This is a genomic window from Kitasatospora sp. NPDC005856 (assembly GCF_040629945.1).
Lineage (GTDB): Bacteria > Actinomycetota > Actinomycetes > Streptomycetales > Streptomycetaceae > Kitasatospora.
Genome location: NZ_JBEXWT010000016.1, coordinates 1 through 56,980, shown reverse-complemented (window position 1 = coordinate 56,980; position 56,980 = coordinate 1). Strand labels below are relative to the sequence as shown.

Here is a 56,980-nt window from a genome sequence, read left to right as displayed (position 1 = left end):
GCCGACCGAGTAGTAGTTGCGGATGTTGGCGTCCAGGTCGTCCAGCGAGTAGCCGTCCTTGTCGGCGAAGGCCTGGGCCGGGACGGTCTGCTTGGAGTCGATCATGAACCGGGTGCCGATGTCGTAGACCTGCGCCAGGGCGGGGGTGCCCTTCTGCTGCACCGCGGCCTTGTACTTGGTGACCAGCTCGTCGTACTTGCCCTGGAACTGCGCCTTGACCTCGATCTTGCCCTGGTGGGCGGCGTTGAACTGGCCGACCAGCCCGTTCAGCACCTCGGCGTTCTTGCCGGTCATCGAGTGCCAGAACTCCACGGTGGTGACGCCGGAGGCCTGGTCGAGGGCCTGGGCGCCGGGCGCACCGGCGTCGGAGGAGCCGCCGGAGCCGGAGCCGGAACCGCTGGAGCTACAGGCGGTCAGGGACAGGCCGGCCACCAGCAGGGCCGCGAGCGCGCGCGCACTCTTCTTCACGAGGGTTCTCTCTCTATCCGGGAAGGCGGGACGTGAACGGGACACGGAACACGGGTCAGCGGACGGCGCCCGCGGTGAGGCCGCGGACGATGAAGCGCTGGCCGAAGACCACCAGGGCGAGGGTGGGCAGCAGGGAGAGCACGACGCCGGCCAGGATCAGCCCGGGGTCGGCCATCTCGGAGTCGCGCAGCGAGGTCAGACCGATCTGGAGGGTCTGCATGTTCGCCGTGCGGGTGATGATCAGCGGCCAGAAGTACTGGTTCCAGGCCGACAGGAAGACGTAGATCGACAGCGCCGCGAGGGCCGGCTTGTTGAGCGGGACGACGATCCGCCACAGGAAGCGCCAGTGGCCGGCCCCGTCGATCCGGGCCGCGTCGCGCAGTTCGCCGGGCAGCTGGCGGAAGGCCTGGCGCAGCATGAAGGTGCCGAAGCCGGAAGCCAGGAAGGGCAGCACCAGGCCGAAGTAGGTGTTGCCGAGCCCCCAGCCGGACAGCGTCAGGTAGTTGGGGATGATGATGGCCTCCCAGGGGACCATCAGCGTGGCCAGGAACACCCCGAACACCACGGCCCGCGCCTTCATCGGCAGGAACACGAACGCGTAGGCGGCGAGGACCGAGGTGAACAGCTGGGCGAGGGTGATGACCGTCGCCACGATCGCCGAGTTGGCGTACTGGCGGGCCAGCGGGATGGCGTCCACGGCGCCGGAGAAGTTCCGTCCGGTGACCGAGTGCGGCACCAGGGCCGGCGGGTAGGAGGAGAGTTCGGACGGGCCCATGAAGGCGCCGGCGATCGCGTAGTAGACCGGGAAGGCCACGGTGACGACCGCGACGGCGAGCAGCAGGTAGACGGCGGCGCGGCCGAGCAGGTCGCGCGGGGAGCGCCCGGCGAGGGCCCGGGCGCGCGGGCGGGGCGCCTCGGCCTGGGTTCGGGTCTCGGTGGTCAGGGTGGTCATGCGTAGTGCACCTTCCGCTCCAGGACGCCGAACTGGACGGCCGTGCAGGCGAGGACGACCACGAGCAGCACCACGGCCTGGGCGCTCGCGGTGCCGAAGTCGCTGGAGCCGTAGGCGAAGGCCTTCTCGTAGACGGAGTAGACGAGGGTCCGGGTGGAGCCGTCCGGCCCGCCCTTGGTGAGGATGTGGATCTGGCCGAAGCTCTGCAGCGCGTGGACGGTGGAGACCACGGTCAGGAAGAACAGGTTCGGGCCGAGCATCGGGATGGTGACCGAGCGGGCCAGCCGCAGGCCGGAGGCGCCGTCGATGCGGGCCGCCTCGACCACCTCCCCCGGGATCGAGCCGATGCCCGCGGAGAGCACCAGCACGTTGTAGCCGAGGTTCATCCACACCGTGGTGACGGCCACCGAGAGCAGCGCGTAGCGGGAGTCGGTCAGCCAGCCGACCGGGCCGAGGCCGAGGTGCGAGAGCAGGCCGTTGAGCACCCCGCTGGCGGGGTTGAAGAACACCGCGAACACCACCGAGGCGCTGGCCACCGAGAACGCGAAGGGCAGCGCGAACGCCGAGCGCAGCAGCCGCACGCCGCGGATCCGGTTCTCCAGCAGCAGCACCAGCACCAGCGCGCCGAGCACCCCGGGCACCACGGTGAGCAGCGTGAACAGCGCCGTGGTCGTCAGGGTGCGGCCGAAGTCGGCCGAGGCGAACAGGTCGGTGTAGTGCTTCGTCCCCACGTAGCGGGAGGGCGCGCCGAAGAGGTCGTTGGCGTGCCCGCTGAGGTAGATCGTCCGTCCCAGCGGGTAGCCGATGAAGAGGACGAAGACCACCAGGGAGGGCAGCAGGAAGGCCCAGGCGAGCCCGTGTTCGCCCCAGCGCCCTCCCCGGTGCGGGGAGCGGCGGCCCGGGAGGGGCCCGGTGTGCGGTGCGGTCGGCATCTGTCGCGCGTCCGCCTTTCGTGATGTCGGTTCCGGCCGAAACCGTGTCTTGCCCGAACGACGGCGTGGGAACCCCGTGGTGATCAGCGGGTGTCGCCGGGATTACGCGTTCGCGTCAGATCCGGCCGGTCGTGCCCGGACGGGCGGCGAACCGGCTGCGGCCGGGCTGCGGAGGGGCGACGTACGGGCGGTTGAGCGGTTCACCGCACTGTCGGAGGGGTGGCGTACGGTGCGCGGGTGGACGAAACGGAATTCGACATCCCGGCTGCAATGGCCGAAAGTGTGCGCTCCCGCGCCGGTGCCTGGGCACTCGTCAGGGGCTTCGCCGCCCACTGGGGCGAGCCGCTGGGGCCGGGCGACGGCTTCACGGACGCGGAGCTGGACGCGGCCGAACGGCGGCTCGGCCTGCGGCTGCCGGTGGCGCTGCGCGAGGCGTACCGGCTGTTCGGCCGCCGGGCGGACCTGACCAGCAGCCAGGACGTGCTGCTGACGCCGGACGAGTTGCACGTGCTGGACGGCGCCCTGGTGTACCGGGCGGAGAACCAGGGCTGCGCGCACTGGGGCGTCCTGCTGGACGACCTGGGTCTGGAGGACCCGCCGACGGTGGGCCGGCTCGACCTGGCGGACAAGTCGCAGGAGCGGTGGGAGCCCTGGGAGGAGCGCTTCTCGACGGCGGCCGCGGCGATGGCGATGGTGGAGAAGCTGCTGGAGGACCACGAGCTGACCGACTTCCTCGATGTGGACGAGGAACTCCCGGACAGTCTGCGGGAGTTGCCCGCGCTCGGGCGCAACCTCCGCTGGTACCAGGGCCCGGAGGTGCTGGTCGGGGTGGCCGAGGGGGCCTGGGTGGTGGCCCGGGCACGCACCCCGCAGGCGCTGGAGGCGCTCTACGAGGCGGTGCCCGGGGAGTGGCTGGGCGAATAGCCGCCGGCGGCCGACGAAGGGGCCGGTCGGCGGAGGGCCGGGTCAGGTGGACGACCGGGTCCGGCGGGGGCGACGGTCAGGCCGAGGAGCCGCCGTCCAGGACGAGGTCGCTGCCGACGGTGTAGCCCGCCTCCTCCGAGGCCAGGTACAGCACCGCGGCGGCCACCTCCTCCGTCGCACCGACCCGGCCGACCGGGACCTCGGCCTTCATCCGCTCGGCCTTGGTCCCGGCGTCCTCACCCGGCCGGGAGGACATCGGGGTGTCCACCGCGCCCGGGCTGACGGTGTTGATCCGCACGCCCTCGGCGATGTGGTCGAGGGCGGCGGCCCGGGTCAGCACGGTGACCGCGGCCTTGCTGGCGGCGTAGGCGCCGACGCCCGCGAGCCGCTTGTGGGCGCCGAGGTTGGACGAGACGTTGACGATCGCGCCGCCGCCGTGGGCCCGCATGTGGGCGATCTGCGCCTGCATGGCGAGCAGGGTGCCGGTGACGTTGACGCCGATCACCCGCTGCCACTCGGCCTCGTCGATGTCGGCGACCGGGCCGGCGGCGCCGAACACTCCCGCGTTGTTGACGGCGACGTCCAGGCCACCGAACCGCTCGACGGTCTCACGGACCGCCCGGGCGGCGTCCTGGGCGGTCGTCATGTCCCCGGTGAGGGCGACCGCCTTGCCGCCGACCTGCTCGATCAGGTCGACGGTCTCGGCGAGCGGGCCTGCCGTGCGGCCGACGACCGCGACCCGGGCGCCCTCGCGGGCGAAGGCGAGGGCGATGGCCCGGCCGATGCCGCTGCCGCCGCCGGTGACAAGGACGGACTTGTCGGCGAAACGCGTGGTCATGAGGTGAACTCCTTGATGCGGTTGGTGTGTTCGGATGCGGTGAGGTCGGTGGTCCGGGGCAGGGCGGCCACCGCGACGGCGGTGAGCGCCAGCCCGGCGGCGGCCGCCGCGAAGGCCGCGGCGTAGCCGCCGACGACGGTCGGGCGGGTGGCGGCGAGCGCCATCAGGGCGGCCAGTGCGGCGGTCGGGCCGAGTTCCATGGCCGTGTTGAACACTCCTGCGGCCAGTCCGGTGCGCTCGGGCGGCACCCCGCCGGTGGCGAGCACGGCCGCACCGGCGAAGGCCGCGGCGGCGCCGGCGGGCAGCAGGAGGAGTCCGGGCAGCAGTCCGAGGGCGTAGCCGCCGTCGGGCGTCAGCCCGGCCAGCAGACCGAGTCCGGCGGCCGCCACGGCGAGGCCGCCGGCGGTGACCGCCACCGGGCCGTGGCGGACGCTCAAGGGGCCGGCCAGCCGACCGGCGAGCAGCAGGACGGCCGCGTACGGCAGGAAGGCGGCGGAGGTGGCCGCGGCGCTCCAGCCGCGCTGCTGCTGGAGGTGGAGGGAGAGCAGGACGAAGGTGAGCGCGGTGCCGGCGGCGGTGGCCATGACGGCGGCGAGCGCGGTGGCCCGGCGCCGGTCGGCGAGGAAGCCGGGTGGCAGCAGCGGGTCGGCGGTGCGGCGTTCGGCGGCGACGAAGGCGAGCAGCAGGGCGAGTCCGGCGGCCAGTGGGCCGTACGTCCCGGGGCTGCGCCAGCCGTGTTCGGTGGAGGCCACCAGGGCGTAACTCACCGCGCAGAGACCGGCGGTGGCGAGGGCGGCGCCGCGCAGGTCCAACGCCGGGCGGGTGCCGGTCGGGGCGGCGGCGGGCAGGGTCGCGGGTAAGGCCGCGGAGCGGGCGAGCCCGGCGAGCGCGACCAGCACGGGCACCGCGAACAGCCAGCGCCAGGAGACCGCGGCGGCGACCGCGCCCGAGAGCACGCTGCCGAGGGTGGCGCCGAGCACCGACAGGCCGCCCCAGGTGGCCATCGCCCGGCGGTAGGCGGCCGGTTCGGGGTGCAGCGCCCGGACCAGCGCGACCGCCGCCGGGGCGGTGAGGGCGGCGCCGACGCCCTGCACGAAGCGGCTCGCCAACAGGACGGGGTAGCCGGGCGCCAGGGCGCAGGCGATCGAGGCGACGGTGAGCAGCGCAAGTCCGGTACGGAGCACCAGCCGTCCGCCGTGACGGTCCGTCAACCTTCCGCCGAGCAGCAGCAGGGAGCTGAAGGAGAGCCCGTAGGCGGCGCTGAGCAGCAGCACCCCGGACGGGCCGAGCCCGAACTCCCGCGCCACCAGCGGCAGCGGCACGGTCAGGATCGTGATCGTGAAGATCAGCACCGCCTGGATGACGCCGAGCAGCGCGAAGCCGTACCGGCCGGTAGTGATGGCAGCCATGCAAAACCCTCCCCCCTATAAAGAACGTTCGGTCCAGAATGGGCCGAGCAAAGGACGCCGGCCCGCGCCGACCGGCGTCAGTCCAGCAGCGCCAGCGCCTGCTCGGCGGCGTCCCGCGCCCGGGGGGCGCCGTCGGCGGTCTTGGCCACCACCCGGATGCCCTGGAGCAGCACGACCAGCATCCGGGCGAGCGCCCGCGGATCCCGCCCGGCGGGCAGTTCGCCCTGCGCGGCGGCCCGCGCCAGGGCTGCGGCGAGCAGCGTCTCCAGGTGATCGAGGCTCGCCTCCACCCGGCGGGAGGTGGCCGGATCGTGCGGGGCCAGCTCCACCGCCGTGTTGGTGACGAAGCAGCCCCGCCGGCGCTCCCCCTCGTCCGTCTCGGCGTATTGCCGGACCAGCGCCCTGACCGCCGGCAGCGCCGGGCCGGGCTGGGAGAGGTCGAGCAGCCGATCCGAGTCACTCTGCTCGCAGTAGCGCTCCAGCGCCCGCAGGTACAGCTCCCGCTTGCTGCCGAAGGTCGCGTAGATGCTGGCCCGGGCGATGCCGAGCCGCTCGACCAGGTCGGCCATCGAGGTCGCCTCGTAGCCGCGCTGCCAGAACAGCTCCAGGGCCGCCTGCAGCGCCGCGTCCGGATCGAATTCCTTCGTTCGCGCCATGCCGGGAACGGTAGCCCTTTCCGGATCGATCGGTCAAGAAAGAGCAACTATTGGTCCAGACCTGATCTCTGACGGAGCATTGCCAACTGGACTAGACCAAAGCTACCCTTACCGCTCCCATCCACCTCCTTCCCCCACAGGAGGCGCTTCGCATGCCCGCTCACCGTCCCCACCACCCCCGGCAGACCGCCGACGCCGCCAGACCCGTCGTGCTGACGGCCTTTCGGATCGTCGTCGGCCTGCTCTTCGCCTGCCACGGCGTCGCCTCGCTGTTCGGCGTGTTCGGCGGCGCGTCCAAGGGCGGCGGCACCGTCCCGCTCGGCCAGTGGCCCGGCTGGTGGGCCGCGCTGATCAACCTGGTCGGCGGCACCCTGGTGCTGCTCGGCGTCGGCACCAGGGTGGCCGCCCTGCTCTGCTCCGGCGCGATGGCGTACGCCTACTTCACCGTCCACCAGGATCGCGCCCTGCTGCCCCTGCAGAACGGGGGCGAGTCCGCGGTGCTGTTCTGCTTCGCCTTCCTGACCATCGCGGTGCTCGGCTCCGGCCCGTACGCCCTGGACCGCCTGCTCACCCGCCGACCGCCGGCCGCCGCTGCCGAACCGGCGGCCCGGCCGACATCGGCGGTCTGACCGGCGCCGATGGACTGACCGGCGCCGACGGCCCACCGACGTCGATCCTCCGACCGACGTCAGCGGCCCGACCACCCGGCCCGCGTCAACGGCCCGACGGGCCGCCCGCGGCCAGGTGGCGCTCGACCGAGGCGACCTTGGCGGTGAGGCCGTCGGTGACCCCGGCCCGGTCGTCGATCTTGATGACCGTGCTCACCCGGTCGCTGTACGCCTTCACCGCCTCGATCGCCGCCCTGATCACCGGCATCACCTCGTCCCACTCCCCCTCGATGCTGGTGAACATCGCGTCCGTGCGGTTGGGCAGCCCGCTCTCCCGCACCACCCGGACGGCGGCGGCCACCGCCTCCCCCACGTCCTCGCCGATCCCCAGCGGGGTCACCGAAAAAGCTGCGATCACGGCTCTGCGCTCCTTGCACGTCGACAGCACTGGTCGCCGGTCCGGGCCGACCGACCCGGACCAGCGACCAGGCTAGACGTCAGGCCACGCTCGGCAGCGGCGGTTCGACCGCCAGCGGCGCGGTGGAGCGGGCCCGGTGCTGGGCGGCCCAGGAGACCAGCGCCACCGTGCAGGCGTGGTCCAGGTGGCGAAGCCCGGACCAGTCCAGCTCCACCGGCCGGTCCCCCGGCAGCCGTTCCAGGGCGTCCAGCAGCCGGGGCAGCCGCAGGAAGGTGGCGTTGCCGCTCAGCCGCACCCGGTGCAGCGGCTGCCCGCCCGGCTGCGGCTGCTCCTCCACCGCGATCTGCAGGTGCGAGGTCTGCCAGGCCGACTTGGCCACCGCCAGGCCGACGCCGATCAGCACCCCTTCGAACAGATCGGTGGCGATGATCGCGGCCGCCGTCACCACCAGCACCAGCGCCTCGCCCAGGTGCCCGCGGCAGAGCGCCACGATCCGGCGCAGCGGCACCAGCTTGGCGCCGGCGTGCACCAGGACGGCGGCCAGCGCGGTCAGCGGGACGAGCCCCAGCACACCGGGCAGCAGCGCGGTGAACAGCAGCAGCCAGCCGCCGTGCAGCACCCGCGAGGCCTTGGTGCGCGCGCCGGCCTGGACGTTGGTCGCGCTGCGCACGATCACGGCGGTCATCGGCAGTGCGCCGAGCAGTCCGCAGACGGTGTTGCCGACGCCCTGGGCGGTGAGTTCGCGGTCGTAGTCGGTGCGCGGGCCGTGGTGCATCCGGTCGACGGCGGCGGCGCTGAACAGCGTCTCGGCGGAGGCGATCAGGGTGAAGGCGACGACCGTGCCGAGGCCGGCGGCGCCGGCCAGGGAGGTCAGCGCGGCGCGGTCGGGCAGGTGCACCACGTCGAGCAGTCCGGCCACCCGGACCCGGGCCACCGGAAGGTCGGCGGCCGCGGTGACGGCGGCGGCCAGGCCGACGGCGGCGAGCGGGGCGGGGACGGCGCGGGCGGCGCGTTCCGGCAGGTACTTCCACCCGACCAGGACCAGCAGGGTGCCGAGGCCGAGGGCGACCGCGCTCGGGTTGGCCCCGGCGGTCAGCACGTCGCCCAGCAGGTCCGGCAGTCCGGCGATCTTCTCCGGCCCACTGGCGGGGGCGCGGCGGTCGGCGAGCGCGTAGAGCTGGCCGAACACCAGGGTCAGTCCGATGCCGGCCAGCATGCCGTGCACCACCGAGGCGGACATCGCCCGGAACCAGCGGCCGAGCCGCAGGGCCCCCATCGCCAGCTGGAGCAGGCCGGTGGCGAGCACCAGCAGGCCGAGCGCGCCGACGCCGAAGCGCTGGACGGCGTCGGCGACCAGGACGGTCAGCCCGGCGGCGGGACCGCTGACCTGGAGGCTGCTGCCGGGCAGCAGGCCGGCCACCAGGCCGCCCACGATCCCGGTGACCAGCCCGAGTTCGGCCGGGACGCCGGAGGCGACTGCCACGCCGACGCAGAGCGGAAGGGCGACCAGGAACACCACCAGGGAGGCGGGCAGGTCCTGGCGCCAGGGGACGGCGCGCAGGGCGGCGGCCGGAGTGCGGGGCCGGCCCGGCGGGTCGTGCTTGCGGAGGCGGCCCGGCGGGCTGTCGCTCCGGTGGGGCGGCGGGTTCACCCGGTCACCACCAGGGACCGGTCAGGGGTGCAGCAGCACATGGGGACGTTCCTTCCGCGCGCCCGCCGCAGCGGGCGCGCCGTTGCAGGGGCGGGGAGCACGAGGAAGGGGGAAACGACCGCGTTCGGGGCGGCGACAGCGGTACGGCCGCGGGTCCGGGCGGACCAGAGCGCGGCGGCGGGTGTCGGGTCGGTGCGGCCAGGGGGTGCGTCCCTCGCTCGGGTGCGGCGGACCGGGCACGCTGGTCCTGGACGGGGCCGCCGGCGGAGTTCCCCCCGCTCCTCGGCGCCCCAAACCCCCCTGCCGCGGCCTCAGTTGGACATCACGGGCCCGGCGTGCCACCGACGGTACCCAGGACTGCGGGGCGTGCCCACACCCGGCACCGTCCCTTCACCGCCACTGCACACCGGCTGCGCTTCCCGGCGCGGAGCGTCCGCTTCCCCGGGTACACCAGCGCGACTGCCGTCCGGGCGTGCGAATCCCCGCCATGCGGCCGGGCGTCCCGCCCACCCCGCCGGCTTCCACATTCTGTTGAAATGCTCTTGACGCCCGACGGACCCGACCCTACCGTGTTTTCGCATACAGAAACCATTCTTCCGTATGGTGGAATTCGAGAGATGAGCCCTCCGAGCCACTGCGGGCCGACGCAGGAGAGATCCGATGCCCCGTATGACAGCCGCCCGTGCGGCCGTGGAGATCCTCGAACTCGAAGGCGTCGAGGTCGCGTTCGGCGTGCCGGGCGCGGCCATCAACCCGTTCTACGCCGCGCTCAGGGCCTCCGGCGGGATCCGGCACACGCTGGCCCGGCACGTCGAGGGCGCCTCCCACATGGCCGAGGGCTACACCCGCGCCAAGGCCGGCAACATCGGGGTCTGCGTCGGCACCTCCGGCCCGGCCGGCACCGACATGATCACCGGCCTCTACTCGGCGATCGCCGACTCCGTCCCGATCCTCTGCATCACCGGCCAGGCGCCCGTCGCCCGGCTGCACAAGGAGGACTTCCAGGCCGTCGACATCGCCGCCATCGCACGGCCCGTCACCAAGGCCGCCACCACCGTCCTGGAGGCCGCGCAGGTCCCCGGCGTGTTCCAGCAGGCCTTCCACCTGATGCGCTCCGGCCGCCCCGGCCCGGTCCTGATCGACCTGCCGATCGACGTCCAGCTCACCGAGATCGACTTCGACCCCGCGGCTTACCAGCCCCTGCCGGTCTACAAGCCCGCCGCCAACCGCACCCAGATCGAGAAGGCCGTCGCGCTGCTCCAGCGGTCCGAGCGCCCGCTGATCGTCGCCGGCGGCGGCGTCGTCAACGCCGACGCCGCCGAGCTGCTGCTGGAGTTCGCCGAACTCACCGGCGTCCCGGTGGTCCCGACGCTGATGGGCTGGGGCGTCGTCCCGGACGACCACGAGCTGAACGCCGGCATGGTCGGCCTCCAGACCTCGCACCGCTACGGCAACGAGAACTTCCTCGCCTCCGACTTCGTCCTCGGCATCGGCAACCGCTGGGCCAACCGCCACACCGGCGGCCTGGACGTCTACACCAAGGGCCGCACCTTCGTCCACGTCGACATCGAGCCCACCCAACTCGGCCGGATCTTCGCCCCGGACCTCGGCATCGCCTCCGACGCCGGGGCCGCACTGGAGCTGTTCGTCGAGGTGGCACGCGAGCTGCGGGCCGCCGGCACCCTCAAGGACCGCACCGCCTGGGCCGCCTCCACCCAGGAACGCAAGGCCCGGCTGCAGCGCCGCACCCACTTCGACGACGTGCCGCTCAAGCCGCAGCGCGTGTACGAGGAGATGAACAGGGCCTTCGGCCCGCAGACCCGCTACGTCACCACCATCGGCCTGTCCCAGATCGCCGGCGCGCAGCTGCTGCACGTCTACCGGCCACGGCACTGGATCAACTGCGGCCAGGCCGGCCCGCTCGGCTGGACCATCCCGGCCGCGCTGGGCGTCGCCACCGCCGACCCCGAGGGGCAGGTCGTCGCGCTCTCCGGCGACTACGACTTCCAGTTCATGATCGAGGAACTGGCGGTCGGCGCCCAGCACCGCATCCCGTACGTCCACGTCCTGGTGAACAACTCCTACCTGGGACTGATCCGCCAGGCGCAGCGCGCCTTCGACATCGACTTCCAGGTGAAGCTGGAGTTCGAGAACGTCAACGCACCGGAGCTGGGCGCCTACGGCGTCGACCACGTCAGGGTCGTCGAGGGCCTGGGCTGCAAGGCGATCCGGGTCACCGAGCCGGACGGCCTGCTGCCCGCCTTCGAGGAGGCCAGGAAGCTGGCCGCCGAGTTCCGCGTCCCGGTGGTGGTCGAGGCGATCCTGGAGCGGGTCACCAACATCTCGATGGCCGCCGCCGACATCGACGAGGTCAACGAGTTCGAGGAACTGGCCACCCTCCCGGAACACGCCCCGACGGCGATCAGGCCGCTGGCGCTCTGACCGGCGCCCTCGGACCAGGGGGCGGACGCCCCGCTCCGCACGCCCCCACGCGCCCCCACACCCGGAACACCGGCACGCCGACCGCAGTTGATCAGGTCACGGCCGCTACCGTGGCCCCGGAAGAGGCCCGGCCCGACGACGTCCCGAAAGGACCACCCCGTGAGCCTGTACGACATCCCGCTGCGCACCCTCGACGGCGCGCCCACCTCGCTGGCCGACTACAAGGGCAAGGCGCTGCTGATCGTCAACGTCGCCTCCAAGTGCGGCCTGACCCCGCAGTACGAGGGCCTGGAGCGGCTCCAGCAGCGGTACGCCGGGCGCGGCTTCACCGTGCTGGGCTTCCCCTGCAACCAGTTCGCCGGGCAGGAGCCGGGCAGCGCCGAGGAGATCCGCACCTTCTGCTCCACCACCTACGGCGTGACCTTCCCGCTGTTCGAGAAGATCGACGTCAACGGGGAGGACCGCCACCCGCTGTACGCCAAGCTCACCGAGGTCGCCGACGCGGAGGGCCAGGCCGGGGACATCACCTGGAACTTCGAGAAGTTCCTGCTCTCCCCGGACGGCACCGTGGTGGCCCGCCTGCGCCCGCCCGTCGACCCGGAGGCCCCGGAGCTGATCACCGCCCTCGAGGCCGTCCTCCCGGCCTGACCGCCCGGCTGGCGGAAGCCCGGGGCTCCCCGCCCCGGGCCTCCGCCGCGCTCGCTCGGGCCGTCAGGGCCGGATCGTGCTCGGGGTCCCATCCCCCAGGCGGATCAGTGCCTGCATGGCCTCGCGCTCCATCCGTGCGAGATCGCCGAGGATCGAGCCGGCCCGGACGAGACACTGCGCGTCCTCCGATTCACCGGCCTTCCTGATCAGTGCTGCTGCTTCCGTCCACAGGACGGCCGCCTCCGTGTACAGCGTGTGGCCGGTGCGCAGGTGGCTGCTGTCCAGCAGGTCGGCGCATTCGGCGAGGAAGTCGCGGTAGAGGTTGCGGAACAGGGCGCCGCCGGTGCCGCCCTTCTCCATCAACAGAGCGGCCTGCGGCAGGTCCAGCCGTGGGTTGTCGGTGCGCCGGAGCCAGGTGCGCACCAGCGTGCCGGCCTTCTCGATGCCGCGGTGACCGAGATTGGCGATGGGCGGGTTGAGGAAGGCCTCGGCGCAAGCGGTGATGGCCGGGACGATCTGTGCGTGCGGGGCGGGCGGGTTTCGTGGAGCGGTGAGGGTGAAGGAGCGGTGCTTGGCCGTCATCGGGCCACCCGCGGCCCTCGCCTGGGCGAGGCTGGTCAGGCTGGTGGAGACGGCTCCGCCCTGCTGGTCGGTGTCCACCAGGTGGGCGTTGTGGTCGTCGTAGCCGTACATGGCGACGACGTGGCCGCCGAAGTGGACCTTCGCGCCGAAGTAGTCCAGGTGGTAGCTGTCGAGCTGGAGCCCGACGGGGTGGCCGGCGTCGATGGAGGCCGCCACGTCGTCCCATGCCTTGCGCGCGGAGGTGGTCTCCCGGACCTGGAGTTCCAGTCCCAACCTGCCGGCCAGGTTCCTGGTGAGGTCGAACGGCTTGACCCGTCCGCCGAGGAAGGGGAAGCCCATGTTCCTGCCGTCCCAGTAGACGAAGGACAGGCCGGATCCGAGGCCGAACAGCATGGGTTCGGACAGATCGAGTCCTTGGTGGCGCAGCAACACCCCCAGGGCAGTCGTCTCGCAGTGCTGCGTACCGCGGGCGTCGATGTCTTTCACCGTGGTCATGCCGTGTTCTCCTGGACGGGGATGATCAGTCGGGTCATCAGTTCTTCTTGTGGTGCCTCTGCCGGTCCGACGAGATACGCCTCGCGTACGGGTGCTCGCGGGCGCAGTCCGCGCTCGTGGATGGCGGCGAAGAGCGCGTTGTAGGCCAGGGGAAGTTGCGCGTAGGGCCCGATGTGCGTGGTCTCGGCGACGAGTCCGCCGGGCAGCACCGCGAATTCGAGGCCGGGCACGCCCTCCCCCTGCGGGATCTGCGCTCCGACGGCTATCTCCAACCGCTCTTCCAGGTCCAGCGGGTAGAGCCCCCACAGCGGCGGCTCCCACGCGGTTCCCGTCCTGCCGAGCACGGGCAGCAGTCGACCCAGACACTCCCCGATCCTGGTTCCGATCTCCGCGGGGGTGCAGACCGCTCGCACCACCGCCAGCCGTCGCTCCGGCTCTCTGCCCAGGGTCACCTCGTAGCCGGGCAGACCAGCCTCCGCCAGCCGCTCCAGCATCGCCAGCCGCGCCTGGTCCCTGCTGATCCGCTCGGCCAGCCGGTCCCGTTCCTCGCGCAGGATCCCCGCCCTGCGCTCGGGCCCGGCCTCCAGCGCCCGGGCGATCACGGCCAGGGGAAGATCCATCTCGCGCAGCAGGGCGATGGTCAGGGCATCACGCGCCTGTCCGGGCGCGTAGTAGCGGTAGCCGGAGCCTGCGTCCACGCGGATGGGAGCCAGCAGCCCCGTGTCGTCGTAGTGCCGCAGCTGCTTCACGCTGAGGCGGCACAGGCGGGCGAAGCGCCCGATGGTGAGGAGTTCGTCTCGCACGCCATCATGGTGGACGCTCCCACGGTGGGAGAGTCCAACGGTGAGTCGAGGAACTCAGGAACTCCCCACTCGCTGCCATCGTTTCGAAGCCGCTCGCTCGGGCGGAGCCGCTCGCTCGGGCGGAGCCGCTCGCTCGGGCGGAGGCCGGCCGCGACCGCCCGTCGCGGCGGACGGTGTCGGGGGCGGGGCCCGCTAGCCCGATGCTCCGGCGGCGCGCTGGCACAACTCGACGAGCGGGCCCAGGAGTTGGCCGCCGTACGCGCGGGCGGCGGCACAGGGGTCCACCGTGCCGGCTTCGGCGGGTCGGCCACCGGGCGGCCGGACGGCGTCGGGGGCGGGCCGCGGTCGGGGACGGGCGGCCGCGCTGCCCGGTCGCCACCCCGGGCCCGGCACCGGCGTGCGCCCCGCCCGGGACCCGCCTTCGCCGGGGTCGTCGGCCGGGTCCGTCTGCTCCCCCGCGGGCCCGGCGTCCGTCGTGGGGACGGGCTCCGCGCCCGCCGGCTCCGGCGGGGGCGGCACGGGGCTCGGCACCGGGGAGGCCGACGGCGCGGAGAGTTCCAGGGCTCCGATGACGGCGGGGGCGGCCGGCTGGTCGTCGGGTACCGGTCCCGGGCCCGTCCCGAGGTACGCCCGGGGGCCGGCGTCCGCCGCTCCCGAGAGCAGCGCCGCCGCCAGGACGGCCGCGACGACGGCGCCGCGTCCGAACGCCCGGGCCGGGGACGGGGCCGGGGCCGGGGACGGGCGAACGAACGGGCGGATGGGAAGGCGCCGGGCGACGGGGACCGCCGAGGGCGCGGACGCCGCCGCCTCCGCCCGGCACCGGCAGACCTCCGCGTTGCGCGACGCCGTCCACTGCTCCGAGGCGCCCAGTCCGGCCCACGCGGTGGCGGCCGCGGCGAACAGGTGGGCCGCCCGTTGGGGGTCGCCGCCGACCGCCACGGCGTACGCCCACACCTCCTGCGCGCGCAGCGCGTCCGGGTGCAGGGCCCCGCGTTCCAGGGCGATGTGGCGGTGGAGTTCCTCGGCCAGGTGGGCTGCGAGGGCCGTGTCCCCCGCCTCCATGGCGCCCCGGATCACGGCGACCCGGGGAGCGTGGGCGGCGGGCAGCGCCTCGGCGGCCGCCCTTGACGACGTGTCGGCCGTATCGGCCATGGGCCCCTCGCAGGTGGTCTCCGAACGATGGATCACGTCACGTATACCGGTCGGAGCGCCCGGATCCGGTCCGCGGTCACCCCATCGGGTGAACCGTCACCGACCGGACCGGGGGTCCTGCATCGTCCGGGCCACCCCGACCGGCACCACCGACGCGAGTTGCCGACACGGCCCACCCGCGGGTTCGTGATCGTTCGAGCTCGCCGTCGTTTCTCGACACCATCCCCTCCACTGCCGGACGTCCGTGAGCGCGGGCCGTGCGGAGCGCAGGGGGGTCATCGGGTTTCGAGGATGCCTTTCAGGACGTCGAGGTTCTTCGCGACCGCGTGTTTGACCCGGGGGCCGGCGATCGCGGCGACGGCCTTGAAAGCTCCGGAGGCGGTGAGGTGGACGGTGTTGACCAGCCGGCTGGTGTGCTCGTCGAGCGGAGTCAGCCGGTAGGTGGTGGTTCCGGTGAACGGGCCGAAGTCACCTTCCGCGGCCAGCAGGTTCGGGGGGTCGTACTCGGTGATGCGGAAGTGCTCCTCGGCCGGGCGCGGGAGGGTGCGGGTCTGGCGGTAGGTCGATCCGACGCCGATCGGCCCCGGGGAGGTCCGCTCGGTGTGGTCGAGCGCGTAGTTCCAGCGCGGGAGGTTCTCCGGCCGCGCGAGGTAGGCGAAGACCTCGCTGACGGGCGCGTCGATGGTCAGGGTGTTGTCGAATCGCATGGTCGTTCCTTCGCCGAGCGCGCCTCCGCACGTCCCGCGTGGTCGTGGCGTCAGTCGAGGCCGAGGCGCTTGTTGAGGGCCTTGCCCGAGGGCAGGGTGTCGATGAAGTTGTGCAGGAACGCGAGCATCGCGTCGGTGTCCAGGCCCTCGCAGGCGGCGTCCATCGAGGCGTAGAGGAACTCCTCGATGCCGGCCACCTCGGTGGCCAGGCGCTCGCCCTCGGGGGTGAGGCTGAGATGGAGGTAGCGGCGGTCCTGGGCGTCGGTGCGGCGCTCGACCAGCCCGGCCGCGACGACGCGGTCGACCAACCGGCTGGGGTTGGTGCCGCTCTCGCACACCAGGAGCTGCCCGAGCCCGCTCAGGCTCAAGGTGCCGTGCTGCTGGAGCAGGCGCAGCACCTCGGCCTGGGACGGGGTGATGCCGTGGGGCTTGAGGGCCTGGATCAACAGCCGGTTGCCCTCGCGCTGGGCCGCCAGGATGGCGAACCGCAGGTGTTCGGCCTTACGCACGTGCGCCCTGCCCGGTGGTCGACTGGGCGGCGAGGAAGTCGTTGACCGCGGCGGCGTAGGTGACCGGGTGGGAGAAGCGGAACATGTGCCCGGTGCGGGGCAGCACGACCTCCCGGGCGTCGGGGATGCCCGCGAGCATGACCTTGGAGGCGTCCTCGCCGATCAGCACGTCGTGCGAGGGGGTGAGGACCAGGGTCGGGACCTGGACCCGGCCGAGCACGTCGACGTAGTCGGCGGTCATGGCGGCCCGCACGCGGGCGCCGAACGAGGTGGCCGGGGTGTTGGCCAGGAACAGTTCGCGGCTGCGCGCCTCGTTCCAGGGCACCTGCCCCTCGCCGTCGAACGGGGAGGCCAGGCGGTGGGCGTGGGCCCGCAGCGTCAGCTGCCGGTAGAACGGGCCGCGGGCCTTGCCGATCACCCGCATCAGGGCCTTCCACGGCTTCGAGGTGACCGGGTTGGCCGCGAATCCGCCGGAGACCACCAGGGCGCGCAGGCCCTTCGGGCGGCGGGTGGCGAGCGCGAGCGCGATGTTCGCACCGAACGAGTCGCCGACCAGCACCCAGTCGTCCAGGTCCGCGACCACGTTCTCCACGTAGTCGGCGTAGCGCTCCATGTCGTCGACGCCCTCGGGCAGGCGCAGCGTCCGCGTGGGCGCGTCGCCGTAGGGGGCGAGCTGCTCGGCGCTCCACGGAGCGCCGGAGAAGCAGGGGATGAAGACCAGGGTCGAAATCTTCTCTGAAGTGTTCATATCGGACACATTACACAACACATGTGTCGTGACACAAGTAATCCAGGTCACATCGGCGAACCCGCCTGACGCGGGGGAGACAGAGCGCCCATGTGATCGCCCACTTCTACGACGTCCTCCCCCGCTCCAGCGGGGGTCAGCCGTCGGCCACCCCGAGGCCGGCGCGCGCGGGGTGGGGATAACCCCACCCCGCTTCGGCCGGACGCCTCCATGGTTCGCGCCCTCCGCCGTTCCTAGCCTGGAGCACGTCGCTGACCGACACGATCCACGAGGGATGGCAGCACCATGGCAGCCCGCCAGCACCGCCCGGAGCACGAAGCGCCCGAGACCCACGCCCCCGCCACGCACGCCCACTGCGCCCGCCCCCGGGCGGGTGAGATGTCGGCGCAGGTGCGGCTCGGTGGGTGCGCCTCGCGGCGCCCGGGCCGGTTGTCGGACGCCCGGACCGCGCACGAGGTGCTCAGCCCGTTGCGCCCTGCCGTGGACGCGTCGGGTGCGATGGTGGTCGTGGTGACCCACGATCCGGTGGGGGCGGAGGCATGAGCAACGGACTCGCGCGCGCCTCGGTGCGCTTCCGGCCTCCCGCCTTCGCGGGTACGTTCGTCGCCCTGTTGTTCGGTGCGGCGGTCATCATGGGCTGCGGCACCCTGTTGCAGACCGGCATCACCGCGAGCGTTCCCCCGGTGCGCTACGCGCAGGCGCCGGTGGTCGTCGCGGCCGGTCCGGACGTGACGATCGTCCGCAAGGTCTCCGACAAGAAGGAGAAGACCGTCGAGCGGGCGGTGCCGGACCGGGCCCGGGTGGATGCCGCTCTGACCCAGCGCATCGCCGCCCTGCCCGGGGTCGCGGCGGCCCGCCCCGACACCGCCTTCCCGATCCAGCCGGGTCCGGCCACGCCGGGCCTGACCGGGCGCGGGTACGCGGCGCTCGGCGTCGCCGGTGGCGCGGACGTCCTGGTCGAGGGCCGCGCGCCCGGCCCGGGCGAGGTGGTTCTGGACGCCGCCACCGCGCGGGACGTCCGGCTGGCGCCCGGCGCGAGCCTGACGCTGGTCGCACCGGGCGGCAGCGGCGCCTACCGGATCTCCGGCCTGGCCGCACCGCAGAGCGCCGGCCCGACGGCCTGGTTCGCCGACACGGTGGCCGGGCAGCTCTCCGGTCACCCCGGCCGGGTGGACGCCATCGCCGTCCAGCCGAGCGAGGGCGTCGGCGCCGAGGAGCTCGCCCGCCGGCTCCGCGAGGCCCTGCGTGACACCGCCGGCCCGCAGGCCGCCGGAGCCTCCCCCACCGGGATCCGGGTGGTCACCGGCGACGACCGCGGCTCCGTCGAACATCCGGCGCTCGGGCAGGGCCGGACGCTGCTCATCGCGATCGGCGGCTCGTTCGGCGGCACCGCCACCATGACGGCCGTCTTCGTGGTGGTGTCCACCGTCGCCCTGGCCGTCGGTCAGCGGGCCCGCGAGTTCGCGCTGCTGCGCGCCGTCGGCGCGACCCCGCGTCAGATCCGCCGCACGATCGCCACGGAGGCGATGCTGGTGGCGCCCCTCGCCGGTGCGCTCGGCCTCGTCCCGGGCGTGGCGCTGGCCCGCTGGTGGTTCGACGGGCTGGTGGCGCGCGGCGCCGTCCCCGAGGGGGTCGAACCGGACGTCGGAGCGATCCCGGCGCTGGTCGCCGTCGCCACCTGCTCGCTGGCCGCGCTGGCCGCCGGCTATCTCGCCGCGCACCGGCCCTCCCGGCTGCGCCCCGGCCAGGCGCTCGGCGAGGCCTCGGTGGAGGCCGGACGGGCGGGCGTGGTGCGGACCCTCCTCGGCCTGGTGGCCGTCGCCGGCGGCGTCGTGCTGGTTTTCGTCGCCGCCGGTCTGAGCGGTGAGAACGCCGCCAACACCGCGCTCGGCGTGGTCATGTGCTTCCTGGTGGCCACCGCCCTGCTCGGCCCCTGGGTGGCCAGGATCGCCGCCGGGGTGCTGGGCCTGCCGCTGCGGGCGGGCCTGGGTGGCACCTCCGGCACGCTGGCCGCCGACAACGCCCGGGCCGACGCCCGCCGGCTGGCCTCCGCGATCACACCCATCGTGATGGTCAGCGCCTTCTGCGGCACCATGCTGTTCATCCAGAGCAGCGTCCAGCACGCCACCGGCGAGCAGGTGCGGGCCGGGGTCCTCGCCGACCACGTGCTCGGCTCCACCGGTCCCGGCCTGCCCGCCACCACCGCCGAACGGGCCGCCCAGGTGCCCGGCGTCGACGCCGCGATCGGACTGCTGCGCACCGGAGCCGTCTACCGCTCCGACGGAAAGCTGCGCTCCGCCGCCGCCCTCGGCGTGTCCGGCGACCCGGCGAAGCTGGACCGGGTGCTCGGCCTGGGTGTGCGCAGCGGCTCGCTCGCCGACCTCGCCCGGGGCAGCGACACCGTCGCCCTCGACGCGGCGCTCGCCGACAAGCTCGGCCTCGCGGTCGGCGACCGCGCCTCCTTCTGGCTCGGTGACGGCGGCCAGACGCAGCAGACGGTCGTCGCCACGTACGAACGCGGGCTCGGCTTCGGGCAGTTGATCCTGCCCCGGGCCGCTGTCGCCGCCCATGCCGGAGTCGCCTACGACAGTCAGGTGCTCGTCGCGGACTCCCCCGGCGCCGACCGCGCGAACGTCGCCGCCCGGCTGGCGAGGCTCCCGGGCGGGACCGCCTCGTCCGGAGCGACTGCGGCCACGGCCGAGGCCGCGACCGCGGCCACGTCTGAGGCCACGGCCGGCTGGATCACGGTGGCCGACCGTGCCGGGTACGTCGCGCAGACCGACCGCAAGCGCGAGGCCGGTGACTGGGCGAACTCCGTGATGGCGGCCGTCCTCGGCGGCTTCGCGGCGATCACCGCCGCCAACACGCTGGTGATGACGGTCCTGGACCGCAGCCGCGAGGTGGCGCTGCTGCGCCTCACGGGCGCCACCCGGCGGCAGGTGCGCGGCATGATGCGCTGGGAGGCCCTACTGGTGGCCGCGGCCGGGCTGCTGCTGGGCGGCCTGATCGCCTGGGTCACCCTGGTGCCGATCGCCCGGGGGCTCGCCGACGCCTCGCCGTACGTCCCGCCGGGCACCGCCCTGCCGCTGGCGGCCGGGGCCGTGGCGCTCTGCCTCGCCGCGACGGCCCTGCCGACCCGGTTCCTGCTGCGCTCCCGTCCGCTCGCGGCGAGCGGACGGCGGTAGGCGAGCGGACGGCGGACGGCGGACGGCGGCAGGCGGCAGGCGGCAGGCGGCAGGCGGCAGGCGGCAGGCGAGCGGACAACGCCTCAGGGCAGTTTCGCTCCTGGGGCGAAGGCCGGCAGCTTCTCGAGGCTGCTGCGCACGGCCTCGGCGCCGTACTCGAACATCTGCCGCTCGTACTCGTCGACCGCGCCGAGCAGGTCCCGGCGGCCCTGCTCGGCCTCGATGAGGCAGTGGCGCAGCAGGTCGGCGTCGCGCAGTGCGGTGCTCGCGCCGTTGCCACCGGTCGGGGAGGTGGCGTGGATCGCGTCGCCGAGCAGTGTGACCGGGCCGGGCGCCCAGCGCCCACCGGGCTTGACCACCCGGATGGAGAGCAGCGTGCTGCTGTCCGGGTCGGCCCGCTCGATCAGTGCGCGCAGCTCCGGGTGCCAGCCGTCCATCCTGGACAGCGCGGCGTCCTGGGCGCTCGGGTCCCCCGGTGAGCTGTTCGGCGGCAGGATCATGGCCCAGCGCACGTAGTCGCCGATGTCGGGCAGCGTGACCTCGGGGGCCAGTCGCTCGGCAGCCTGCCTCGGCGGGGTGCGGAAGCGCATCGCGCCGAGCAGCAGGCTGACGCCGTCGCCCGTGATCTTCGAGCCGTAGGCCTTGGACAGGCCGGCGAACTCCTCGGTCAGCGGGGTGCGGCCGATGACGAACCGGACGCCGGTGTCGGTCGGGGCGGTCCGCGGCGACAACACCCCGCGGACCGCGGAGGTGACGCCGTCCGCGCCGACGAGCAGGTCGGCGACGGCCGGCTCCCGGCGGGCGAACCGGGCTTCGACCGTGCCGTCGGCCCGTACCTCGTAGCCGGTCAGTGCGGCATCGGTGTGCACGGTGAGGCCGGTCAGCAGCAGGTGCCGCAGCACCTGCCGGTCGACCACGATGCCGGTCCGGCCGGCGCCGAGCCTGCCGATTTCGTTCAGCCGCGGGTCCAGGACCAGTTGCTCGGTGGAGGCCTCCGTGACGATCTCGTCCAGCAGCGGGTGCCAGCGTGTCGGCAGGCAGTCGCGCACCGCACGGAAGCCGATCGGGTTCAGTACGAGCCGGTAGCCCTGGAACCGCGCGACGATCCCCGGGTCGCGCTCGAACACGGCGGCCTCGATCCCCGCACCTCGCAGACCCTGCGCGAGAGCCAGACCTCCCAGACCGGCTCCGACGACGGATACCCGCATCACACACCTCCGGACATCGATACGAACTTAGTTCGCTCTGACGAACTAAGTTCTACGCAACGAACTTAGATCGCGTCAAGGTAGGGTGGTCGGCATGCCCGCCGATCCCCGCCAGCGCCGCGCGGCCCGTCACGCCCAGCCCGCGGCGGACGCCGCCGCGTCGCCGCCGCGCAAGCGGCCGATCACCGTCGAACGGATCACCGACGCCGCCCTGGAGGTCGTCGCCACCGAGGGGTACGACGCGCTGACCATCCGCCGGGTCGCCGCAGTGCTCGACACCGGTCCGTCGTCGCTGTACGCGCACATCGTCAACAAGGACGACATCGACGATCTGCTGATCGGCAGGCTCCACGCCGAGGTCGTGCTCCCCGAACCGGACCCGGCCGCCTGGCGCGAGCAACTGCTCGGGGTGTACACGCAGATCCGCGACCTGTACCTGAAGTACCCCGGGGTCTCGCGGGCCGCGCTGGCCACGGTGCCGACCAACCTGGAAACACTGCGGGTCGGCGAAGGGATCCTGGCGATCCTGCTCGCGGGCGGCGTCGAACCGCGGGCGGCCGGATGGGCCCGCGACGCGCTGTCCCTCTACGTCAGCGCCTATGCGCTCGAGCAGTCGCTGGTCCAGCGGCGGCGCCGACAGCAGGACCAGGAATGGGTGCTCGGCCACGAGGAGTTGTTGGACCGCTTCACCGCACTGCCCGCCGAACAATTCCCGCAGACCCGACGCCATGCCGCCGAGCTGATCTCCGGCACCGGACACGACCGCTTCGAGTTCGCCCTCGGCCTGCTCATGAACAGCCTGCTTCCCGCATCCGGTTGATCCACGGCGCGCGGTCATGGCCTCACGAGCGCGGCAAGTAGCGCGATGACTACGAGAAGCCGCTGGAGCAGCGTCGTCAGCCCGCCACGCTCTCCAGCCGCCTGAGGACCGCCGTGAGCACCCGGGAGCGGTCACTGCCCTGCGGGAGCGGGGGAAGGCAAGCGCGCAGGCGCCGCACCGTGTCGAGCCGCACGTTCCCCGGTCCGACGGCGCCGACGATCGAACCGACCGCGTGGAAGGCCCAGTACTGGTTGAACGCGAGTTCCTCGGAAGCCGCCGCCTCGACGAGCGCCGACAGGAACTCCTCCTCCGGCCGGGCGTACAGGCGGGCGTAGGCCGCCAACCGCGTCCCGCCGTCGGGGGATCCGAGCGCGGAGGCGATGTCGAAGTCGGCCACCAGAGGGGTGACTCTGGCCAACTCGGCGAAGATCAGCTCCTGCCGGTAGGTCCGCGTCGGCCCCGCGGGCTCACTGCGCCGCAGGTCCGTGAACTCGTCGACGAGACGGCCGACTTCCTCCACCGCCTCGGCACTCCGGATACCCTCGCCACCGGCCACCAGGGCCATCCAGGCCTGGCGGCTCGCGTCGTCCCCCGCCTGGCGAGCCTCCGCGGCCTGCTGTTCGACCGCTTCCACGCGCTCCTGCAACTGCCGGTACTGGAACTTGGCACCCCCGGGTAGTTCGATGCTCTCGAAGAGGTCGCCCAGCCACGGAACCACGGCGATCGCGGCGAGTGCCAGCGTCGCGCCGTCGATCTTCAGATCCGGTCTGACGGTGTGGACGACACCGACACCCAGCGCGCCAAGAGAGATCACGGCGGCCACCAGCCGCCTCCGCCGCCCCTCGCGCATGCCTTCCCGACCCCCCGAGTCCGTCATGCCCTCACTATCCCAGAGAACGGTCCGACCTCCGGCCGGAATATCGTCGCAGCTCCGCGCCCCGGCCGTACGGGCTCCAGCGGCCGAAGCGGGCCGGCGGCTCACGGTGATCCGGCTGAAGGCGGACGGGGACGACGTCTGCGGCGGCGACGGGCACCAGGGTCGGCACCCGCCGCACCCGCCGCGTCCCCCGACGTCCTTCGAGCGCGCCCGACTCGTCGTGGAGGCACCGCGTCCACGGCACTTCGGCGCGCCGAGGAGGAACACGTGGCCGCGCCCGCCGCACTCGCCGTCCGGGAGGTCGAGCGATTGACGGCCGGCCGGGCGAACCGGTCGGCTCGCGGGACGTCCAGGACACGAGCGCTTCGGCCTGACGGTCACACCGCAGGGGCAGGCGGCCCGACTCGACTCCCCGGAGCATCCGGTTCGCCGGCAGGGCTGACGGCCCGGCCGTCGGGAAGGGCCTCAGGAGCCGGAAGCGTGGCGGATCCAGTCCGGGATCCCGCCTTCGGCGTTGCGCCCCTTCTCCAGGAACGCGATGTTGCGGTAGAGGTGCATGCCGGCCAGGGACGCACCGACTCCGTCGGCGGGCTTCGTCGGCTGTTCCTCGTAGTGGAGGTCGTCCACGAGCTGCTTGACGAGGCCGAGCGTGGTGCTGCCGCAGGCCTCGGGGTCCTCGTTCCCGCCGTAGCCCGGGGCGTAGGACGTCCACAGGTCCTCGATGACGTACAGGCCTCCTGGGCGGACGTGGGGGAACAGGGCCCGGAACGAAGTCCTGATGTGCTCGTTGATGTGGCTCCCGTCGTCGATGACGATGTCGAACGGGCCGTGCCGCTCGGCGATTTCGAGCAACTGGGCCGGGTCGCCCTGGTCCGCCTTCAGCGTGTGGAGGCGCTGCTGGTCGAGACCGCTCTTGTCGAACAGATCGACGCCGAACACGAGGCCCCGCGGGAAGTAGTGCTTCCACATCTTCAAGGACCCGCCGCCGAAGGCCGGGTTGTCGTACCCGCCGATCCCGATTTCGAGCACGCGGACGGGCTGGGTGCGCAGGTGGTGCAGGTGGCGTTCGTAGAGTGGGGCGAACCAGTGCAGACCGCCCCACTTGTCCGAGTCGTGGCGCACCGCCAGCCGGGCGAGCCCGGGGTGGTCGGAGGAGCAGCCGGTGAGGACCGTGCTGGCCGCTGCCATGATCGGGCCGAGCGGGCGGAGGCCCTCCACCGAAACGGATTCCGGGACGAATTGCAGGGCGGTCCTCCGGCTTGCCGGCCCGGTGGGGCCGGCGGGGCCGAACAGTTCTCGCACCAGGTCGATGACGTCGAATTCGATGTGGAGTGCGGCCGGGCCGTTCGTATCGTTCAGGCAAAGCGATCGGCCGGCTTGTACCAGAAAGGAGACGCCGTGTCGTTCTTCGCCGCGTGTGACGTCCATGGCGATGACGACCGGTTCGACGTTGCCGGGCGGATCGCAGCGGAAGAGAATTTCATCGACCAATACGGCTGTAATTTCGGACAGTTCGTATGAGTGGACGACGGAGTGCAGGGATCGGGTGTCCTCCCCGGCCAGCCTGAGGCCTTCGGCCAGTGCGGCCACATCGGTCTTCCTGCCTGCCTCGGGGCTCAAAGATGCGCTCATCACATGAAATCCGTTTCTTATACTCTGCTGGAATGGGCGTCGCATGACACGTTCTCGCGCCCGTCGTTTCCGGTCAAGCAGCCGCCGTAATGCGGTTTCGGTGCGAGCCGGTGAAATTGGTGTAACGTTCGGCGCGATCGACCTCGGAGTGGCGGGTCCGGCCCGGCGTACTTGAAATCGGTCCGGCCGGGCTGGACAATCCCCAACAAATCTCGTCGCATTGGCAATTATCGATGCCTTCAGCCGGTTAGGAGCAGTCTGTGCGCGTCTTGTTCGTGGCGGCGCCCGGGGTCGGCCATCTCATGCCGGCGGTCCCCACCCTGTGGGCCGCGCAGGAGGCCGGCCACGCGGTCCTGGTGGCCACGACCGGGCCGAGCCTGGAGATGGCCGCGCGCTCGGGCCTGGCCGCCGTGGACGTCTGCGACGGCGACGCCGCGGACACCTACCACCGGCTCGGCGTCTGGATCGCGAAGAACAGGCCCGACCGGTACGACCTCCCCGGTGCGTGGCGCCGGTTCGTCGGTACGTCGAACCCGCGGGGCCCGGCGACGGTCGACGCACCGCCGGGGCCTGCCCCCGACGACCCACCGGGCGCCGCACCCGACGACGCCGTCGCCCTGGCCCGTGGGGTGGGAGGCCAACTGGTGGACCGCACCGTCGACCTGATCCGCCGGTGGCGCGCGGACCTCGTCGTCTTCACGACCTTCCTGTCCGGCGGCCAGCTCGCCGCCGAGGCCGCCGGAACCCCCTGTGTGATGCACGGGATCGGGCTGCCCTACCCGACCTTCTCCACGGTGCTGAGCGCCATGGAGGACGTCTGCGCACGCCACGGGGTCACCGGCGCGCTCACCCCTCCGGTGGCCACCGTCGACCTGTGCCCCGAGAGCCTGCGCCCTCGGGGCAGTTCGGCCGGATGGCCGATGCGCTACGTGCCGTACAACGGCGGCGCCGTGCTGCCCGACTGGCTGTGCGTCCCGCCGCGGCGCCCGCGCATCTGCGTGACCTGGGGGTCGGTGCTCCCCGCCGTCGGCTGTACCTCGATGCTGCGGGACGTGGTCGAGGCGGTGGCCGCCGAGGAGGCCGAGGTCGTCCTCACGGCGGGCGAGCCGGAGCTGTCCGGCCTGGGGCCGCTCCCGCCGAACGTCCGTGCCGTCGACTGGGTGCCGCTCAGCGCCCTGCTTCCGAGCTGCGCCGCCGTCGTCCACCACGGCGGGTCGGGCACCACCTTCACGGCACTCGCCCACGGTGTGCCGCAGCTCGTCCTGCCGCAGACGGCGGACCAGCCGGTGAACGCGCAGGCGGTGGTCGAGCGCGGCACCGGGATGGCGTTCCCCGACCGGGACATCGATCGTGGGGCACTCGCCGACGGAGTCCGCCGCGCGCTGACCGACCCGCGGATCCGCGAGGCGTGCCGGCAGGTCCGCGAGGAGATCAGAGCGATGCCCGGCCCCGAGCAGGTCGTCCGACGGCTGTCCGAGGCCGCGTCATGACCCGCACGGGCACGGAACCGGCCGGCGCGCCGAGCCCACCACTGAACGGCGACGCCCGCCCGACGGCGGCCGTCGGCGCCGACTGGCCCACGATCACGCCGCTCCTGCGCGCGGCCGCGGACGAACGCCGGCTGGCGCGGGCCGTCGACGACCTCGGGCTCGACCGGGTCGCGACGGTCGTCGCGGAGGAACTGGCGGTGCGGTGCGATCCCGCACCGGTGGACCACGCCGCCCACCTCTCCTTCGAGATCACCTCGGGCCGGGACCGGGCCGGCCGCCTCCTCACCGTCGACCGCGACGGACTGACCTCGCAGCGGGACGGGTGGCAGGACGCACCGGTGCGGATCGGCTACGACGCCGTCGACCTCCTTCGCAGCCTCTACGGCCCCGGCACCCACCGCCAGACCAGCCGACGGGTGACCACCTGCGCCGAGCTGAACGCCCCCGGCCCGGACCTGGGCCGACTCACCGCGATCGTCGGTGAGCGTCAGAGACTGGCGGTCGCGGTCCAGGCGGTCGTGGCCGCCTGCCAGCGGCACCCGGTCGACCTCGGCCTGCTCTCCGCCCGGTTCGGCTCGGACAAGTGGGCCGACCTCCACTGGTACACCCAGCACTACGAACGGCATTTCGCCCGATTCCGGGACGCGCCGATCCGCCTGCTGGAGATCGGGATCGGCGGCTACGACGCGCCGGACCAAGGCGGTGCGTCACTGCGCATGTGGCAGCGCTACTTCCCGGCGGCGCTGGTCCTCGGGCTCGACGTCGTCCCCAAACCCGGCGTCCGGGGCCCGCGCATCGCCACCGCCGTCGGCGACCAGGGCGACCCGGCGCTCCTCGACGAACTCGGCCGCCGGTTCGGTCCGTTCGACATCGTCATCGATGACGGCAGCCACCTCAACGCCCACGTCCGAACCTCCTTCACCGCCCTGTTCCCCCACGTGCGGCCGGGCGGGCTGTACGTCGTCGAGGACCTGCAGACCGCCTACTGGCCCGGCTTCGGCGGCACCGCCGGCACCGTCGCCGGGCCCGGGACCTCGGTCGGCCTGCTCAAGCGGCTCATCGACGGCCTGCACCACCAGGAGTGGGTGACACCAGCGGCGGCGCCCCAGCCGTCCTACGCCGACCGCCATGCCGTGGCCCTGACCGTCTACCACAACCTCGCCTTCATCGAGAAGGGCGTCAACGCCGAGGAAGGCGCGCCCGCCTTCCTCGACCGCGGGTGCTCCCCGGCCCCAGCGTGACGCCCCATCGGCTCATCCGGATCTCCGGATCTCCGAACCTCCGAACCTCCGGATCTCCGAACCTCCGAACCTCCGGATCTCCGAAGCGATCCACACCGAGACCGACCAGCCATGGAGACACCAGTGGACGACAGTGACGGGCATCTCTACCTGGACCTCATGAAGAAGGTCCTGACCAACGTCATCTACCAGGACGGCGCGCTCACCCCGGACGGACCGACCGGCTACCAGGCCGAGAAGCGGCACGGAGGGCTGGACTGGCCCGCCGCCGCGCACACGATGATCGGGCTGGAGCGGCTGGACAACCTGCACGACTGCCTGGAGCGGGTCCTCGCGGACGGCGTCGACGGCGACCTCGTCGAGACCGGCGTCTGGCGCGGCGGAGCCTGCATCTTCATGCGCGCGTTCCTGAAGGCGCACGGCGTCACCGACCGCCGGGTGTGGGTGGCCGATTCCTTCACCGGCATCCCCGACGTGGGGGCCGGCGGGCACCCCCTGGACCGCGAACTGGCCCTGCACCAAGCCAACGGGGTCCTCGGCGTGCCCCAGGAGGAGGTCGCGGAGAACTTCCGCCGCTACGGGCTGCTGGACGAGCAGGTCGCCTTCCTCCCGGGCCGGTTCCGGGACTCCCTGCCCCAGGCGCCGGTCGAGAAGCTGGCGCTGCTGCGCCTCGACGGTGACCTCTACGAGTCCACCCGGGACGCCCTGACCCACCTGTACCCGAGGCTGTCCACCGGAGGGTTCGTGATCGTCGACGACTACGTCATCCCGGCGTGCCGGGCCGCGGTGCACGACTTCCGGCAGGAACAGCGGATCGACGATCCGATCCACCGGATCGACGTCTGCGGCGCGTACTGGCGGCGAAGCCTGTGACCGCGGTCCCGGCGGAAGCCGTCACGGTGCACCCCCTCAACGAGCAATCGCGGAAGATCCTCGAGACCGGTGAAGCCGCCGTGTTCGGGCTGAGCCCGTTCAACGGCTTCTACCGGCCCTCGACCGTCGGGACACTGCTGGCCTGGGCCGCCGGCCGGTTCCAGCACGTCGAAGCCGTCCTGCCCGGCTACGAGACGGCCTTCGGCCTCATCGCCGGCGGACGGGCACCCCGGGAGGCGGTGCAGACCGCGACCCGGGTCGTGCGCAGGATGCGCGCCACAGCCCGGCGCGCCCTCGACGCCTCCGGGCCGAACCCGCACGACCGGGTCAACAGCTGGACCCGGCTCATCACCCGCAGGCGCTACCGCGAGCTGCGCGCCGAGGTCGACGGCGTCTTCCACTCGGACGGGCGGCTGCGGGAACTGTGTCGGGAAACCTCCCGCGGCTACCTGAGGACCGTCCTCGGCACAGAGCCGACCCCGGCCCAGACCGAGCTCAACCTGGGCTACGTCCTCGCCGAGATCCCGCTGATCCTGGACATGCCCGGCATCGTGGGGACCAGGACCGCCGTCCTGCTCTACAACCGCCCCTGGCCCCTGCAACTCGCCCTGTGGAACGGCGAGGTCCCCGCACTGGCGCCGGCGCAGGGCCACGGCTTCGCCACCGTCGCGCTGGCCGCCGAGCCGGCCGCGCCGCCGAACGCCGACAGAAGTGGAGCCCAGCAGTGACCCTGCCGGATACCGAGGTCCTCCAATGGCCGCTGCCCGCAGGAGAGCACGGGACCCCACCCCCGCTGTACGCCACGCTGCGGCGGGAGCGACCGGTGTGCCCGCTGCGCATGCCCAGCGGGCACACCACGTGGCTGCTGACCCGCTACGACGACATCACCGACGTCCTCACCGACCCGCGCTTCTCCAGGAACCTGGTTTACCCGGGCGCGCCGAGACTGATCGGCGAGGACTTCAACTCCGTACCCGGGGGCATCTTCAACCTCGACCCGCCCCGGCACACCCGGGTGCGGCAGATCCTCAACCCCCTGTTCAACCGAGGGGCCGCCGAACGGAGTTCCGGCGACATCGCGGCGCACGCCGACGACCTGCTGGCCGCCATGGCCACCGGAAGCAACCCCACGGACCTGGTCGACGCCTACACCGCGCCCCTCGCCCTGCGCGTCAGCTGTGGCCTGCTGCGCATCGCGGCGGACCGCCGCCAGGCACTGCACGGCTTCTTCCGCGAGCAGACCAGCCAGAACGCGGACCGGGCGGACGTCTCGGCCGCCACCGAGCGGATCGGCACGCTGGCCGCCGAGATCATCGCGGACAAGTGGTCCGACCCCGACCCGGCCGAACCGATCGGGGCGCTGGTCGCGGCCCACCAGGCCGACGAGATCACCTCCGACGAACTGCACGGCACCGTCAGCTACCTGCTCGTCACCGGAGTCGAGCCACTGGTCTCCTCGCTGTCCACCGGCATCGTCACCCTGCTCAGGCACCCCGACGAACTGCGGGCCGTCCGCGACGACCCGCGGCTGTGGCCCGCGGTCGTGGAAGAGCTCCTGCGGCTGCACCACAACGGCTACCTGTCCAATCCGCGGGTCGCGTTGGAGGACACCGAGATCCGCGGCGTGCCGATCCGCGCGGGAGAGACGGTCGTCACGCCGATGATCGCGGCGACCTGGGACCCCGACCACTACAGGAACCCCCACAGGTTCGACATCCACCGCCGTACGGATGGATCCAGGACCTTCGGTGCCGGGCCCCACTTCTGCCTGGGCGCCTCCCTGGCCCGAGCACACCTGCGGATCGCCTTCGAGACACTCTTCACCCGGTTCCCGACCCTCATCCTCGCGATCAACGCGGACGAACTCCCCTGGGACGAAGACAACCTGTTCACCCGCCCGCTCGCCCTGCCGGTCGCGTGGTGAGACGCTGACGAACCGCTGAACGGTGACCGGCGCGGGTCCCGTTCATCGCCCACGAGAGGGTCGGCCGGCGGGAAGCGGGCGGACCCGGCGTCGTTTCCTGGCCGGCGCCGCCGCGCTGGGCGGGGCGCTCGTCCAACCCGCCCCGTACGAATCGGAGCGGGCCGACGGCGCGTACTCGCCCGTGGAGATCGCGATCCGCCGGGGCCTGGGACGGGAAACCCCCGATACGGACGGGGACGGCACCGACCACAGCGCTGGGTAGACGCGCTTCACGACCAGCGTCGGCACGGTGGTCGTGAAGAGGGATGAGAAAGGAGGCCGGGCACGCTGGAACGGCTGAACCAGGCCATGGAGCACATCGAGCGCAATCTCGACCAGACCGTCGACGTGGTGGAGCTGGCACGCATCGCGGCCGGCCGTCGGCCTGGTCCGCCACGATCGAAGCGACCGCCCACCACGCCATCGCCTCCGTGTACGGGCTACCCCGAGCGGCGGGGCTGCCGGACGAGCGCATTCCCGAGATTCCGGCCGACGCTGCCCGCGCGCCCCAGGGGATCCTTCTGGTCGTTCTGAGTTACTTCAGCACCTCGTTTTCCACGGGTTTCAATCGGAGCGGACCGTGCCGGTTCCGGTTCTTCCGGGGCGTTTTGATTCCGGCCATTGATCGGCCTATTTTGGCAGGCCGGGCGGTGGATCATCGGACTGTTCGACGGGAAACGTCCGAAAAGTGGGATTTCGGCGCGACCGGTATTTTCTGGCATTCCGCCCCTTCGTGAGGCCTCATAAGTGCACCGATCTCCAATCCAAGCACAGGAGTCACACCGGAAGGCGCCTGCGTTCGTGAGCGACCGGGGAGCCTTGAATGCGGGGAGCTTTTCTGCAAGGATCTTCAAAGCGGAGCCCGATCACTGCGGGAAAGTCGGAACGAATTCCCGCGGCGGTCGGACCGACCAGTTCCTCGGTAAGCACGGCGCGGGGTCCGCATCCTGCATGCGAGACGCCCGTGGGTACCGTCTGCAATTCCGGTCGCCGGTGTCCGGTCCTCCCCCTTGAAACATTCGTCGGCGGGTGCACCCGCGCCCGCCGACGGCTGCGGAATTCCGGTCGAGCCATGCGGCCGATCCGCCGGAGGTGGTTCGAGGCCCGTGGCGGCACGGCCACGGGGGTGTCCTGTTCAGGCAGGCGCCGGCCGTCGGATTCCTCGTGCCCCGCACGCTCCCCTCACCGGCAGCACCACCGCACCCGCTCCTTGTCGTCCAACGAAAGGTTCGGTCATGACATCCGTCGGGATCCTGTCCCTGGCGACGTACCTGCCCCAAGGCCTGCGAACGAACGACTGGTGGGGGCTTCCGCCCACCACGCCCTCGGGGGACAGCGTGGGCCCCACGCCCCGCAACCACTTCGACGCGGCCATGCAGCCCTACATCGACGACCCCTTCTTCGGGAGCGTGGAACGCCGCGTCGCGGCCCAGGGCGAGACCTCCCTGTCGCTCGGCGCGCAGGCGGCCACCCGCGCGCTGACCGCGGCGGGGCTCGAACCGGGCGACATCGACGGGCTCATCGCGGTCTCCATGTTCCCCGACCGGGTGGGATCCGGTGACGCCGGCTACCTCGCGAAGGAACTGGGAACGGGAGGCGGCGCCTTCAATATCGAGGCCACCTGCTCGGGATCCCTCTCCGCGCTGCTGACCGCGTGCGCGCTGGTCCGCTCGGGGCTGAAGAAGCGCGTCCTGGTCGTGGCCACCTCGATGCTGGCGAGGGCCATCGACGCCGACGACGTCACCCTCCGGCTGTGCGGCGACGCCGCGGGGGCGATCGTCGTGGGCGAGGTCGAGGAGGGCTTCGGGCTCCTGGGCGCCAAGACGCTCAACACCAGCGAGACCTGCGGCACCTGGATGATGGACACGGTCGAGGACGGTTCGGGCACCACGGCCGGCGGCCGGCGCATCCGTCTCCGGGTGGACCCGTCGATCGCGCACGTCTTGCGCTACACCGCAGAACCGTTTCTTCTGGAGACCGTCGACGGCGCCCTTGAGGCAGCCGGCGCCACCCGGGACGACGTGGCCGCCTTCATCGTGAACACCCCGACCGCCTGGCACGCCGACTTCTCCGCGCGCGCACTCAAGGTCGCCTCAGAGAGGGTCGTCGACACGTTCCCGCGGGTCGCGAACATCGGGCCGGTCCTGATGCCGTTCAACGCCTTCACCGCCGCCTCACAGGGCCTCATCAAGCCGGGGGACCTGACCGTCCTCTACACCTTCGGCGGCCAGGCGGAGGCCGGAGCCGCGGTGTTCCGCTGGTCCGACACGACCCTCGCGCCCGAGCCGGAGCCGGCCACCGTCTTCAACGCGCCGCGCCTCTGACCCGCTGCGGCTCCCCTGACCTCCGCGCCGTCCCCGGTGCGGGCACCACGGACACCCCGACACGCCATCGCACCGACACGCCATCGCGTCAGCACACCAACACACGGAGACCACTGTGAGCGACATCCGCGACAGCATCCACGCCTACATCCTGGCGAACATCATCAAGGACACCGACCCGAGCGCGCTGCCCGACGACCTCGAACTCGTGGAGAGCGGCGTCCTGGACTCCATAGGCATCATGAAGCTGGTCACGTTCCTGGAGACCACCTTCGACATCGAGGTCGGCGTCAGCCACCCGCGCGAGTACTTCAAGACCGTCAACCACATCGTCGAGTACGTCGAGGTGCGCGTCGGGGGCGCCGGTAATGAAGGCTGATCCGACCGTAGCGCCGGACTCCCTCGACCAGTACCTCGACCGCACCGCCGAGCGCCTCCCGGACGGCGAAGCCGTCGTCGGCAGCGACGGACGCGGCATCACCTTCCGGGAGCTCCACCGCCTGTCCGCCAAGGTCGCGGCGTACCTGTCACGCCACGGCGTGGGGCCGGGCGACCGCGTGGGCCTGCTGCTGCCCAAGTCCCCCGAGACGGTCGCCGTCATGCTCGGCACGCTGCGCGCCGGCGCCGCCTACGTCCCCATCGACGCGAACGGCCCCGCCGAACGCGCGGCCAAGATCCTCTCCGACTGCGCGGTCCGTGTCGCCTTCACCACACCGGACGCCCTTCTGCGCCTCGACCGGACGGCCGCCCAACCGCACCTGACGCCGGTCCTGCTGGCCCCCGGCGCACAGGAACCGTCCGACACACCCCACGCGGTGTGGGCCGATGTCCTCGCGGCGGACGAGAAGGACGCCCCGCGGGTCGAGCCCGATCCCGACCGACTGGCCTACCTGCTCTACACATCCGGCTCCACCGGAACCCCCAAGGGCGTGGCCATCACCCACCGCAACGCCGTCAGCTTCGTCGAATGGGCCTCGGCCGCCTTCGCCGTCACCGAAGCCGACCGGCTGTCCGGCCACGCGCCGTTCCACTTCGACCTGTCCGTCTTCGACGTCTACGCCGCGCTGCGCAACGGTGCCGGCGTCCACCTCATCGACACCGACCTCGCGGCCAGCCCGCGCCACCTCGCGAGATTCGTCTCGTCGCGCAGGATCACCATCTGGTACTCGGCCCCGGCCATCCTCGGCGCGATCGGTGCGATGGAACCCGCCCCGCCGGGCCCCGCGGACCTCCGGCTCGTCCTCTTCGCGGGCGAGCCCTTCCCCCCGGCGAAACTGCGCCGCATCAAGCAGACCTGGCCGGGCCCCGACTACTTCAACCTCTACGGGCCCACCGAGACCAACGTCTGCACCTACCACCCCATCCCCGACGAGGTCCCCGACGACCGCCACGACCAGTACCCCATCGGTGCGCCGTGCTCCCACTGCGACGCGCTGCTCGTCGACGAGGACCACAACCCCGTCGACGGGGAGGAGGGGTTCCTCGCGATCGCCGGCCCCTCGGTCTTCCCGGGGTACTGGCGCGACGGACGGCCGGTGCAGGCGGCGTCGCACTTCACCACCGCCGACGGGCGCCTCTGGTACGACACCGGCGACGTCGTCCGGCGGGAGGGGGGCGTCTTCGTCTTCCGGGGTCGGCGCGACCGGATGGTCAAGCGCCACGGCTACCGGATCGAGCTGGACGAGATCGAGAAGGCCCTGGCGGCCCACCCGGACCTGAGCGACGCGGCCGTGGTCAGCACCGAGAGCGACGGCCAGTGCGTCATCACCGCGTTCATCGTCGCTCCCACCGGGGCGCCGTCGGCACCGGACCTGAAGCGCTACTGCCAGGGGCACCTGCCCCGGTACATGCTCCCCGACCGGTTCCAGGCCCTGGAGGAGCTGCCCCGCACGTCCACGGGAAAGACCGACTACCGTCATCTGGAGGGCCTGTGCCAAGCGGAACCGACGATCGACAGCGGGAACTCTTCGAACGTGCTGCGGACTTCGCCCGCCAGAATCTGAACGACGACATCCCCGGCCGCAACCAGGACGGGGTCTTCGACCGGGCCGCCTGGAAGCTGTGCGCCGAATTCGGTCTGCTGAAGATGGCGATCCCGGACGAGGGCGAGTCGATGCCCCGGCTCAGCGACCTGATCGCGGTCATGGAGGGACTCGGCTACGGGAGCGACGACCAGGGCCTGCTGTTCTCGCTCAACGCCCACCTCTGGACCACCATGGTCCCGCTGGTGCTGTACGGCACCCAGGAGCAGCGGGAACGCTACCTGCCCGGGCTGGCCGACGGAACGCTGATCGGGGCCAACGCCTCGACCGAGCCGGAGGCGGGCTCGGACGTCTACGCGATGAAGACGACCGCGCGACCCGCCGACGGCGGCGGTTACTTCCTCGACGGCACCAAGACGTACATCACCAGTGCCCCGGTGGCCGACGTCCTCGTCATCTACGCCACCCTCGACGAAGAGGCCGGACCGCTCGGGATCACCGCCTTCCTCGTGGACGCCGACACCCCGGGCCTGGAACGCAGCCCCGCCTTCGACAAGATGGGGCTGCGCACCGCGGCGATGGGCCGTGTGGACCTGAAGCAGTGCTGGGTGCCCGACAGCGCCGTGCTGGGGCGGCCCGGTCGCGGAAGCTGGGTCTTCGAGAGCGCCATGGAGTACGAGCGCGGCTCCATCCTGGCGGCATGCCTGGGCGTGATGCGCCGCCAGGTGGAGAAGGCCGTCCGACACGCCCGCCGGCGGCAGCAGTTCGGCGAGCCGATCGGGAAGTTCCAGGCCGTCTCCCACCGCATCGCCGAGATGAAGGTCCGGCTCGACGCCGCACGCGCACTCGTCCAGCGGATCGGCGTGCTCAAGGACGAGGGCAAGGACGCCACCCTGGAGGCGGCCGTCGCCAAGCTGTACGTCTCCGAGGCGTACGTCCAGTCCTCGCTCGACGCCGTGCGTCTCCAGGGGGCGAAGGGCTACCTGTCCGCCAACCCCGAGTCATGGCAGCTCAGGGACGCCGTCGGGTCGTTGCTCTACTCGGGGACGTCCGACATCCAGCACAACATCATCGCTCGCGAACTGGGCCTCTGAGGCCCGTCCGACGACCGGGCCGTGACGGCGCGGTGGGCCGGGTGGAATCGACGAGGACGGTCGACTCCATCCGGCCCACCGCGTCACGAACCACCGCCCTCTCGTTCACCGTCGCCGTCCGCGCCATCCGCGAGCAGGCCGGGGGCCGCACTCGCGGTGCGTGCGCCCCATCCCCCACTACCTGAGGCCTACCCGTCCAGGGGGAGACGCCGCGCCGGGAGGAGGCTGCCGACGGTACCTGCGGCGGAGGACCGGCCTCGGGACCGGCTGACAGGCTGTCACGCAGTGGGGCGGACGCCGACCGGGCGCCGCCCGTTCGACACAGGGCGGGGCAGATGACGGGCAACAGCGGCACACGATCGAACCAATCGGACCGGGCAGACCGGGCAAGCCATTCGGACCGGGCGGCTCGCGGCACGGCGGGAACGCGCCGCCCCCTCCGGCTGGCCGTGGCGGCGCTCGTGGGGGCGGGCCTCCTGGCCACCGCCACAGCGACGACGGCCACGGCACAGGCGGCGACGACGGCGACGGCGACGGCGACGCAGGACGGCCCGGCCGCCGCGGCCTCCCGCCCGGACCGCGGCGCCCTGGACGCCGCCGTGGCCGCGCTGGTGCGGCAGGGCGGCGCCGCCGCCGCGCTGGGCGCCGTCCGCGAGGGCTCCCGCCCGGCCTGGAAGGGCGCGGCCGGCACCTCCGACGTCGTCACCGGCGCACCGGTCGACGCGAACGGCCGCTTCCGCATCGGCAGCGTCACCAAGGCCTTCGTGTCCACGGTGGTCCTCCAGCTCGTGGCCGAGCACCGGCTGGGCCTGGACGACCCGATCGAGCGCTTCCTGCCCGGCGAGGTGCCCAACGGCGCCGCCATCACGGTGCGCCAGTTGCTCGACCACACCAGCGGCCTGCCCAACCACACCGGGGACCAGGCGTTCGACTTCACGGGTCCGGCCTGGGCGGAGCGCGGCCGGTGGAAGGACTACCGGGCCCAGGACCTGGTCGACATCGCCAACCGGCTCCCCTCCCCCGCCGCGCCCGGCACCGCCTGGAACTACTCCAACACCAACTACGTCCTGGCCGGAATGATCATCGAGAAGGTGACCGGGCGCACCTGGGACAAGGAGGTCGAACGCAGGATCGTCCGCCCGCTCGGACTGACCGGAACCTCCATGCCCGTCAGCTCCCCGTTCATCCCGGGCCCGCACGCCCACGGCTACCTCCAACTGCCGACCGGACCGGTCGACGTCACCCTGGAGAACCCCTCCTGGGCCGGCCCCGCCGGCGCCGGCATCTCGACCACCGCCGACCTCAACCGGTTCGTCGCCGCCCTGCTGGACGGCACGCTGCTGCGCCCGGCCGAACTCACCGAGATGCAGCGGACCACCGGCATGGGCGACGGCAAGGACTACGGCCTCGGCCTCCAGCGCTACGACACGCCCTGCGGGCTGTTCTGGGGTCTGACCGGCGGCATCCCCGGCTACAACACCGGCATGTACGGCTCCGCGGACGGGACGCGCCAGTTCTCCATGTCGGTGAACCTCTACGACCTCTCCGACCTTCCGGCCACCACGAAGGCCTGGCAGGACCTCGTCCAGGCCGGCACCTGCGCCGGCCGCGGCTGAGCGACCGGACGGACGCCGGCGCCGAAGCCGACGCCGAAGCCGACGGTGCGCGGCGGGCGCCCGGTCCCTCAGCCGGCCAGGGCCCGGGCGTCGCCCATCACGACCACGGGCCGCAGCGCGGGGTCGAGCGTGCGGAGCAGGTCGCGCATGTGGTCGGGGGACAGTCCGATGCAGCCGTGGGTGGGGCCGCCGTGGTCGATGTGCAGCCAGATGCCTCCGCCGTACGCCCCGCCGCGCGGGCGGCGCCGGTCGAGCGGGGAGGTGCCGGGTACGCGGTTGTAGTCGATGGCCACGACGTAGTCGAAGGCCCCGGCGAGCGGTTCGCCCGCGAAGCCGCTGCCGGAGACGGTGAAGGCGTCGGAACGGTCGTAGCGGAGCCGGGTGCCCGGGTCGGGCAGGCGTCCGCCGGCGTCGCCGAGGGCGAACACGCCGATCGGCGAGCGCAGGTCGCCCTCGCGGTGGTCCGGGCTCCAGCCGTCCCGGGCGTTGCGGGTGGGCCAGGTCGGGCCGGCGAGCCAGCCCGTGCCGTCGTCGCGGTAGAGGACGGCACGGCCGGTCGAGGCGTCGGGGCCGTCACCGGTGACGACCAGCGCCTGCCTGGTCCCGGCGGGTACGGCTGCCAGCAGGCGGGGCCCGACCCCGGGGAGTCGGCTCGGCAGCTCGGGCGGTGCGGGCCGGGCGGCCGGGGCCACGGGAGGTGCCGACGGTACGGGCACGGGGGCGTCGGGGACGGACGCGGCCGGCGAAGCGGGCGCTGCGGAGGGGTTGGGCGCGCAGCTCACGAGGAGCAGCGCCAGCCCGGCGAGGGCGCGACGGGGTAGGGACATGGCGGTTCAGCCTTCGGGAAAGGAGCTCGAGGAAGGGGCTCGGGGAAAACGGGCTCGGGAAGAAGACCGTCAGGGGACAGGGGCCGGGTCAGCCGCGGGGGGCCTTCGCCGGCGGGCTGCCGTTCCCGGTCGTCCGGATCGAGTCGAGCACGTCCCGTACCTGCTGCACCGTGCGGTCGGACGGCTGGCGCAGGCACGCGGTCACCTCGATCAGCGCTGGTACGCCGTCCCGGCTGATGACGCGGCGCCCGATGATCGTGCGGGTGCCGCCCTGTGTCCTGCAGAACGGCTCGGGCGGCTCGTCGGTGAGGGTGGCCGGGCCGCCGGGGGCCTGCTGGATCCGGCTCTGGTCGTCGACGAGTTGGAGGCCGAGGAAGGCGCCGTCGGCGGCGAGCGGTCCGATGGGGATGCAGACGCCGATCTCCGGCGGGCAGGACTGCCGCGAGTCGAGGGGCTCGGTGGCGAGGAATCCGATGCCGTCCCGGGGGTCGCCGGTGATGCCGTCGCGGGAGTGCCAGCCGTCGGGCACCTCGACGACCAGGTCCGGGAGGGCCGGGAAGCGGGTGCCCGTCCCCGGGGGTACGACGTCGCCGGGCGGCCTCCCCGTCGGTGCGGGCGGGACCGAGGACACGGCGGAGGGCGTACCCGCCGGCGCTGCGGTCGCCCCTCGTTCCGGGGCCGGTGCGACGGCGGGTGCGGCCAGGAGTGCCGCGGCGACCAGTCCGCCGGTCAGTGCGGAACCGATCGTGGCGGCCCGCCGCCGGGACCGGGTGCGGGCGGCACGGGCGCGGATCCGTTCCATGCGGTCCTCGGGGGCGGCCAGGTCCGGTACGGCCCGCTGGAGCAGGTGCCGCAGCTCGTGTTCCTCCTCGCCGCCGACCCGCCCGTGGGCGTCCGGATCCGGCAGGTCACGTCCGGTCACGGGGTCCTCCGTCCAGCAGCAGTTCCCGGGCCGGCAGCCGGCCGCGCAGTGCGGCCAGCGCGTGGTGCGTCTGGCTCTTGACCGTGCCGGTGGAGCAGCGCAGCACCTCGGCGGTCTCCTCCACGCCGAGGTCCTCGAAGAAGCGCAGCACGACCACGGCCCGCTGACGCGGCGGCAGCGCCCGGACGGCCTGGGCGACGACCTGCCCGAGCACCACGTCCTCGTACGGGTCCGCGCCCGTCGACGGCCGGTCCGGCAGTTCGCCGTGCGGCAGTTCCCCGGTCCAGCGGCGGCGCCACCAGGAGACGTGGCAGTTGACCAGGACCTTGCGCAGGTACGCCTCGGGCCGGTCGAGGCAGATCCGCTCCCACTTGGGCCAGACCTTGGCGAGCGCGGTCTGCAGCAGGTCCTCGGCCTGGTGCCGGTCGCCGGTCAGCAGCCAGGCCACGCGCAGCATTTTCGGGCCGCAGGCGGAGACGAACTCCTCGAAGCCCGGTGTCGCGTCCCTCATCGTGCTGTCCCCGCCATGGTGTCCGTGCCGTTCCCGTCAGTCGTGGCGGCCTGGTCGGCCGCGTCCGTCGTGTCATTCTCACGGCTGCTGAACGCGATGGGTGACGCGACCGGTTGCCTGCCGGGCGGAGGAATTTTCCGCGGGTCGACGGACCTGCCGGCCGCTACGGGTACCACGCCGACGGGCTGTACATTCCGTCTCCTGGGCCTTCGGCACCCCGCATGGGGCTACGTCGACCGACCGCCCCTCCTGCCCCTGCTGCTCCGCACCGGCATCACCCTGTTCGGCGACACCCTGTTCGCGGTGCGCCTGGCGGGCGCGGTGTGCTTCGCCGCGGTGGTCGTCCTGGGCGCGCTGATGTGCGCTGGACTCGGCGGCCGCCGCCGCGCGCAGCTGTTCCGGCTGTTGCCTTCGGATCAGTGGCCGGCCAGGTGTCGTGCGAAGAACCTGCGGACCGTGTGGCGGACCTCGGGGACCGATGCGGTCGGGTCGACGGTGCCGATCAGTTCCTTCCGCTCCGCCGCCGTCATCAGCCCGGCCGCCTGGAGCTGGGGGAGCATCGCGGCGTAGTCGGTGAAGGTCCAGTGGTCGGCGTCGGCGACGCGCGCGCTGTGGACCCACCGATCCGAGTGCGCGGCGACGGCCGACCAGGAGCGGTCCAGTTCCTCTCGCCGGTCGAACCCCTCGCTGCCGAGCAGGAGCAGCGGCCGGTCGACCCCGTGTTTCGCGACCGGGAACGGTTCGGCGGCGGCGCCCGGTGCGGAGGGCGGGTAGTCCAGGTGGCCCTCCAGGTTGATCCCGGCACGCACCCGCCGGTCCTCGTACATCACCTCGGTCACGGCGCTGCCGCCCGCGGAGTGCCCGTACACGCCGAGGCGGCGCAGGTCGAGCGTCGCGGCGAGGCCGCGCGGCAGCGGCAGGTCGGCCGCCCTCCCGAGCCGGTCGAGGACCCAGTGGAGGTCGGCGATCCGCGCGTCGATCATCGTGCGGGCCACGGCCGGCTGGTCCCGCGGGTCGCCGCGGAAGACCGTCGTCCGCACGGTGTCCGTCCGGTACGGCCGGGCGTCCGGGAACTCGACCGCCGCGGCGTCGCCGGGGTGGTCGACCGTGAGGACGACGGCGCCGTGACTGGCCAGGTCCTCGGCCAGGGACGTCGCCAGGCCCCGCGGATCGCCGCCGCCCGGGCTGTGCACCAGCACCGGCCATCGGCCCGGCAGCGGCGACGCGCCCTCGAACGCGTGGGACCGGGTGGCGCCCCAGTTCACGCCCGCGGCGGGCAGGTGGAGCGGCGTGTGCGGGGTGATCAGTCCGAACCAGGTCGCGGTCTGCGGCGGCATCTGCGGAGCGGGGGCGAGGCCGGTGACGTCGCGGGCCGGGTAGAAGACCGTCAGCATGAGTTCCCGCACGGGGATCGCCGGGTCCCACGGGTCGCGCCGGGAGTCGTCGACGAGGTACAGCGGCTGACACCCCACCCGGTGACGGCCGGTGGGCGCGGGCAGGGTGGGCACGAGGTCACCCGGGGCCGGGAACGCGGCGGCGCGGGCACGGGGGTCGGCACCGGCACGGGGCTCGGTGCCCGTACGGGGGGCGGCGCCGGCACGGGGCTCGGCGTGGGCGCGGCCACCGGCGCCGAGCAACAAGGCGGCGGTGCCCAGCAGCGCCGAGCCGGTGACGGTGCGTCGGCTGATCGAGGAGGTGTGAGTCATGCCGTGCATGCTGGCCCGCGCCGCTCGGCGCCGGCGATCGTTTAGGTTGAGGGCTCAAGGATGGCGCCCGGAACACCGTCGGGGCCCACACCCAGGGGGAGCCGTGCTCCGGATCCACTTCACGCCGGACGACTTCGCCCGGGTCGGCCTCGCGCCTCGGCCGGCGCCGCTCCAGGAGCTCAACGTGGCACTGGCGATGATGTGCCGCCGGGACGGCGAGCTCCTCCACGGCTCATGGCGGCGCAGGGCGTTGCGCGCTCTGCCGAAGGCGACCCTCCCGCTCGCGGACCTCGTTCCGGCCGGGCGGGCGCCGATTTTTCTGGACGTGCTGGCGGACTCCCTCCCGGAGGCCCTGGAGCAGGTCCGCTCGGCCCCGGCCGAGTTGGTCGGGGCCGAACTGGAACGGGTCTACGCCCCCGCGCGCACGCCCGCCCCGGCGTGGATCCACGACCTGCACCGGGGTGCCCCCGAGGCATGGCGCTTGGTCCTTCGTGCGCAGCGTGCGGCGTTCGAGGTGCTGCTCGGCCCGGTCTGGGCGCAGGTGCAGGACCTGCACCACGGCGAGTTCGTGCGTCGGGCCGTGCAGCTCGCCGAAACCGGCGTCGGCTCGGTGCTGGCCGGGCTGCTGCCGGGTGCCCGGCTGCACGGAGGCGTCTGGGAGCTCCCGGGCAGGCCGCGGGAGGTCCACCTCGGCGGGCGCGGGCTGATTCTCCTGCCCAGCTTCCACTGGACCGGCGGGCCGCTGCTGTCCGACGTCCCCGACCGTCCGGTTGCCGTCACGTACCCGGCGGGTGCCGGCTTCCTGCCGCAGCCCGATGGCTCCGCCGGTCCGGAGGCGCTGGTCAGGGTGATCGGCAGCACTCGCGTCGAGCTGCTGCACCTGGTGGCCGAGGAACGCACCACGACCGAGCTCGCCCGGCGGCTCGGCGTCAGCGCCGCCACGGTCTCGGCCCACACCGCGGCGCTTCGAGGCGCCGGCCTGATCTCCTCTTCGCGTGCCGGCAAGGCGGTCCTGCACCGGCGCACCACGCTCGGCAGTCTGTTGCTTCGGCGGGATGCCCGGTGCTAGGGCCCGGTCTCGCTCAACTTCTACCGTACGGCGGCCCGGAAGCCCGCCGCCCGGTAGGCGCCGCACCCTCCGCCGAACGCCGGGTGCGCAGGTGCGCACCCGGGGCGAGGAGAACGACGCCGACGTACCGGGATGGTCGGCGGGGCTGCCGGACGCGTCGCGAGGGCGGCCGCCGAGGGGTTCGGCGGCCGCCCTCGGATCAGGGTCGGGACGGGGTGTCAGTGCCGGTGCTGCCGGCGGCGGGAGGCGAGGACGAGGGCCGCACCGCCGAGGAGGACGGCGGCGCCGATGCCGCCGATCAGCGCGACCTGGGTGCCCGTCGCGGCGAGGCCGCCGCTACCGCCCGGCTGCTCCGGCTTGCCGGTGGGCGCGGGGGCGGCGCTGTTGCCGTCGGTCGGGTTCGACGAGGGCGAGGACGTCGGCGCACCGGAGGGCGACGTGGTCGGAGAGGCCGTCGGGGAGGGCGAGGAGGTGGTCACCGTCACGGTGGCCGTGCACTCCCCCGCTGTCGAGCCGGGCGGGCAGTTGCCGCCGGGCCGGTCGGCGACCACGGTGTTGCGCAGGGTGTGGTCCCCGGTGGCCGGGTCGGTCACCTTCGCGGTGTACGTGATCCGGGCGGTGCCGCCGACGGGCAGGTCGCCGGTCCAGGTGAGCACGGGCTGGGTGTAGGACACCTTGCCGAGGGTGGCCTTGGCGTCGCCGTTGTACGTGGCGTCGTCGAGGACGGCGCTCAGGTCGTCGGTGACGTTCAGTGCGGTGATCGGCGTGTTCCCGGTGTTGGTGACGTCCACCTGGTAGGTCACGGTGTCACCGGGCAGGGCCTGGGCCCTGTCGGCGGTCTTGGCGACCCGGTAGCCGGCGTGCTCGGCGACGGTGTTGCGCACGGTGTTGCTGGTGCGCTGCTGCTCGCGGCCGGTCTGGGTGCCGCGGTAGGCGAGCGAGGAGGTGTTGTCGAGCTTGGTGCCCGGTGCGAGGCCGGCGTCGACCTTGGCACGGAAGGAGACGGTGGTCTCGGCGCCCGGCGCGAGGTCGGTGGCGGTGCAGGTGACGTTGCGTCCGGCGGCGGTGCAGCCGGGGCCGGAGCCGTCGACGTAGCTGGTGCCGGCGGGCAGTACGTCGGTCAGGGTGACGCCGGTGGCGGTGTCGAGGTCGGCGGTGCTGCCGTCCTTGTGCCGGTTGGCGACGGTGAAGGTGTAGGTGATCTCGGCGCCGGGGTCGACGGTGCCGGGCGGGTTGTTCGTGGTGGAGCCGGCGGGCTTGTTGGCCTTGGTGATCTGCAGATCCGGTTCGAGGGCGTCGACGGCGAGCCAGGCCGCCTGCGGGTGCAGTGCGTCGCCCGCGCCGTTGATCTGGAGCACGGCCTGGGTGCTGCCGGCGGGGATCTTGCCGGTGACGTCGATCATCCGGGCGTCGTAGCCGTAGTTGTTGACCGGCGCGGGGTCGCGGGTCGTGATGTTGGTGCCCGTCCCGTTCGCCGCGACGTGGTCGATCCGGCCGGTGAAGGCGTTGTCGGTGGCGACGCCGGCGGGGCCGGGCATCGACAGCAGCGTCAGGTTGTCGGTCGAGGAACCGACCAGCAGCTGGTCGCCCTGGATCGGCGCGTCGCCGTCGCCGACGGTGACCCCCATGGTGGCCCGCGGGGCCGTGGCGGGCGTGTGGATGCCGGAGAGGGTGAGCGTCGCCAGGTTGTCGGGGTGGCGCAGCAGTTGGAAGCCGTCCCAGACCTGGAGGTAGCGCAGCGGCTCCGCCTGGTTCTCGTAGGCCACCACCAGCGACCAGCCGCCCCAGCAGCCCACGTTGTTGCCGCCGTGGTTCTGCGCGGAGGAACGTCCGGCGCACGCCTGGATGTTCGCGACGGTGTAGTTGCCGGGGCCTGCGGCCTTCACCTGGGCGGTGACGTCCTTCACGCCCGCCCCGGCGAGCAGCGGCTCCGGCGGGGTGCCGCCGACCTGCTGGTCGAACCAGTCGTAGGTGTCGGCGGTGAGCTGCTCGTAGGAGGAGCCGCCCGGGACCTTCCAGGACACCGTGTTGCCGGTGTTGATGTCCCCTGAGGTGCCGCCCGCGTTGCTGGTGTTGGTCGGGTTGAACTGCCAGTACAGACGGGCCGACAGCACCTGGGCCCCGGCCGGGATCGCCAGCTGCGCGGAGGAGGCGTTGTTGCCGGGCGCGTTCGGGTCGGTCTTCACGTACTTGGTGCGGTTGTTGTTGGTGCCCTCGGTGTCGTTGCAGACCGAGCCGTCGCTGTCGTCGCAGGTCAGCACCGAGTTGGACGCCATGGTGAGGTTGCCGTGCGCCAGCAGGTCCACCGTCGGGGCCGGGCCGATCGGCCGCTGGGCGCCGCTCTGGCCGGCCTTCGCCGAGGGTGCCGCGGCGGCCTGCACGGCGAGCGGCACGGACGCCGCGAGCACGAGCGTCGTGGTGGCGAGGGCCCCGAGGACGGCACGACCGGGCATGCGCCGGGCCCGGGCTCCGGGTATCGGCCGCACCGCGTTCGTGACGGATGGTATGCGGTCGCTCAAGGTCGGGCTCCTGGAAGTGCTCGAGGGTACGGGAGGGTGAGGGGTTGCCCTCCGGGCGGGTTCAGGATGATTAGTCCGAATTCATCCGCCGGGGAATAATATGTCACACACTGACCGGTTCGGGTCAACCCGGCCGCCCGCGAGTCGGCGTGCCGCCGGGACAGCCGCCTCCGGCGGTCGACTGACGGTCCGTACGGCGGGGTGCTCCACGACTGGTCAGGCGGCGCGATCTCGCGCGCTTCGCCGCACCCGTGACGGCCGCACCCTTGACAGCCGGAGCCGTCAGCGGGCCGACCGAGGCGATCGGGGCGGCGTCACGGCAGCAACAGCCGGGTGCCCGGGGGGAGTTCGCCGGCGCGGGCGGCGTCGCGCAGGTGGGCGAGGAGGGTGTCGCGGAGGGCCTCGGCGGCGCGGGTGAGGGGGACCTCGTGGCCGTGGGCGACGGCGATGGTGCGGCCGAGGCCGGGCGCGGCGAAGGCGGTGACCGCGAGGCCGGAGCGGGCGGCCACCATGCCCGGGACGACGGCGGGACCGATCCCGGCCCGGACGAAGCCCAGCACCGCGTCCATCTCGCCGCCCTCCACCGCGAACTCCGGCTCGAACCCGGCCGCGCGGCAGGCCGCCAGGGTCGCCTCGCGGACGTCGTAGCCCTCCCGGAACATCACCAGCGGCCGGTCCTTCAGCTCCGTCACCCGGATCTTGCGCCGGGCCCGCCGCTCGGCGGCGACCAGCACCAGCTCCTCGTGCAGCAGCTCGGTGACCGCCAGCGCGGGCTCCGGTTCCCCGCTCGGCCGGGTGATGGTCAGCGCGAGGTCCAGTTCCCCCGCCGCCAGCCAGCCGACCAGGTCGCGCGAGCCGCCCTCGCGGACCACCAGCGTCACCCCCGGGTAGCGGTCCCGGAAGACCCGGAGCACGTCGGGCACCAGGCTGGTGCACAGGCTCGGCGGCGCTCCGAGGCGGACCCGGCCGCGGCGCAGCTGGACGGTCTCCTGGACGGCCAGCCGGGCGCTCTCGGTGTCCGCGAGGATGCGCCGGGCCAGTGGCAGCAGGGCGTCCCCGGCGTCGGTCAGTGCGATGTTGCCCCGGGTGCGGTGGAACAGTTCAGCGCCCAACTCCCGTTCCAGCGACCGGATCTGCTGCGAGAGCGACGGCTGGGCGACGTGTGCCGCCTCGGCGGCCCGGGTGAAGTGCCGGGTCTCGGCGACGGCCAGGAAGTAGCGGAGTTGCTGGAGCTGCACAGGGCCAGGATAGGCCGCGTCGATAGTCGGTGCCTATCGTGGCGAGCCGCATCATGTCTTGGACGTACCCACGGCACCGTCCCTACCGTTGCAGCCATGACAACCGCGACTCGGACGGCCCGGCATCCGTCCACCCTGGCGACCCTGTGGCGGTCGACCGTCGGCAAGAAGGCGGTCATGGCCGTCACCGGGCTGGCCATGCTGCTGTACCTGGTCGCGCACATGCTGGGGAACCTCAAGGTGTTCTTCGGCCCGGACGACATCAACGGCTACGCGGCCTGGCTGCGCACCATCGGGCAGCCCTTCCTGGGCCACGCGTGGTTCCTGTGGATCGCCCGGGCCGGCCTGCTGGCCGCCGTGGTGCTGCACGGCGTCTCCGCCTACCAGCTCAGCCGCCGCGACCTCGCGGCCCGCCCGAGCAGGTACGTGCACCGGCGCCGCCGCGCGAGCTACGCGACGAGGACCATGCGCTGGGGCGGGGTGATCCTGGCGCTGTTCGTCGTCTGGCACATCCTGGACCTCACCACGCTGACCGTGAACCCGGCCGCCGAGCCCGACCACCCGTACCAGAACATCGTGGCCTCCTTCGGCCGCTGGTACGTCGACGTGTTCTACGTCGTCGCGATGCTGGCCGTCGGCCTGCACATCCGGCACGGGTTCTGGAGCGCCGCGCAGACCCTCGGAGCCAACAACGCCCGCCGCGACCGGGCGCTCAAGCTGATCGCGAACGGCCTGGCCCTGGTGCTGACGGCCGGTTTCCTGTCCGTCCCCGTGGCCGTGATGACCGGAGTGGTGAAGTGAGCAGCCCGTACGTCGACTACACCCTCGGCGAGCCGGTCGCCGACGCCAAGGCCCCTTCCGGGCCGATCGGACAGCGCTGGGACCAGCGGCGGTTCGACGCCAAGCTGGTCAACCCGGCCAACCGGCGCAAGCACACCGTGATCGTGGTCGGCACCGGCCTGGCCGGCGGCGCGGCCGGCGCCACCCTGGCCGAACAGGGCTACCACGTCGTCCAGTTCTGCTTCCAGGACTCCCCCAGGCGGGCCCACTCGATCGCCGCCCAGGGCGGCATCAACGCGGCCAAGAACTACCGCAACGACGGCGACTCGATCCGCCGGCTGTTCTACGACACCGTCAAGGGCGGCGACTTCCGCGCCCGCGAGTCCAACGTGCACCGGCTGGCCCAGGTCTCGGTGGAGATCATCGACCAGTGCGTGGCCCAGGGCGTGCCCTTCGCCCGCGAGTACGGCGGCCTGCTGGACACCCGCTCCTTCGGTGGCGTCCAGGTCTCCCGGACCTTCTACGCCCGCGGCCAGACCGGCCAGCAGCTGCTGCTCGGCGCCTACCAGGCGCTCTCCCGGCAGATCGCGGCCGGGAACGTGGAGCTGCACCCGCGCACCGAGATGCTCGACCTGCTGGTGGTCGACGGCCGGGCCCGCGGCATCGTCGCCCGCGACCTCGTCACCGGTGAGATCCGCAGCCACACCGCGGACGCCGTGGTGCTGGCCAGCGGCGGCTACGGCAACGTCTTCTACCTCTCCACCAACGCCAAGAACTCCAACGCCACCGCGATCTGGCGGGCGCACCGGCGCGGCGCGTACTTCGCCAACCCGTGCTTCACCCAGATCCACCCGACCTGCATCCCGCGCTCCGGCGACCACCAGTCCAAGCTCACCCTGATGAGCGAGTCGCTGCGCAACGACGGCCGGATCTGGGTGCCCAGGGCGAAGGGCGACGACCGGCCGCCCGGGCAGATCCCGGAGGAGGAGCGGGACTACTACCTGGAGCGGATCTACCCCTCCTTCGGCAACCTGGTGCCGCGCGACATCGCCTCCCGGGCCGCCAAGAACGTCTGCGACGAGGGCCGCGGCGTGGGCCCCGGCGGCCAGGGCGTCTACCTGGACTTCGCCGACGCGATCCGCCGGTTGGGCCGGGCCGCCGTCGAGGCCAGGTACGGCAACCTCTTCGAGATGTACGAGCGGATCACCGCCGAGGACCCGTACCGGGTGCCGATGCGGATCTACCCGGCGATCCACTACACGATGGGCGGGCTCTGGGTCGACTACGACCTGCAGACCACCGTCCCGGGCCTGTTCGCCATCGGGGAGGCCAACTTCTCCGACCACGGCGCCAACCGGCTCGGCGCCAGCGCCCTGATGCAGGGCCTGGCCGACGGCTACTTCGTGCTGCCGCCGACCATCAACGACTACCTGGCCCGCCACCCGCTGCCGGCGGTGCCCGCCGACCACCCGGTGCTCGCCGAGACCGAGGCCGAGGTCGAGGACCGGCTCAACCTGATCCTCGCGGTGGACGGCGACCGCACCCCGGACTCCTTCCACCGCGAACTCGGCGAACTCCTGTGGGACGAGTGCGGTATGGCCCGCGACGAGGCCGGACTGCGCCGGGCCCTGGAGCGGATCCCGCACCTGCGCGAGGAGTTCTGGCGCCGGATCAAGGTGCCCGGCACCGGGCAGGAGCTCAACCAGTCGCTGGAGAAGGCCAACCGGCTGGTCGACTACTTCGAACTGGCCGAGCTGATGTGCCTGGACGCGCTGCACCGCGCCGAGTCCTGCGGCGGCCACTTCCGCACCGAGAGCCAGACGCCCGACGGCGAGGCCGCCCGCCGCGACGAGGACTTCTCCTACGCCGCCGCCTGGGAGTTCACCGGCACCGGCGCGGCCCCCGTCCTCCACCGCGAGGAACTCGACTTCGAGTACGTCCACCCCACCCAGCGGAGCTACGCATGAACCTCACCCTGCGCATCTGGCGCCAGGCGGGCCCGGACGCACCCGGCTCGATGACCACCTACCAGGTCGGCGGGATCAGCCCGGACATGTCCTTCCTGGAGATGCTGGACACCCTCAACGAGGAGCTGATCACCCGCGGCGACCAGCCGGTCGCCTTCGACCACGACTGCCGCGAGGGCATCTGCGGCGCCTGTGGCATGGTCATCAACGGTCAGGCGCACGGCCCCGAGCGCACCACCACCTGCCAGCTGCACATGCGGCACTTCCGGGACGGCGACACCATCGACGTCGAACCCTGGCGGGCGGCGGCGTTCCCGGTGGTCAAGGACCTGGTGGTGGACCGCTCGGCCTTCGACCGGATCATCGGCTCCGGCGGCTACATCACCGCCCCCACCGGCAGCGCCCCCGAGGCGCACGCCACGCCCGTCCCCAAGGAGGTCGCCGACACCGCCTTCGAGCACGCCGAGTGCATCGGCTGCGGCGCCTGCGTGGCGGCCTGCCCGAACGGCTCGGCGATGCTCTTCACCTCCGCCAAGGTGGTGCACCTCAACGTGCTGCCGCAGGGCGCGCCGGAACGGGCCGCCCGGGTGCGGAACATGGTCTCGGCCATGGACGCCGAGGGCTTCGGCGGCTGCACCAACACCGGTGAGTGCGCCACCGCCTGCCCCAAGGGCATCCCGCTGCCCAGCATCGCGGCGATGAACCGGGAGTTCCTGCGGGCCGCCCGCGGCTGACGACTCCCCCACGACGGTCGGCCCCTCGCTCCGGTGCTCGGGCGGGGGGCCGACAACCGTTGCGGGGCGTGCGGCCGCGGTTCGTGCTCCCCGTACGGGTGGTGGATCCCGGCGGGCGGTGCTGCCCGACGGAGAATCGCGCTACGGTGGTGCTCCGCAGCGGAAGGACGGCATATGCCCGAGGTTCAGTCCTGTGCCGGATGCGGCGGGTCCGGGGGGACCCAGAAGACCGAGGCAACGGTCGAACTGGACGAGGAAGGAAGCATGGTGCCCAGCGTCCACACCTTCTGGTCGCCCTGCGGTCGGTGCCACGGATCCGGGACGGTGATCGTCGGATGAGGTTCGTCTTCGAGTGCGTCGAGTGCGGTGGGCACTACCTGCCGCCCGAGGAGATGGTGTACCCGGACGGGCCCGCCTCGCCGGTCTGGTGCACCGCCTGCCAGAGCGCCAAGCGCGCGGCCGGCGTCCCGGAGGACCCGCTGCTCGCCCGCGTCGCCCTGGCCGCCGCCCGGGCCGCACTGGCCGGGCGCGCCGCGGAGGCCGCCGAGGCGGCCGCCGCCACCCAGACGCGGGGCAACGTCCGCCCGTCCCGGCCACCGCTGTCCCGCCGGGCCAGGTCGGGTCCGGGCGGGGTCCGAGGCAAGCTGAGCTGACCCACCGTCACCCCACAGGGTGGTTTGCTCCGAGAACTGACGTGAACCCAAGCATGTTGTGGAGCAAATGACTTGTGTCAGGGCTGGTGCGCTGGTTCATTGGTCGTCGCGCGTTCCGCAGCCTCGGGGGAGCACCCATGCAGCCGACCGATCCCACCCATCCCACCGACTCCGGCCGGACCGGCCGTGTCCCGTACGTTCCGCCACCACCCGGCGGGCCGCCGACACCGCCCCCGGTCGCTCCGGCACCGCCCGGTGCCCCGCCGCCGGCCTTCACCGACGCCTCCGCCGGCGGCTCGGCCACCATCCGGGTCGCGGTCACCAACCGGATCCTCTGGGTCGGGCAGGCGGCGTACCCGCTGGCCAACGTCGCCCGGGTCGGCACCACCCTGATCGTGCCCGGCCGACGCCGCGCGCTCCTACGACTGCTCGCCTTCACCCTGGCCGTCATCGTGGTCGCCTTCGCGTTCTCACAGGCCACCCGCAGCTCGTCGAGCCTGTACGACGGCGGCTCGTCCTCGGGCTCCGGGGCCGGCCCGGTCATCGGCGCGGTGATGACCGTGGCGGTCTACTTCCTGATCTTCACGTGGCCGGTGCTGCGCCGACCCGACCTGCACGTACTGACCGTGGACACGGCGGGCCCGCCGACCGCGGTGCTGGCCTGGCACATCCCGCAGCCCGCGTTCGAGCTGCAGGCCGCCATCACCCGCGCGATCGAGAACCCGCAGGCCGAGTTCCAGCAGATCGTCCAGAGCATCAGCGTCGACCTGCGGCAGTACCAGTTCGGCGACAGCGTCAACATCTACGGCGGCCAGGGGAACACGGGGGTCAGCAAGTGAACGACGACCGGGACGAGCGTCCGAACGTCCAGTACGGCGACCGGGTCACCATCCACGGCGGCAGCGGGAACATCGGCATCCAGCACAACACCGGCCCGGGCGCCGACCAGGCCCTGCCGCCGGAGGTCGTCGTACTGTTCGCCCGGCTCGCCGCGGTGGTCACCGAGCTGGCCCGGGACGGCCGGCTCCGGGAGGCGGACCGGCAGAGCCTCGAAGAGGCCCTGCCGGTGCTGACCAGCCCCGCCGCCGAGGAGCCGAGGAGCCGGCGCAACACCCTGCTCGTGCTGGCCGGTGTGGCCCAGAGCCTCGGCGAGGCCGCCGCGCCCGCGCTGGGGCTGGCGAACCAGCTCCTCGCCCTGCTCAGCGGCTGAGCGATCGGCCGCCGGACAGGGCCCGACAAGGCTGGGCGGGGCGGGGCGGGGCGGCAAACTACGCCGCTCCGCTCGTCTCGGCGAGGAAGCGTTCCACCAGGTCGGCGACGGCGTCGGGGGCGTCCTCGGGGCTGTAGTGGCCGACGCCGGGCAGTTCGACGATCCGGCCGTGGGGGAAGGCCTCGGCGAACAGGGGCAGGAAGTGGTGGGCGGCGAGCGTGCGGTCGGCCGTACCCCACAGGGCGAGGGCGGGCAGGGCGGCGAGCACCGCGCGGGCCTCGGCGCCCGGGGTCTCGAAGGCGTGGGCCCCGGTCGCGAAGCCCTCCGCCCAGCCGATCGCGCCTGCGGCCTCCGCACGGGAGGGGAAGGCCGCACCGTAGGCGGCCAGCCAGGTGTCGGTGATCAGGGCGTTGTTCTGGAAGCCGTTGAGCTTCAGGGTGCTGAGGATGGTGTAGCCGAGCTCGCCGAGAACGGCACCCAGACTGCCGTCGGCGTGCGCCCGGGCGATCCAGCCGAACCACGGGGACTCGGCCGCGTTGGCGGCGAGCGCCGCGCCGAGACCGGGCTGACCGAACGGCGTGGGCCCGTTGACGCTCACCACCCGGGCGATCAGCTCCGGGCGGCGGGCGGCCAGGCCCATGCCGACCGGCCCGCCGAAGTCGTGCAGGACCAGGGTGAGTTCGCGCAGGCCGAGGTCCAGGACCAGCGCCTCCAGGTTGTCCACGTGGTCCTGCAGTCGATAGGTCCGCTCCGCCGGGGTGGCGCTCTTGCCGAAGCCCATGTGGTCGGGGACGACCACCCGGTGGGTCGGGGCCAGGCGGCGGACCAGGTCGCGGAAGAGGTAGCCCCAGGTGGGTTCACCGTGCAGGCAGAGCACCACCGGTCCGGCACCCTCGTCCAGGTAGTGCATGGGGAAGCCGGGGGCCGTGCTGAAGTGCGGTCGGTACGGGAAGGTGCCGTCGAAGGTCTCGTGGGCGGCGATCATGGCGTGGGCTCGCTCCAAAGTGGTAGCAAATTAAAACCGCAAGGCCGAGGTTAGGTCCTTGCGGTTTTATTACGCAACCACGCTGGTCGGGGCAGTTCCACGGAAGCCCTCAGAACAGTGCCTCCTGGGTGTCCGGCTCCGGCGGGCGCAGTCGCTCGTGCAGGGTCAGACCGTCGGAGCCACGGCCGGTGACCGGGCTGAGCGTCCAGCCGGTGAGCAACCGGGTGTCCATCAGCAGGGGGCCCGAGCCGTCCGCCTGGTCCAGGAAGAGGTGCCGGCCCACCGGCGGCCGGAGCCGGCCCGCGAGGACCGCGCCGTCGGCCAGCCCGGCGATCTCCCGGTACGCCTGCGGGGCGCCGTCGGCCAGTCCGTAGCGCTCGACGTGGTCGACCACCGGGCGGTCGGCGAGCAGCCCCACGGCATGGCCGTCCAGCAGCCGGTGCGCCTGGACGCGGGCCTCGGCGAGCACCGTTCGGCGGTAGGGGGCGTCGCCGTGCGACCACCACTGCTCGGTCTTGAGCCGGGACTTGTACCGCTCGCGGGCCAGACCCGAGGCGGCGACGGTGAGTTCGGCGCGCCGGACCGCCGGCAGGGCGCCGCGGGCGGTGAACGCGTAGGCCAGCGCGCCCTGTTCGAGCAGCCGGCTGTCGCCGCGCTGCTCGGCGGTCAGGCCGACCTTGAGCAGGCCCTCGCCGAACCAGGCGAGGTAGAGCAGATAGGTGCGGCCGTCGTCGAGGATCTGGTCCCGGGCGAGGGCGAGGCCGCGGTCCACGCTCTGGCACGCCGGGCACTGCGTCGCACCGCCCGCCGGGTCGATCACCGCGTGGTGCGGGCAGGCCGTGCGCTCCGTCGCCCCGACCAGCCAGGCCCCGACGCAGCGGCGCGGGCCGCCCAGCAGCCAGCCGACCTCCGCCCCCGGCTCCACGGCGCGCTCGTGCACCTGGGCACCGCGCACGGCCCCGAGCACGGCGCGGCCGTCCCGCCAGCTCAGGCCGGTGGAGATCCAGCCGGCGGGGCGCGCCTGCGGCCGGGGGTGCTGCGGCTGCTGCTGCTGCGAGGGGATCGTCACGGTTCTCCTTACCGTCGGTAGCAGACGACCCTACCCGGCACCACCGACAGCACGGGCCGCTCCCCGGAAGGCGTTCGCCCAGGCCCGGGGCCGGATACCGGACGTCCGGTGGAGTCACGCTCAACGGGCCATCGAGTCGACGTGACCGCGTCAAGTCGGGCCGTTAGCGTCCTCATCAGTGCCTCCCTCACGAACGCTCCGCTCCGGAAGGGAACAACCATGCGCATCCTCCAGCGTGCCGCCGCCGCCACCGGCTCTCTCGCCCTCGCCGCCTCGGGCCTGGTCCTGGCCGCCGCGCCGGCTTCGGCCACCACGACCGCCCTGAGCTGCAACGCGCCGTCCTACTTCACCGGCAGCGGCGGCCACGCCGGCGCCTCGATCCGCTGCGTCGGCTCGGCCTTCACCGGCCGGATCGTCTGCTACAAGCCGGGCTACGGCAACTACACCCACTACGGCACCCGCGCCGAGTCCGGCGGCACCTCGACCACCTGGTGCGACCTCGGCGCGACCATCCAGAAAGCCGACGCGGTCGCCTCCTGACCCTGCGACAGACCCGCACGACAGACCCGCGGGCCCGTCCGGCGAAACCCCGCCGGACGGGCCCGCGTCGGCTTTGCGCCGCCCCGGCCGCCAGGCCCTCCGAGGCCGTCGCCCCGCCGGAAGGGTCCGCAGGTCACCGGCACTTGGCCCGGCGGGGTGTTCACGCTCTATTGTGGCGGGCGCGGTCGGCGGCGGAGCCGGGAGGCGCTGCCGCGGGGGCCCGAGGGTCGGCGCGAGGCGAATGAGGTGGACGGACGGTGTCGGGGCGGCGGAGCAGCGGGGTGCTGGCGATCTGGGCGGAGGCGCAGCGGCAGCAGCAGCGCCGGGAGGAGGTCCGGTGGCGCGCCGAGGAGGCGGAGCTGCGCCGCCGGGAGCGGGAGCAGCGCGAGGCGCAGCGGGCGGCGGCCCGTGACGAGCGTGAGGCGCAGCGGGCCCACCAACAGTCGCGGGAGGCGGAGGTGGCCCGGCGGACGGCCGAACTGGACGCCCGGGTTGAGGAGTTGAGGGGGCTGCTGGCCGCCGGCCTGGCCGCGCCGGCCTTCGGTCCGCAGGCCCTGCTGGCGCCGCGGGCGGTGCCGCCGTTCGATCCCGGTCCGTTGGGCGAGCCGGTGCCGATGCCGGACCAGTCCTCGTCCCGGTACTTCGTGCCGCCGCCGGACCCGGTCCAGGCCCGCAATCCGGGTGTGCGGCGGCAGTACGAGCAGTACCTGGCGCAGGCCCGGGCCCGCTTCGAGCAGGACTGGTACGCCGCGCAGGCCCAGGAGGCCGACCGGCAGCAGCGGCTGGCCTCCTACCACGGGGAGTACCTGGCCTGGGTCGAGCAGTCCCGTCGGCAGCAGGAGGAACTGGCCGCGCGGACCGAGGAGTTGCTGCGCCGGCTGCGGGCGGGTGAGCCGGAGGCGGTGCAGGAGTACTTCACGGCGGGCCTGTACGCCTCGGCGGCCTGGCCGGAGGGGTTCCCGCACCGGCTGGTGGCGGCGTTCGACGCCGGGAGCCGCCAGCTGGTGGTGGACTGGGAGCTGCCGGGGCCGGACGTGGTGCCGGCCGCCGCCCGGGTGCGGTACGTGAAGGTGGACGACCGCGAGGCCGAGGTGGCCCGCCCGGCGACGGAGCGCAAGGCGCTCTACCGGGAGGTGCTGGCGCAGTCGGCGCTGCGGGTGGCGGCGGAGCTGTTCCGCGCGGACCGGGACGGGCTGCTGGACTCGGTGGTGCTGAACGGTTTCGTCCTCGGCATCGACCCGGCGACCGGCCGGGAGGCCGAGCGCTTCGTCTCCACCCTGACCGCGACGCGGGCCGGCTTCGCGGGTCTGGCGCTGGACCGGGTGGCGCCGGTGGAGTGCTTCCAGGGCCTGGGCGGTCGGCTGTCGGCGCGCCCGGAGCGGCTGGACGAGGTGCGCCCGGACCGGCGGCCGCAGAGCGTCGGCGGGAGCCTGGCCGGGCACGGCGGCGAGGACGAGCCGGACCTGTTCGAGATGGACCCGCTGGACTTCGAGGACCTGATCGCCGAGCTGTTCCGGCTGCGCGGCTTCGAGGTGATGACCACGGCCCGCAGCGGTGACGTCGGGGTGGACGTGGTGGCCGTGGACCTGGACCCGGTGACCGGCGGCAAGATCGTGATCCAGGCGAAGCGCTACAAGAAGACCGTCCCGCCGACGGCGGTGCGCGATCTGGAGTCCACCGTCCGCCACCACGGTGCGAACAAGGGCATCCTGGTCACCACCGCGGGCTTCGGCCGCGGCTCGTACAGCTACATCGAGGGCAAGCCGCTGACCCTGGTGAGCGGTCCGGAGCTGGTCGTCCTGCTCGCCGAGCAGGGCCTGCGCGGCCGGCTCGGCGACGGCACCGCCACCGGCACCGCCGCGGGCACCGCCACCGACGCCGGAGCCACCACCGCGAACGGCGGCCCCGGGACGCCGGGCGAGACCGCCCTCACGGTGAGCTGGCAGAGCCGGACGGCCGGCGGGGACGCGGTGGAGCTGGACGTCACCGCCTTCCTGTGCGCCGGCGGCCGGGTGCTGAGCGACGAGCACTTCGTGTTCTTCAACAGCCCGCAGGACCCGGACGGCGCCGTCCGGCTGCATCCGACCCATTCGGTGCCGGGCGAGCCGACCCGGGCGGCCCGGCTGGCGCTGGAGCTGCACCGGCTGCCGGCCGCCGTCGACGAGGTGGTGGTCGCCGTGTCCACCGAGGAGGAGGAGCACCCGGCGCTGCCGCTCGGCTACGTGCACGGGCTGGCGCTGGCCGCCGCGTACGGGCCGGGCGCGGGCGGTCCGCAGGCCTGGGCCGGGCCGACCGGCGGGGTGCCGGACAGCGCGATGCTCCTCGGGGCGTTCCGCCGGGTCGCGGGCGGTTGGGAGTTCGGCCCGTCCGGGCGGGCGGTGACGAACGGCCTGGCCGGGCTGGCGGCGGCCTTCGGGGTGGCGGTCGAATAGCCGCGCCGAGCCCGCCCCCTCAGGGACCGGGTCATACCTGAGGAGGAGATCGCCCCCGCCACCCCGCCGGGTGGTCGGGGGCCGACCCTCCGCGCGGCATACGCATCGCGTTCGAACAGCTTGGGATGATGGAACGGAGTCGGACATTCCGTTAACCCGTTCCAGGAGTCCCCGTGACCTTCCCCGCAACCGCCGTCCACACCGGCCTGGCGGCCGCCCGAGCCACCAGCCTGAACAAGGTCTACGGGGAGGGGGAGACCCGCGTCGTCGCCCTCGACAACGTCAGCGTGGTCTTCCCCCAGGGCGAGTTCACCGCCATCATGGGCCCCTCCGGCTCCGGCAAGTCCACCCTCATGCACTGCATGGCCGGCCTCGACACCGTCACCTCCGGCTCCTCCACCATCGGCGACACCGAACTCGTCGGGCTCAAGGACAAGCAGCTCACCCAGCTGCGCCGGGACCACATCGGGTTCATCTTCCAGGCCTTCAACCTGCTCCCCACGCTGACCGCCCTGGAGAACATCACCCTCCCGATGGACATCGCCGGCCGCAAGGTCGACAAGGCCTGGCT

At 73.1% G+C, this 56,980-nt stretch carries 51 protein-coding genes and 1 pseudogene (1 of these 52 cut by a window edge); 27 read left to right on the top strand and 25 right to left on the bottom strand.

Features of this window, described 5'->3' with window-relative positions:
- The 3 genes in view from ABZ449_RS12895 to ABZ449_RS12885 are tightly spaced (at most 55 nt apart) and all read right to left on the bottom strand, a layout consistent with a single transcriptional unit that may run on beyond the window.
- Positions 1-468, bottom strand: partial view of an ABC transporter substrate-binding protein gene (locus ABZ449_RS12895; RefSeq protein WP_360344737.1) — the beginning only. It extends 927 nt beyond the left edge of the window; 468 of the gene's 1,395 nt are visible here — the first part of the coding sequence; the start codon lies at positions 466-468; its stop codon lies off the left edge, out of view.
- 55 nt (positions 469-523) lie between these two features.
- Positions 524-1,420, bottom strand: coding sequence for a carbohydrate ABC transporter permease (locus tag ABZ449_RS12890; RefSeq protein WP_360344735.1), 897 nt, complete (start codon positions 1,418-1,420; stop codon positions 524-526).
- A complete protein-coding gene (locus ABZ449_RS12885) occupies positions 1,417-2,352 on the bottom strand; it encodes a sugar ABC transporter permease (protein ID WP_360344733.1) in 936 nt (311 codons plus the stop codon). The genes ABZ449_RS12890 and ABZ449_RS12885 overlap by 4 nt, the downstream gene beginning before the upstream one ends.
- Positions 2,353-2,589: 237 nt before the next feature.
- Between ABZ449_RS12885 and ABZ449_RS12880 the strand changes: the two genes are divergently transcribed.
- On the top strand, positions 2,590-3,276 hold the full coding sequence (locus ABZ449_RS12880) for an SMI1/KNR4 family protein (RefSeq protein ID WP_360344731.1): 687 nt from the start codon (positions 2,590-2,592) through the stop codon (positions 3,274-3,276).
- A 76-nt stretch (positions 3,277-3,352) separates the two neighbouring features.
- On the opposite strand, the gene ABZ449_RS12875 is transcribed toward ABZ449_RS12880, so the two are convergent.
- From ABZ449_RS12875 to ABZ449_RS12865, 3 genes are all read right to left on the bottom strand, one after another.
- Positions 3,353-4,114, bottom strand: coding sequence for a glucose 1-dehydrogenase (locus ABZ449_RS12875; RefSeq protein ID WP_360344729.1), 762 nt, complete (start codon positions 4,112-4,114; stop codon positions 3,353-3,355).
- A complete protein-coding gene (locus ABZ449_RS12870) occupies positions 4,111-5,523 on the bottom strand; it encodes an MFS transporter (protein WP_360344727.1) in 1,413 nt (470 codons plus the stop codon). Before ABZ449_RS12870 ends, ABZ449_RS12875 begins: the two co-directional genes overlap by 4 nt.
- A 77-nt stretch (positions 5,524-5,600) precedes the next feature.
- Positions 5,601-6,179, bottom strand: a complete 579-nt coding sequence (locus ABZ449_RS12865; RefSeq protein ID WP_360344725.1) for a helix-turn-helix domain-containing protein — start codon at positions 6,177-6,179, stop codon at positions 5,601-5,603.
- A gap of 152 nt (positions 6,180-6,331) precedes the next feature.
- Here ABZ449_RS12865 and ABZ449_RS12860 point away from each other — a divergent pair, with 152 nt between their 5' ends.
- Positions 6,332-6,808, top strand: coding sequence for a DoxX family protein (locus tag ABZ449_RS12860; RefSeq protein ID WP_360344723.1), 477 nt, complete (start codon positions 6,332-6,334; stop codon positions 6,806-6,808).
- Between the two features lie 85 nt (positions 6,809-6,893).
- Here the strand turns inward: ABZ449_RS12860 and ABZ449_RS12855 are convergent, their stop codons facing one another.
- Positions 6,894-7,205, bottom strand: coding sequence for an MTH1187 family thiamine-binding protein (locus ABZ449_RS12855; RefSeq protein WP_360344721.1), 312 nt, complete (start codon positions 7,203-7,205; stop codon positions 6,894-6,896).
- Between the two features lie 79 nt (positions 7,206-7,284).
- Positions 7,285-8,766 (bottom strand): SulP family inorganic anion transporter, encoded by a 1,482-nt coding sequence (locus tag ABZ449_RS12850; protein WP_360344871.1) that lies wholly within the window; start codon positions 8,764-8,766, stop codon positions 7,285-7,287.
- 750 nt (positions 8,767-9,516) lie between these two features.
- On the opposite strand from ABZ449_RS12850, the gene gcl reads away from it, so the two are divergent.
- A complete protein-coding gene (gene gcl, locus ABZ449_RS12845; RefSeq protein WP_360344719.1) occupies positions 9,517-11,298 on the top strand; it encodes a glyoxylate carboligase in 1,782 nt (593 codons plus the stop codon).
- Positions 11,299-11,457: 159 nt separating this feature from the next.
- Positions 11,458-11,946: a glutathione peroxidase gene (locus ABZ449_RS12840; protein ID WP_360344717.1), complete on the top strand. Its 489-nt coding sequence runs from the start codon at positions 11,458-11,460 to the stop codon at positions 11,944-11,946.
- Between the two features lie 63 nt (positions 11,947-12,009).
- On the opposite strand, the gene ABZ449_RS12835 is transcribed toward ABZ449_RS12840, so the two are convergent.
- From ABZ449_RS12835 to ABZ449_RS12810, 6 genes are all read right to left on the bottom strand, one after another.
- Positions 12,010-13,023 carry a BtrH N-terminal domain-containing protein gene (locus ABZ449_RS12835; protein WP_360344715.1) on the bottom strand — a complete coding sequence of 338 codons (1,014 nt, stop codon included), beginning with the start codon at positions 13,021-13,023 and terminating at the stop codon, positions 12,010-12,012.
- On the bottom strand, positions 13,020-13,826 hold the full coding sequence (locus ABZ449_RS12830; RefSeq protein ID WP_360344712.1) for a MerR family transcriptional regulator: 807 nt from the start codon (positions 13,824-13,826) through the stop codon (positions 13,020-13,022). The genes ABZ449_RS12835 and ABZ449_RS12830 overlap by 4 nt, the downstream gene beginning before the upstream one ends.
- 192 nt (positions 13,827-14,018) lie before the next feature.
- Positions 14,019-14,978, bottom strand: coding sequence for a hypothetical protein (locus tag ABZ449_RS12825; protein ID WP_360344709.1), 960 nt, complete (start codon positions 14,976-14,978; stop codon positions 14,019-14,021).
- A gap of 275 nt (positions 14,979-15,253) precedes the next feature.
- Positions 15,254-15,685 (bottom strand): SRPBCC family protein, encoded by a 432-nt coding sequence (locus ABZ449_RS12820; RefSeq protein ID WP_360344707.1) that lies wholly within the window; start codon positions 15,683-15,685, stop codon positions 15,254-15,256.
- A 50-nt stretch (positions 15,686-15,735) separates the two neighbouring features.
- The gene (locus ABZ449_RS12815) at positions 15,736-16,194 is read right to left on the bottom strand and encodes a winged helix DNA-binding protein (protein ID WP_360344704.1); all 459 of its coding nucleotides are present in this window, start codon (positions 16,192-16,194) and stop codon (positions 15,736-15,738) included.
- Positions 16,187-16,942 carry an alpha/beta hydrolase gene (locus ABZ449_RS12810; protein WP_360344701.1) on the bottom strand — a complete coding sequence of 252 codons (756 nt, stop codon included), beginning with the start codon at positions 16,940-16,942 and terminating at the stop codon, positions 16,187-16,189. The genes ABZ449_RS12815 and ABZ449_RS12810 overlap by 8 nt, the downstream gene beginning before the upstream one ends.
- 435 nt (positions 16,943-17,377) lie before the next feature.
- Between ABZ449_RS12810 and ABZ449_RS12805 the strand changes: the two are divergent.
- Positions 17,378-17,476, top strand: a pseudogene (locus tag ABZ449_RS12805) (ABC transporter ATP-binding protein); the annotation flags it as partial.
- A gap of 5 nt (positions 17,477-17,481) precedes the next feature.
- Complete coding sequence (locus ABZ449_RS12800; RefSeq protein ID WP_360344698.1) at positions 17,482-20,127, top strand: FtsX-like permease family protein; 2,646 nt, start codon at positions 17,482-17,484, stop codon at positions 20,125-20,127.
- An 83-nt stretch (positions 20,128-20,210) separates the two neighbouring features.
- Here the strand turns inward: ABZ449_RS12800 and ABZ449_RS12795 are convergent, their stop codons facing one another.
- On the bottom strand, positions 20,211-21,335 hold the full coding sequence (locus tag ABZ449_RS12795) for an FAD-dependent monooxygenase (RefSeq protein ID WP_360344695.1): 1,125 nt from the start codon (positions 21,333-21,335) through the stop codon (positions 20,211-20,213).
- Between the two features lie 94 nt (positions 21,336-21,429).
- Here ABZ449_RS12795 and ABZ449_RS12790 point away from each other — a divergent pair, with 94 nt between their 5' ends.
- Positions 21,430-22,155, top strand: a complete 726-nt coding sequence (locus ABZ449_RS12790) for a TetR/AcrR family transcriptional regulator (RefSeq protein ID WP_360344692.1) — start codon at positions 21,430-21,432, stop codon at positions 22,153-22,155.
- A 76-nt stretch (positions 22,156-22,231) separates the two neighbouring features.
- Here the strand turns inward: ABZ449_RS12790 and ABZ449_RS12785 are convergent, their stop codons facing one another.
- Together ABZ449_RS12785 and ABZ449_RS12780 are read right to left on the bottom strand one after the other, a co-directional pair.
- Entirely contained in the window at positions 22,232-22,978 is a 747-nt protein-coding gene (locus tag ABZ449_RS12785) for a hypothetical protein (RefSeq protein WP_360344689.1), read from the bottom strand.
- Positions 22,979-23,497: 519 nt separating this feature from the next.
- Entirely contained in the window at positions 23,498-24,622 is a 1,125-nt protein-coding gene (locus ABZ449_RS12780; protein ID WP_360344686.1) for a class I SAM-dependent methyltransferase, read from the bottom strand.
- Between the two features lie 302 nt (positions 24,623-24,924).
- On the opposite strand from ABZ449_RS12780, the gene ABZ449_RS12775 reads away from it, so the two are divergent.
- From ABZ449_RS12775 to ABZ449_RS12730, 10 genes are all read left to right on the top strand, one after another.
- Positions 24,925-26,154 (top strand): nucleotide disphospho-sugar-binding domain-containing protein, encoded by a 1,230-nt coding sequence (locus tag ABZ449_RS12775; protein ID WP_360344683.1) that lies wholly within the window; start codon positions 24,925-24,927, stop codon positions 26,152-26,154.
- A complete protein-coding gene (locus ABZ449_RS12770) occupies positions 26,151-27,395 on the top strand; it encodes a hypothetical protein (RefSeq protein WP_360344680.1) in 1,245 nt (414 codons plus the stop codon). The genes ABZ449_RS12775 and ABZ449_RS12770 overlap by 4 nt, the downstream gene beginning before the upstream one ends.
- A gap of 123 nt (positions 27,396-27,518) precedes the next feature.
- Positions 27,519-28,268, top strand: a complete 750-nt coding sequence (locus ABZ449_RS12765; protein ID WP_360344677.1) for a TylF/MycF family methyltransferase — start codon at positions 27,519-27,521, stop codon at positions 28,266-28,268.
- The gene (locus ABZ449_RS12760) at positions 28,169-28,996 is read left to right on the top strand and encodes a tRNA-dependent cyclodipeptide synthase (protein ID WP_360344674.1); all 828 of its coding nucleotides are present in this window, start codon (positions 28,169-28,171) and stop codon (positions 28,994-28,996) included. The genes ABZ449_RS12765 and ABZ449_RS12760 overlap by 100 nt, the downstream gene beginning before the upstream one ends.
- Complete coding sequence (locus tag ABZ449_RS12755) at positions 28,993-30,192, top strand: cytochrome P450 (protein WP_360344671.1); 1,200 nt, start codon at positions 28,993-28,995, stop codon at positions 30,190-30,192. The genes ABZ449_RS12760 and ABZ449_RS12755 overlap by 4 nt, the downstream gene beginning before the upstream one ends.
- A 1,274-nt stretch (positions 30,193-31,466) precedes the next feature.
- Positions 31,467-32,555, top strand: coding sequence for a 3-oxoacyl-[acyl-carrier-protein] synthase III C-terminal domain-containing protein (locus ABZ449_RS12750; protein WP_360344668.1), 1,089 nt, complete (start codon positions 31,467-31,469; stop codon positions 32,553-32,555).
- Positions 32,556-32,670: 115 nt separating this feature from the next.
- The gene (locus tag ABZ449_RS12745) at positions 32,671-32,934 is read left to right on the top strand and encodes an acyl carrier protein (RefSeq protein WP_360344665.1); all 264 of its coding nucleotides are present in this window, start codon (positions 32,671-32,673) and stop codon (positions 32,932-32,934) included.
- On the top strand, positions 32,924-34,558 hold the full coding sequence (locus tag ABZ449_RS12740; RefSeq protein WP_360344662.1) for an amino acid adenylation domain-containing protein: 1,635 nt from the start codon (positions 32,924-32,926) through the stop codon (positions 34,556-34,558). Before ABZ449_RS12745 ends, ABZ449_RS12740 begins: the two co-directional genes overlap by 11 nt.
- A complete protein-coding gene (locus ABZ449_RS12735; protein ID WP_360344659.1) occupies positions 34,486-35,631 on the top strand; it encodes an acyl-CoA dehydrogenase family protein in 1,146 nt (381 codons plus the stop codon). Before ABZ449_RS12740 ends, ABZ449_RS12735 begins: the two co-directional genes overlap by 73 nt.
- 449 nt (positions 35,632-36,080) lie before the next feature.
- Positions 36,081-37,247, top strand: coding sequence for a serine hydrolase domain-containing protein (locus ABZ449_RS12730; RefSeq protein WP_360344656.1), 1,167 nt, complete (start codon positions 36,081-36,083; stop codon positions 37,245-37,247).
- Between the two features lie 68 nt (positions 37,248-37,315).
- Here ABZ449_RS12730 and ABZ449_RS12725 read toward each other — a convergent pair whose 3' ends face one another.
- From ABZ449_RS12725 to ABZ449_RS12710, 4 genes are all read right to left on the bottom strand, one after another.
- Positions 37,316-38,074, bottom strand: a complete 759-nt coding sequence (locus tag ABZ449_RS12725; protein WP_360344653.1) for a L,D-transpeptidase family protein — start codon at positions 38,072-38,074, stop codon at positions 37,316-37,318.
- Positions 38,075-38,162: 88 nt separating this feature from the next.
- Positions 38,163-38,996 carry a hypothetical protein gene (locus ABZ449_RS12720; RefSeq protein WP_360344650.1) on the bottom strand — a complete coding sequence of 278 codons (834 nt, stop codon included), beginning with the start codon at positions 38,994-38,996 and terminating at the stop codon, positions 38,163-38,165.
- Complete coding sequence (locus tag ABZ449_RS12715) at positions 38,983-39,507, bottom strand: SigE family RNA polymerase sigma factor (protein ID WP_360344647.1); 525 nt, start codon at positions 39,505-39,507, stop codon at positions 38,983-38,985. Before ABZ449_RS12715 ends, ABZ449_RS12720 begins: the two co-directional genes overlap by 14 nt.
- Positions 39,508-39,923: 416 nt before the next feature.
- Positions 39,924-41,213: an alpha/beta hydrolase gene (locus ABZ449_RS12710; RefSeq protein WP_360344644.1), complete on the bottom strand. Its 1,290-nt coding sequence runs from the start codon at positions 41,211-41,213 to the stop codon at positions 39,924-39,926.
- 103 nt (positions 41,214-41,316) lie between these two features.
- Between ABZ449_RS12710 and ABZ449_RS12705 the strand changes: the two genes are divergently transcribed.
- Positions 41,317-42,282, top strand: a complete 966-nt coding sequence (locus ABZ449_RS12705) for a helix-turn-helix domain-containing protein (RefSeq protein WP_360344641.1) — start codon at positions 41,317-41,319, stop codon at positions 42,280-42,282.
- Between the two features lie 218 nt (positions 42,283-42,500).
- Here ABZ449_RS12705 and ABZ449_RS12700 read toward each other — a convergent pair whose 3' ends face one another.
- Positions 42,501-44,735 carry a hypothetical protein gene (locus tag ABZ449_RS12700; protein WP_360344638.1) on the bottom strand — a complete coding sequence of 745 codons (2,235 nt, stop codon included), beginning with the start codon at positions 44,733-44,735 and terminating at the stop codon, positions 42,501-42,503.
- A 380-nt stretch (positions 44,736-45,115) separates the two neighbouring features.
- The gene (locus ABZ449_RS12695) at positions 45,116-46,039 is read right to left on the bottom strand and encodes a LysR substrate-binding domain-containing protein (RefSeq protein WP_360344635.1); all 924 of its coding nucleotides are present in this window, start codon (positions 46,037-46,039) and stop codon (positions 45,116-45,118) included.
- Between the two features lie 96 nt (positions 46,040-46,135).
- Here ABZ449_RS12695 and ABZ449_RS12690 point away from each other — a divergent pair, with 96 nt between their 5' ends.
- From ABZ449_RS12690 to ABZ449_RS12665, 6 genes are all read left to right on the top strand, one after another.
- Positions 46,136-46,840 carry a succinate dehydrogenase cytochrome b subunit gene (locus tag ABZ449_RS12690; RefSeq protein ID WP_360344633.1) on the top strand — a complete coding sequence of 235 codons (705 nt, stop codon included), beginning with the start codon at positions 46,136-46,138 and terminating at the stop codon, positions 46,838-46,840.
- Positions 46,837-48,786 carry a fumarate reductase/succinate dehydrogenase flavoprotein subunit gene (locus ABZ449_RS12685; RefSeq protein WP_360344629.1) on the top strand — a complete coding sequence of 650 codons (1,950 nt, stop codon included), beginning with the start codon at positions 46,837-46,839 and terminating at the stop codon, positions 48,784-48,786. Before ABZ449_RS12690 ends, ABZ449_RS12685 begins: the two co-directional genes overlap by 4 nt.
- A complete protein-coding gene (locus tag ABZ449_RS12680; protein ID WP_360344626.1) occupies positions 48,783-49,520 on the top strand; it encodes a succinate dehydrogenase/fumarate reductase iron-sulfur subunit in 738 nt (245 codons plus the stop codon). Before ABZ449_RS12685 ends, ABZ449_RS12680 begins: the two co-directional genes overlap by 4 nt.
- 335 nt (positions 49,521-49,855) lie before the next feature.
- A complete protein-coding gene (locus ABZ449_RS12675; protein WP_360344623.1) occupies positions 49,856-50,173 on the top strand; it encodes a hypothetical protein in 318 nt (105 codons plus the stop codon).
- A gap of 137 nt (positions 50,174-50,310) precedes the next feature.
- Positions 50,311-51,012 (top strand): DUF6232 family protein, encoded by a 702-nt coding sequence (locus ABZ449_RS12670; RefSeq protein WP_360344620.1) that lies wholly within the window; start codon positions 50,311-50,313, stop codon positions 51,010-51,012.
- Positions 51,009-51,383 (top strand): hypothetical protein, encoded by a 375-nt coding sequence (locus tag ABZ449_RS12665; protein ID WP_360344617.1) that lies wholly within the window; start codon positions 51,009-51,011, stop codon positions 51,381-51,383. The genes ABZ449_RS12670 and ABZ449_RS12665 overlap by 4 nt, the downstream gene beginning before the upstream one ends.
- A gap of 58 nt (positions 51,384-51,441) precedes the next feature.
- On the opposite strand, the gene ABZ449_RS12660 is transcribed toward ABZ449_RS12665, so the two are convergent.
- The gene (locus tag ABZ449_RS12660; protein WP_360344614.1) at positions 51,442-52,386 is read right to left on the bottom strand and encodes an alpha/beta fold hydrolase; all 945 of its coding nucleotides are present in this window, start codon (positions 52,384-52,386) and stop codon (positions 51,442-51,444) included.
- A gap of 91 nt (positions 52,387-52,477) precedes the next feature.
- Entirely contained in the window at positions 52,478-53,437 is a 960-nt protein-coding gene (locus ABZ449_RS12655; RefSeq protein WP_360344611.1) for a DUF2797 domain-containing protein, read from the bottom strand.
- Positions 53,438-53,656: 219 nt separating this feature from the next.
- Here ABZ449_RS12655 and ABZ449_RS12650 point away from each other — a divergent pair, with 219 nt between their 5' ends.
- The 3 genes from ABZ449_RS12650 to ABZ449_RS12640 form a co-directional block, all read left to right on the top strand.
- Entirely contained in the window at positions 53,657-53,977 is a 321-nt protein-coding gene (locus ABZ449_RS12650) for a hypothetical protein (protein WP_360344608.1), read from the top strand.
- 257 nt (positions 53,978-54,234) lie between these two features.
- Entirely contained in the window at positions 54,235-56,409 is a 2,175-nt protein-coding gene (locus ABZ449_RS12645) for a restriction endonuclease (RefSeq protein ID WP_360344605.1), read from the top strand.
- Positions 56,410-56,582: 173 nt separating this feature from the next.
- The coding region (locus ABZ449_RS12640) for an ATP-binding cassette domain-containing protein (protein ID WP_360344602.1) at positions 56,583-56,980 on the top strand (398 nt) is incomplete at its 3' end.

What these genes read in the sequence shown, in the direction of transcription:
- ABZ449_RS12700 (WP_360344638.1), bottom strand. Translation starts at nt 44,735, where the DNA reads ATGCCCGGTCGTGCCGTCCTCGGGGCCCTCGCCACCACGACGCTCGTG.
- ABZ449_RS12835 (WP_360344715.1), bottom strand. Translation starts at nt 13,023, where the DNA reads ATGACCACGGTGAAAGACATCGACGCCCGCGGTACGCAGCACTGCGAG.
- ABZ449_RS12680 (WP_360344626.1), top strand. Translation starts at nt 48,783, where the DNA reads ATGAACCTCACCCTGCGCATCTGGCGCCAGGCGGGCCCGGACGCACCC.
- ABZ449_RS12725 (WP_360344653.1), bottom strand. Translation starts at nt 38,074, where the DNA reads ATGTCCCTACCCCGTCGCGCCCTCGCCGGGCTGGCGCTGCTCCTCGTG.
- ABZ449_RS12885 (WP_360344733.1), bottom strand. Translation starts at nt 2,352, where the DNA reads ATGCCGACCGCACCGCACACCGGGCCCCTCCCGGGCCGCCGCTCCCCG.
- ABZ449_RS12675 (WP_360344623.1), top strand. Translation starts at nt 49,856, where the DNA reads ATGAGGTTCGTCTTCGAGTGCGTCGAGTGCGGTGGGCACTACCTGCCG.
- ABZ449_RS12875 (WP_360344729.1), bottom strand. Translation starts at nt 4,114, where the DNA reads ATGACCACGCGTTTCGCCGACAAGTCCGTCCTTGTCACCGGCGGCGGC.
- ABZ449_RS12820 (WP_360344707.1), bottom strand. Translation starts at nt 15,685, where the DNA reads ATGCGATTCGACAACACCCTGACCATCGACGCGCCCGTCAGCGAGGTC.
- ABZ449_RS12650 (WP_360344608.1), top strand. Translation starts at nt 53,657, where the DNA reads ATGCGCATCCTCCAGCGTGCCGCCGCCGCCACCGGCTCTCTCGCCCTC.
- ABZ449_RS12870 (WP_360344727.1), bottom strand. Translation starts at nt 5,523, where the DNA reads ATGGCTGCCATCACTACCGGCCGGTACGGCTTCGCGCTGCTCGGCGTC.
- ABZ449_RS12740 (WP_360344662.1), top strand. Translation starts at nt 32,924, where the DNA reads ATGAAGGCTGATCCGACCGTAGCGCCGGACTCCCTCGACCAGTACCTC.
- ABZ449_RS12715 (WP_360344647.1), bottom strand. Translation starts at nt 39,507, where the DNA reads ATGAGGGACGCGACACCGGGCTTCGAGGAGTTCGTCTCCGCCTGCGGC.
- ABZ449_RS12825 (WP_360344709.1), bottom strand. Translation starts at nt 14,978, where the DNA reads ATGGCCGATACGGCCGACACGTCGTCAAGGGCGGCCGCCGAGGCGCTG.
- ABZ449_RS12800 (WP_360344698.1), top strand. Translation starts at nt 17,482, where the DNA reads ATGAGCAACGGACTCGCGCGCGCCTCGGTGCGCTTCCGGCCTCCCGCC.
- ABZ449_RS12865 (WP_360344725.1), bottom strand. Translation starts at nt 6,179, where the DNA reads ATGGCGCGAACGAAGGAATTCGATCCGGACGCGGCGCTGCAGGCGGCC.
- ABZ449_RS12690 (WP_360344633.1), top strand. Translation starts at nt 46,136, where the DNA reads ATGACAACCGCGACTCGGACGGCCCGGCATCCGTCCACCCTGGCGACC.
- ABZ449_RS12860 (WP_360344723.1), top strand. Translation starts at nt 6,332, where the DNA reads ATGCCCGCTCACCGTCCCCACCACCCCCGGCAGACCGCCGACGCCGCC.
- ABZ449_RS12710 (WP_360344644.1), bottom strand. Translation starts at nt 41,213, where the DNA reads ATGACTCACACCTCCTCGATCAGCCGACGCACCGTCACCGGCTCGGCG.
- ABZ449_RS12795 (WP_360344695.1), bottom strand. Translation starts at nt 21,335, where the DNA reads ATGCGGGTATCCGTCGTCGGAGCCGGTCTGGGAGGTCTGGCTCTCGCG.
- ABZ449_RS12750 (WP_360344668.1), top strand. Translation starts at nt 31,467, where the DNA reads ATGACATCCGTCGGGATCCTGTCCCTGGCGACGTACCTGCCCCAAGGC.
- ABZ449_RS12770 (WP_360344680.1), top strand. Translation starts at nt 26,151, where the DNA reads ATGACCCGCACGGGCACGGAACCGGCCGGCGCGCCGAGCCCACCACTG.
- ABZ449_RS12890 (WP_360344735.1), bottom strand. Translation starts at nt 1,420, where the DNA reads ATGACCACCCTGACCACCGAGACCCGAACCCAGGCCGAGGCGCCCCGC.
- gcl (WP_360344719.1), top strand. Translation starts at nt 9,517, where the DNA reads ATGCCCCGTATGACAGCCGCCCGTGCGGCCGTGGAGATCCTCGAACTC.
- ABZ449_RS12810 (WP_360344701.1), bottom strand. Translation starts at nt 16,942, where the DNA reads ATGAACACTTCAGAGAAGATTTCGACCCTGGTCTTCATCCCCTGCTTC.
- ABZ449_RS12790 (WP_360344692.1), top strand. Translation starts at nt 21,430, where the DNA reads ATGCCCGCCGATCCCCGCCAGCGCCGCGCGGCCCGTCACGCCCAGCCC.
- ABZ449_RS12670 (WP_360344620.1), top strand. Translation starts at nt 50,311, where the DNA reads ATGCAGCCGACCGATCCCACCCATCCCACCGACTCCGGCCGGACCGGC.